At 63.6% G+C, this 53,165-nt stretch carries 61 protein-coding genes and 1 tRNA gene (2 of these 62 cut by a window edge); 41 read left to right on the top strand and 21 right to left on the bottom strand.

What is annotated here, in order from left to right:
• The 3 genes from ACN0X9_RS04470 to ACN0X9_RS04460 all read left to right on the top strand — a co-directional run.
• Window positions 1-900, top strand: the 3' portion of a protein-coding gene (locus ACN0X9_RS04470) for a DNA-directed RNA polymerase subunit alpha (protein WP_011643709.1). 120 nt of this gene lie to the left of the window's left edge; 900 of the gene's 1,020 nt are visible here — the last part of the coding sequence; the start codon falls outside the window, past its left edge; it ends in the stop codon at window positions 898-900.
• Window positions 901-945: 45 nt separating this feature from the next.
• Entirely contained in the window at window positions 946-1,368 is a 423-nt protein-coding gene (gene rplQ / locus ACN0X9_RS04465) for a 50S ribosomal protein L17 (RefSeq protein WP_417486434.1), read from the top strand.
• A gap of 89 nt (window positions 1,369-1,457) precedes the next feature.
• Window positions 1,458-2,861: a Do family serine endopeptidase gene (locus tag ACN0X9_RS04460; protein ID WP_417486433.1), complete on the top strand. Its 1,404-nt coding sequence runs from the start codon at window positions 1,458-1,460 to the stop codon at window positions 2,859-2,861.
• Between the two features lie 13 nt (window positions 2,862-2,874).
• On the opposite strand, the gene ACN0X9_RS04455 is transcribed toward ACN0X9_RS04460, so the two are convergent.
• Complete coding sequence (locus ACN0X9_RS04455; protein WP_417486432.1) at window positions 2,875-3,321, bottom strand: VOC family protein; 447 nt, start codon at window positions 3,319-3,321, stop codon at window positions 2,875-2,877.
• A gap of 82 nt (window positions 3,322-3,403) precedes the next feature.
• On the opposite strand from ACN0X9_RS04455, the gene ACN0X9_RS04450 reads away from it, so the two are divergent.
• Both ACN0X9_RS04450 and ACN0X9_RS04445 read left to right on the top strand, forming a co-directional pair.
• Complete coding sequence (locus ACN0X9_RS04450) at window positions 3,404-4,711, top strand: replication-associated recombination protein A (RefSeq protein WP_417486431.1); 1,308 nt, start codon at window positions 3,404-3,406, stop codon at window positions 4,709-4,711.
• Between the two features lie 67 nt (window positions 4,712-4,778).
• Window positions 4,779-5,153 carry a hypothetical protein gene (locus ACN0X9_RS04445; RefSeq protein ID WP_417486430.1) on the top strand — a complete coding sequence of 125 codons (375 nt, stop codon included), beginning with the start codon at window positions 4,779-4,781 and terminating at the stop codon, window positions 5,151-5,153.
• Window positions 5,154-5,156: 3 nt separating this feature from the next.
• Here the strand turns inward: ACN0X9_RS04445 and ACN0X9_RS04440 are convergent, their stop codons facing one another.
• The gene (locus ACN0X9_RS04440) at window positions 5,157-5,879 is read right to left on the bottom strand and encodes a DUF6624 domain-containing protein (protein WP_417486429.1); all 723 of its coding nucleotides are present in this window, start codon (window positions 5,877-5,879) and stop codon (window positions 5,157-5,159) included.
• A 532-nt stretch (window positions 5,880-6,411) separates the two neighbouring features.
• On the opposite strand from ACN0X9_RS04440, the gene crcB reads away from it, so the two are divergent.
• The 3 genes from crcB to ACN0X9_RS04425 all read left to right on the top strand — a co-directional run bounded on the left by crcB (window position 6,412) and on the right by ACN0X9_RS04425 (window position 8,631).
• Window positions 6,412-6,795 (top strand): fluoride efflux transporter CrcB, encoded by a 384-nt coding sequence (crcB, locus tag ACN0X9_RS04435; protein ID WP_417486428.1) that lies wholly within the window; start codon window positions 6,412-6,414, stop codon window positions 6,793-6,795.
• Window positions 6,792-7,784 carry an RluA family pseudouridine synthase gene (locus ACN0X9_RS04430; protein WP_417486427.1) on the top strand — a complete coding sequence of 331 codons (993 nt, stop codon included), beginning with the start codon at window positions 6,792-6,794 and terminating at the stop codon, window positions 7,782-7,784. Before crcB ends, ACN0X9_RS04430 begins: the two co-directional genes overlap by 4 nt.
• 109 nt (window positions 7,785-7,893) lie before the next feature.
• Window positions 7,894-8,631, top strand: coding sequence for a hypothetical protein (locus ACN0X9_RS04425; RefSeq protein ID WP_417486426.1), 738 nt, complete (start codon window positions 7,894-7,896; stop codon window positions 8,629-8,631).
• 2 nt (window positions 8,632-8,633) lie between these two features.
• Here ACN0X9_RS04425 and ACN0X9_RS04420 read toward each other — a convergent pair whose 3' ends face one another.
• Window positions 8,634-8,957 (bottom strand): DUF1244 domain-containing protein, encoded by a 324-nt coding sequence (locus tag ACN0X9_RS04420; protein ID WP_417486425.1) that lies wholly within the window; start codon window positions 8,955-8,957, stop codon window positions 8,634-8,636.
• Window positions 8,958-9,008: 51 nt separating this feature from the next.
• Between ACN0X9_RS04420 and ACN0X9_RS04415 the strand changes: the two genes are divergently transcribed.
• The 4 genes from ACN0X9_RS04415 to ACN0X9_RS04400 are packed head-to-tail and all read left to right on the top strand — an operon-like array spanning window position 9,009 to window position 11,839.
• Window positions 9,009-9,779 carry an HAD-IA family hydrolase gene (locus ACN0X9_RS04415; RefSeq protein ID WP_417486424.1) on the top strand — a complete coding sequence of 257 codons (771 nt, stop codon included), beginning with the start codon at window positions 9,009-9,011 and terminating at the stop codon, window positions 9,777-9,779.
• Entirely contained in the window at window positions 9,776-10,543 is a 768-nt protein-coding gene (locus ACN0X9_RS04410; protein ID WP_417486423.1) for an ATP12 family chaperone protein, read from the top strand. Before ACN0X9_RS04415 ends, ACN0X9_RS04410 begins: the two co-directional genes overlap by 4 nt.
• 53 nt (window positions 10,544-10,596) lie before the next feature.
• The gene (locus tag ACN0X9_RS04405; RefSeq protein ID WP_417486422.1) at window positions 10,597-11,265 is read left to right on the top strand and encodes a 2OG-Fe(II) oxygenase; all 669 of its coding nucleotides are present in this window, start codon (window positions 10,597-10,599) and stop codon (window positions 11,263-11,265) included.
• Window positions 11,266-11,305: 40 nt separating this feature from the next.
• Window positions 11,306-11,839, top strand: coding sequence for a GrpB family protein (locus ACN0X9_RS04400; RefSeq protein WP_417486421.1), 534 nt, complete (start codon window positions 11,306-11,308; stop codon window positions 11,837-11,839).
• Here the strand turns inward: ACN0X9_RS04400 and ACN0X9_RS04395 are convergent.
• Window positions 11,836-12,930 carry a GNAT family N-acetyltransferase gene (locus ACN0X9_RS04395; protein WP_417486420.1) on the bottom strand — a complete coding sequence of 365 codons (1,095 nt, stop codon included), beginning with the start codon at window positions 12,928-12,930 and terminating at the stop codon, window positions 11,836-11,838. The two genes, ACN0X9_RS04400 and ACN0X9_RS04395, sit on opposite strands and share 4 nt — an antisense overlap.
• Before the next feature lie 156 nt (window positions 12,931-13,086).
• Between ACN0X9_RS04395 and ACN0X9_RS04390 the strand changes: the two genes are divergently transcribed.
• Window positions 13,087-14,619, top strand: a complete 1,533-nt coding sequence (locus ACN0X9_RS04390; RefSeq protein WP_417486419.1) for an acyl-CoA carboxylase subunit beta — start codon at window positions 13,087-13,089, stop codon at window positions 14,617-14,619.
• A 7-nt stretch (window positions 14,620-14,626) separates the two neighbouring features.
• Here the strand turns inward: ACN0X9_RS04390 and ACN0X9_RS04385 are convergent, their stop codons facing one another.
• The 5 genes from ACN0X9_RS04385 to ACN0X9_RS04365 form a co-directional block, all read right to left on the bottom strand.
• Window positions 14,627-14,980: a hypothetical protein gene (locus ACN0X9_RS04385; protein ID WP_417486418.1), complete on the bottom strand. Its 354-nt coding sequence runs from the start codon at window positions 14,978-14,980 to the stop codon at window positions 14,627-14,629.
• Window positions 14,981-15,359: 379 nt separating this feature from the next.
• Window positions 15,360-15,620: a Txe/YoeB family addiction module toxin gene (locus ACN0X9_RS04380; protein ID WP_417486417.1), complete on the bottom strand. Its 261-nt coding sequence runs from the start codon at window positions 15,618-15,620 to the stop codon at window positions 15,360-15,362.
• A complete protein-coding gene (locus ACN0X9_RS04375; protein WP_417486416.1) occupies window positions 15,617-15,955 on the bottom strand; it encodes a type II toxin-antitoxin system Phd/YefM family antitoxin in 339 nt (112 codons plus the stop codon). The genes ACN0X9_RS04380 and ACN0X9_RS04375 overlap by 4 nt, the downstream gene beginning before the upstream one ends.
• A 350-nt stretch (window positions 15,956-16,305) precedes the next feature.
• Window positions 16,306-17,241 carry a fatty acid desaturase family protein gene (locus tag ACN0X9_RS04370; protein WP_417486415.1) on the bottom strand — a complete coding sequence of 312 codons (936 nt, stop codon included), beginning with the start codon at window positions 17,239-17,241 and terminating at the stop codon, window positions 16,306-16,308.
• A 62-nt stretch (window positions 17,242-17,303) separates the two neighbouring features.
• On the bottom strand, window positions 17,304-18,167 hold the full coding sequence (locus ACN0X9_RS04365) for a hypothetical protein (protein ID WP_417486414.1): 864 nt from the start codon (window positions 18,165-18,167) through the stop codon (window positions 17,304-17,306).
• A gap of 67 nt (window positions 18,168-18,234) precedes the next feature.
• Between ACN0X9_RS04365 and ACN0X9_RS04360 the strand changes: the two genes are divergently transcribed.
• From ACN0X9_RS04360 to ACN0X9_RS04345, 4 genes are all read left to right on the top strand, one after another.
• Window positions 18,235-18,687, top strand: a complete 453-nt coding sequence (locus ACN0X9_RS04360; RefSeq protein ID WP_417486413.1) for a potassium channel family protein — start codon at window positions 18,235-18,237, stop codon at window positions 18,685-18,687.
• Between the two features lie 96 nt (window positions 18,688-18,783).
• Window positions 18,784-20,793 (top strand): biotin carboxylase N-terminal domain-containing protein, encoded by a 2,010-nt coding sequence (locus ACN0X9_RS04355; RefSeq protein WP_417486412.1) that lies wholly within the window; start codon window positions 18,784-18,786, stop codon window positions 20,791-20,793.
• A gap of 137 nt (window positions 20,794-20,930) precedes the next feature.
• The gene (locus tag ACN0X9_RS04350) at window positions 20,931-21,386 is read left to right on the top strand and encodes a DUF805 domain-containing protein (RefSeq protein WP_417486411.1); all 456 of its coding nucleotides are present in this window, start codon (window positions 20,931-20,933) and stop codon (window positions 21,384-21,386) included.
• A 112-nt stretch (window positions 21,387-21,498) separates the two neighbouring features.
• The gene (locus ACN0X9_RS04345) at window positions 21,499-22,035 is read left to right on the top strand and encodes a hypothetical protein (protein WP_417486410.1); all 537 of its coding nucleotides are present in this window, start codon (window positions 21,499-21,501) and stop codon (window positions 22,033-22,035) included.
• Between the two features lie 13 nt (window positions 22,036-22,048).
• On the opposite strand, the gene lipB is transcribed toward ACN0X9_RS04345, so the two are convergent.
• On the bottom strand, window positions 22,049-22,729 hold the full coding sequence (gene lipB, locus ACN0X9_RS04340; RefSeq protein WP_417486409.1) for a lipoyl(octanoyl) transferase LipB: 681 nt from the start codon (window positions 22,727-22,729) through the stop codon (window positions 22,049-22,051).
• 82 nt (window positions 22,730-22,811) lie between these two features.
• Here lipB and ACN0X9_RS04335 point away from each other — a divergent pair, with 82 nt between their 5' ends.
• Window positions 22,812-23,060 carry a FliM/FliN family flagellar motor switch protein gene (locus ACN0X9_RS04335; protein WP_041637474.1) on the top strand — a complete coding sequence of 83 codons (249 nt, stop codon included), beginning with the start codon at window positions 22,812-22,814 and terminating at the stop codon, window positions 23,058-23,060.
• Window positions 23,061-23,123: 63 nt separating this feature from the next.
• A tRNA-Leu gene (locus tag ACN0X9_RS04330) sits at window positions 23,124-23,210 on the top strand.
• Between the two features lie 43 nt (window positions 23,211-23,253).
• Here ACN0X9_RS04330 and ACN0X9_RS04325 read toward each other — a convergent pair.
• Window positions 23,254-24,180: a hypothetical protein gene (locus ACN0X9_RS04325; protein WP_417486408.1), complete on the bottom strand. Its 927-nt coding sequence runs from the start codon at window positions 24,178-24,180 to the stop codon at window positions 23,254-23,256.
• Window positions 24,181-24,339: 159 nt separating this feature from the next.
• On the opposite strand from ACN0X9_RS04325, the gene mgtE reads away from it, so the two are divergent.
• The 6 genes from mgtE (at window position 24,340) to ACN0X9_RS04295 (ending at window position 31,349) form a co-directional block, all read left to right on the top strand.
• Entirely contained in the window at window positions 24,340-25,731 is a 1,392-nt protein-coding gene (gene mgtE, locus ACN0X9_RS04320; protein ID WP_417486407.1) for a magnesium transporter, read from the top strand.
• Between the two features lie 64 nt (window positions 25,732-25,795).
• The gene (locus ACN0X9_RS04315; RefSeq protein ID WP_417486406.1) at window positions 25,796-26,740 is read left to right on the top strand and encodes a Kelch repeat-containing protein; all 945 of its coding nucleotides are present in this window, start codon (window positions 25,796-25,798) and stop codon (window positions 26,738-26,740) included.
• Between the two features lie 66 nt (window positions 26,741-26,806).
• Window positions 26,807-28,777 carry a glycoside hydrolase family protein gene (locus tag ACN0X9_RS04310; protein WP_417486405.1) on the top strand — a complete coding sequence of 657 codons (1,971 nt, stop codon included), beginning with the start codon at window positions 26,807-26,809 and terminating at the stop codon, window positions 28,775-28,777.
• Window positions 28,778-28,855: 78 nt separating this feature from the next.
• Window positions 28,856-30,028 (top strand): isovaleryl-CoA dehydrogenase, encoded by a 1,173-nt coding sequence (locus tag ACN0X9_RS04305; protein ID WP_417486404.1) that lies wholly within the window; start codon window positions 28,856-28,858, stop codon window positions 30,026-30,028.
• Between the two features lie 60 nt (window positions 30,029-30,088).
• Entirely contained in the window at window positions 30,089-30,793 is a 705-nt protein-coding gene (locus tag ACN0X9_RS04300; RefSeq protein WP_417486403.1) for a flavodoxin family protein, read from the top strand.
• A gap of 55 nt (window positions 30,794-30,848) precedes the next feature.
• A complete protein-coding gene (locus ACN0X9_RS04295) occupies window positions 30,849-31,349 on the top strand; it encodes a lysozyme inhibitor LprI family protein (RefSeq protein WP_417486402.1) in 501 nt (166 codons plus the stop codon).
• On the opposite strand, the gene ACN0X9_RS04290 is transcribed toward ACN0X9_RS04295, so the two are convergent.
• The 3 genes from ACN0X9_RS04290 to ACN0X9_RS04280 form a co-directional block, all read right to left on the bottom strand.
• Entirely contained in the window at window positions 31,334-33,088 is a 1,755-nt protein-coding gene (locus ACN0X9_RS04290; RefSeq protein ID WP_417486401.1) for a patatin-like phospholipase family protein, read from the bottom strand. The genes ACN0X9_RS04295 and ACN0X9_RS04290 overlap by 16 nt on opposite strands.
• Window positions 33,089-33,186: 98 nt before the next feature.
• A complete protein-coding gene (locus ACN0X9_RS04285; RefSeq protein ID WP_417486400.1) occupies window positions 33,187-33,831 on the bottom strand; it encodes a hypothetical protein in 645 nt (214 codons plus the stop codon).
• A gap of 188 nt (window positions 33,832-34,019) precedes the next feature.
• The gene (locus tag ACN0X9_RS04280) at window positions 34,020-34,859 is read right to left on the bottom strand and encodes a DUF5694 domain-containing protein (protein WP_417486399.1); all 840 of its coding nucleotides are present in this window, start codon (window positions 34,857-34,859) and stop codon (window positions 34,020-34,022) included.
• A 130-nt stretch (window positions 34,860-34,989) separates the two neighbouring features.
• Between ACN0X9_RS04280 and ACN0X9_RS04275 the strand changes: the two genes are divergently transcribed.
• The 11 genes from ACN0X9_RS04275 to ACN0X9_RS04225 all read left to right on the top strand — a co-directional run bounded on the left by ACN0X9_RS04275 (window position 34,990) and on the right by ACN0X9_RS04225 (window position 45,442).
• Window positions 34,990-36,597: a carboxyl transferase domain-containing protein gene (locus tag ACN0X9_RS04275; protein ID WP_417486398.1), complete on the top strand. Its 1,608-nt coding sequence runs from the start codon at window positions 34,990-34,992 to the stop codon at window positions 36,595-36,597.
• Between the two features lie 4 nt (window positions 36,598-36,601).
• Window positions 36,602-36,922, top strand: coding sequence for a hypothetical protein (locus tag ACN0X9_RS04270; protein ID WP_417486397.1), 321 nt, complete (start codon window positions 36,602-36,604; stop codon window positions 36,920-36,922).
• A 114-nt stretch (window positions 36,923-37,036) separates the two neighbouring features.
• Window positions 37,037-37,624 (top strand): NAD(P)H-dependent oxidoreductase, encoded by a 588-nt coding sequence (locus ACN0X9_RS04265; protein WP_417486396.1) that lies wholly within the window; start codon window positions 37,037-37,039, stop codon window positions 37,622-37,624.
• A 141-nt stretch (window positions 37,625-37,765) separates the two neighbouring features.
• On the top strand, window positions 37,766-38,449 hold the full coding sequence (locus ACN0X9_RS04260; RefSeq protein WP_417486395.1) for an SOUL family heme-binding protein: 684 nt from the start codon (window positions 37,766-37,768) through the stop codon (window positions 38,447-38,449).
• A 123-nt stretch (window positions 38,450-38,572) separates the two neighbouring features.
• Window positions 38,573-38,893: a hypothetical protein gene (locus ACN0X9_RS04255; RefSeq protein WP_417486394.1), complete on the top strand. Its 321-nt coding sequence runs from the start codon at window positions 38,573-38,575 to the stop codon at window positions 38,891-38,893.
• Window positions 38,894-39,013: 120 nt separating this feature from the next.
• On the top strand, window positions 39,014-39,409 hold the full coding sequence (locus ACN0X9_RS04250; protein WP_417486393.1) for a hypothetical protein: 396 nt from the start codon (window positions 39,014-39,016) through the stop codon (window positions 39,407-39,409).
• Between the two features lie 207 nt (window positions 39,410-39,616).
• Window positions 39,617-40,411: an enoyl-CoA hydratase-related protein gene (locus tag ACN0X9_RS04245; RefSeq protein ID WP_417486392.1), complete on the top strand. Its 795-nt coding sequence runs from the start codon at window positions 39,617-39,619 to the stop codon at window positions 40,409-40,411.
• 248 nt (window positions 40,412-40,659) lie between these two features.
• Window positions 40,660-41,520, top strand: a complete 861-nt coding sequence (locus ACN0X9_RS04240) for a DUF817 domain-containing protein (RefSeq protein WP_417486391.1) — start codon at window positions 40,660-40,662, stop codon at window positions 41,518-41,520.
• Between the two features lie 29 nt (window positions 41,521-41,549).
• A complete protein-coding gene (locus ACN0X9_RS04235) occupies window positions 41,550-43,553 on the top strand; it encodes a biotin carboxylase N-terminal domain-containing protein (RefSeq protein WP_417486390.1) in 2,004 nt (667 codons plus the stop codon).
• 70 nt (window positions 43,554-43,623) lie between these two features.
• On the top strand, window positions 43,624-44,577 hold the full coding sequence (locus tag ACN0X9_RS04230; RefSeq protein WP_417486389.1) for a hypothetical protein: 954 nt from the start codon (window positions 43,624-43,626) through the stop codon (window positions 44,575-44,577).
• Between the two features lie 139 nt (window positions 44,578-44,716).
• On the top strand, window positions 44,717-45,442 hold the full coding sequence (locus ACN0X9_RS04225; protein WP_417486388.1) for a hypothetical protein: 726 nt from the start codon (window positions 44,717-44,719) through the stop codon (window positions 45,440-45,442).
• A gap of 4 nt (window positions 45,443-45,446) precedes the next feature.
• Here the strand turns inward: ACN0X9_RS04225 and ACN0X9_RS04220 are convergent, their stop codons facing one another.
• Window positions 45,447-45,851 carry a hypothetical protein gene (locus ACN0X9_RS04220; RefSeq protein WP_417486387.1) on the bottom strand — a complete coding sequence of 135 codons (405 nt, stop codon included), beginning with the start codon at window positions 45,849-45,851 and terminating at the stop codon, window positions 45,447-45,449.
• 161 nt (window positions 45,852-46,012) lie between these two features.
• Here ACN0X9_RS04220 and ACN0X9_RS04215 point away from each other — a divergent pair, with 161 nt between their 5' ends.
• Window positions 46,013-46,450 (top strand): DUF1489 family protein, encoded by a 438-nt coding sequence (locus ACN0X9_RS04215; RefSeq protein WP_417486386.1) that lies wholly within the window; start codon window positions 46,013-46,015, stop codon window positions 46,448-46,450.
• Window positions 46,451-46,576: 126 nt separating this feature from the next.
• Here ACN0X9_RS04215 and ACN0X9_RS04210 read toward each other — a convergent pair whose 3' ends face one another.
• Genes ACN0X9_RS04210 through panC form a run of 3 tightly spaced genes read right to left on the bottom strand, consistent with a single transcriptional unit; the run spans window position 46,577 to window position 48,710 of the window.
• Window positions 46,577-47,002 (bottom strand): hypothetical protein, encoded by a 426-nt coding sequence (locus ACN0X9_RS04210; RefSeq protein WP_417486385.1) that lies wholly within the window; start codon window positions 47,000-47,002, stop codon window positions 46,577-46,579.
• 17 nt (window positions 47,003-47,019) lie between these two features.
• Window positions 47,020-47,790 carry a glutaminyl-peptide cyclotransferase gene (locus ACN0X9_RS04205; protein WP_417486384.1) on the bottom strand — a complete coding sequence of 257 codons (771 nt, stop codon included), beginning with the start codon at window positions 47,788-47,790 and terminating at the stop codon, window positions 47,020-47,022.
• A 53-nt stretch (window positions 47,791-47,843) separates the two neighbouring features.
• On the bottom strand, window positions 47,844-48,710 hold the full coding sequence (gene panC / locus ACN0X9_RS04200) for a pantoate--beta-alanine ligase (RefSeq protein WP_417486383.1): 867 nt from the start codon (window positions 48,708-48,710) through the stop codon (window positions 47,844-47,846).
• A gap of 85 nt (window positions 48,711-48,795) precedes the next feature.
• Between panC and ACN0X9_RS04195 the strand changes: the two genes are divergently transcribed.
• From ACN0X9_RS04195 to ACN0X9_RS04180, 4 genes are all read left to right on the top strand, one after another.
• Entirely contained in the window at window positions 48,796-49,416 is a 621-nt protein-coding gene (locus ACN0X9_RS04195) for an SPOR domain-containing protein (protein ID WP_417486382.1), read from the top strand.
• 56 nt (window positions 49,417-49,472) lie between these two features.
• Entirely contained in the window at window positions 49,473-50,360 is an 888-nt protein-coding gene (locus tag ACN0X9_RS04190) for a division plane positioning ATPase MipZ (protein ID WP_417486381.1), read from the top strand.
• Between the two features lies 1 nt (window position 50,361).
• Window positions 50,362-50,823 (top strand): DnaJ domain-containing protein, encoded by a 462-nt coding sequence (locus ACN0X9_RS04185; protein ID WP_417486380.1) that lies wholly within the window; start codon window positions 50,362-50,364, stop codon window positions 50,821-50,823.
• A 61-nt stretch (window positions 50,824-50,884) separates the two neighbouring features.
• Window positions 50,885-51,106, top strand: coding sequence for a hypothetical protein (locus ACN0X9_RS04180; RefSeq protein ID WP_417486379.1), 222 nt, complete (start codon window positions 50,885-50,887; stop codon window positions 51,104-51,106).
• Here the strand turns inward: ACN0X9_RS04180 and dprA are convergent.
• The 3 genes in view from dprA to ACN0X9_RS04165 are tightly spaced (at most 12 nt apart) and all read right to left on the bottom strand, a layout consistent with a single transcriptional unit that may run on beyond the window.
• On the bottom strand, window positions 51,085-52,251 hold the full coding sequence (gene dprA / locus ACN0X9_RS04175; protein WP_417486378.1) for a DNA-processing protein DprA: 1,167 nt from the start codon (window positions 52,249-52,251) through the stop codon (window positions 51,085-51,087). The genes ACN0X9_RS04180 and dprA overlap by 22 nt on opposite strands.
• Window positions 52,248-52,898 carry a glycerol-3-phosphate 1-O-acyltransferase PlsY gene (gene plsY / locus ACN0X9_RS04170; protein ID WP_417486377.1) on the bottom strand — a complete coding sequence of 217 codons (651 nt, stop codon included), beginning with the start codon at window positions 52,896-52,898 and terminating at the stop codon, window positions 52,248-52,250. The genes dprA and plsY overlap by 4 nt, the downstream gene beginning before the upstream one ends.
• Window positions 52,899-52,910: 12 nt before the next feature.
• On the bottom strand, window positions 52,911-53,165 hold the 3' portion of the coding sequence (locus tag ACN0X9_RS04165) for a dihydroorotase (RefSeq protein ID WP_417486376.1). It continues 1,023 nt past the right edge of the window; the window shows 255 of its 1,278 coding nt (coding positions 1,024-1,278); the start codon falls outside the window, past its right edge; it ends in the stop codon at window positions 52,911-52,913.

Raw genomic sequence — 53,165 nt, 5'->3', positions numbered from 1 at the left:
ACGCTGGGCAATGCGCTGCGTCGTGTCCTGCTGTCCTCGCTTCAGGGTGCAGCAGTGACGAATGTCCACATTGACGGCGTCGTCCACGAGTTTTCGTCGATCGACGGCGTTCGTGAAGACGTCACCGACATCGTGCTGAACATCAAGCAGATCGCCCTGCGCATGCATGGCGAAGGTCCCAAGCGTGTCGTTCTCAAGAAGTCCGGCCCCGGTATCGTCACCGCTGGTGATATCGAGGAAACGGCCGACGTCGAGATCGTCAACAAGGACCTGGCGCTGTGCACGCTGGACGAAGGTGCGGAAATCCGCATGGAGTTCACCATCAACACCGGCAAGGGCTATGTCCCGTCCGAGCGTAACCGCCCGGAAGATGCCCCGATCGGTCTGATCGGCGTTGATGCGCTCTACAGCCCGGTCAAGCGCGTGTCCTACAAGGTCGAGAACACCCGTGAGGGCCAGGTTCTCGACTATGACAAGCTGACGCTTGAAGTCGAGACGGACGGAACCGTCACCCCGGAAGATTCCGTGGCTTTCGCCGCGCGCATCCTCCAGGACCAGTTCCAGATCTTCATCAACTTCGAAGAAGCTGTCGAAGCGCGTCCGGCCGAGGACGACAAGCCAGAGCTCGACTTCAACCCGGCGCTGCTGCGCAAGGTTGATGAGCTGGAGCTGTCGGTGCGTTCGGCGAACTGCCTGAAGAACGACAACATCGTCTACATCGGTGACCTGATCCAGAAGTCGGAGGCGGAAATGCTCCGCACGCCGAATTTCGGACGCAAGTCGCTTAATGAGATCAAGGAAGTTCTCGCCCAGATGGGTCTGCATCTTGGCATGGAAGCGCCGAACTGGCCGCCGGAGAACATCGAAGATCTCGCCAAACGTTTTGAGGATCACGTCTAGGCAGCCGCCGAGAGGCGCCTGAACCGGACCTGAGGAGATAAAGCCATGCGTCACGGCATCGCACACCGCAAGCTTAACCGCACCCACTCGCACCGCAAGGCGATGCTGGCCAATATGGCCGCCTCGCTGATCGAGCACGAGCAGATCGTCACCACCTTGCCGAAAGCCAAGGAACTGGCCCCGTTCGTGGACAAGCTGATCACGCTGGCCAAGCGCGGCGACGTGCATGGTCGTCGCCAGGCGATGTCCAAGGTCCGCAATGAGGACCAGGTCAAGAAACTGTTCGACACGCTCGGCGGTCGCTACACCGAGCGCGATGGTGGTTACACCCGCGTTCTCAAAGCTGGCTTCCGTCACGGCGACAATGCGCCGATGGCTGTCATCGAGCTCGTCGATCGCGACCCGTCTGCCAAGGGTGCCGCCGACCGTGCGCGCCTCGAGGAAGAAGGCGGCATGACTGAGGAGTAAGCTTCCAGTCAGCACAAGTTCAGGAGAAGGCGGCTTTGCTTCAGCAGGGCCGCCTTTTTCGTGCCCGCAATCCAGCCTATATGGGTGCCATGATCAGATACGCTTTTTTCGCTGTCCTCCTCGCGAGCGCGCCCGCGTCCGCCCAGGAGATCGACCTCGCCGGTGCCGCCGATGACCGGGTTGTCCCGGAAAGCCGGATGGAGATGCAGATGTCCTTCGCGCCAATCGTGCGCGAAGCGACGCCCGCCGTGGTGAATGTCTATACCCGCCGCGTTGTCCAGAACCGCAGCCCCTTTGCCAATGACCCGCTGTTCTCGCGCATGTTCCGCAGTCGGCCGCAGGAGCAGAACTCGCTTGGGTCCGGGGTGATCGTCGATCCGTCCGGCGTGATCGTCACCAATAACCACGTCGTTGCTGGCGCCACCGAACTGCGCGTGGTGCTGGCCGACCGCCGCGAATTTTCCGCCGAGATCCTGCTGACCGATGAAGCAACCGATCTGGCCGTGCTGCGGGTCGAGACGGATGAACCTTTGCCGGTTCTACCATTCGACATGAGCGGTGATGTCGAAGTCGGGGATCTTGTCCTGGCAATCGGCAATCCCTTTGGTGTTGGACAGACGGTGACCTCCGGTATCGTGTCAGCGCTGGCACGCACAGATGTCGGCCAGACCGATTTCGCCTCCTTCATCCAGACCGATGCCGCCATCAACCCCGGCAATTCCGGTGGCGCGCTGGTCGACATGGATGGCGAGCTGGTCGGCGTGAACACCATGATCTTTTCACGCTCGGGCGGGTCGAACGGGATCGGCTTTGCCATCCCGGTCGAGATGGTTGCTCGGGTCGTCGATACGGCGATGAGCGAGGGCGAGCTGATCCGGCCCTGGCTGGGCGCTCGCCTGCAACCGGTCGACAGCGACATTGCGGATGCATTCGGTCTCGACCGCCCGCGCGGTGCGCTGGTCAACGAGGTCTATCCGCTCGCAGCGGCTGACGATGCCGGTCTGATGCAAGGTGACATCGTGCTGACGATCGACGGCCAGTCCATCAACAATGAAGCAGGCGCCCGGTTCCGTCTGGCGACCCGCGCCGCGGGAGATGATGCCCGCTTCACGGTCCTGCGGGACGGCGAGGAGCTGTCTCTGGATGTGGCCGTGCAGCCAGCCCCCGGTATCTCCGAACCGGATCCGTTTGCGGTCGATGGACGGAATCCGCTGGTCGGAGCTGCCCTGGTTACGCTCTCTCCGGCTTTCAATGAACGTGTCGGCCTCGACCCGTTCCGTGGTGGCGTGATCATCAGCGCGGTCGGGCGGCGGTCTGTCGCGGCGCGTTATGGCTTCCGGCCCGGCGACCAGCTGGTCGAGTTGATGGGCGAGCCGATCTATTCGCTCGATGACCTCGCCGAGGTGCTCGCCGCCCATGACGGCGCCCAGACCTGGCCGCTGATCGTGGAGCGCCGTGGCCAGCGCTTCGATACCTCGGTCCGCCTCTACTAGGGCGGGCCAGGCATCAAACGGTGTGGGGTTTCAGCGCGACGAAGCTCCACACATGCCCGAACGGGTCGCGCACCTTGCCGTGACGTCCGAAGAATTCGTCAGTGCAGGGACGGACCACGTCGGCTCCGGCCTTTATAGCCTTGTCGAACCAGGTGTCGGCATCGGTGACATAGAGGTTGAGCGTGAAGGTGGTGCGGTTGCCGAGGCTGGCCGGAGCGACATTGCCAATCATCGCCTCATGCTGGGGGAACTCGTCGGCCAACATCACGATGCCCTCATTGATGCGCAGTGTGGCGTGGCCCAGCTTGCCCTCGAAATCATAGCGCTCGAGCAGCTCGGCATCGAAGGCACGGACATAGAAATCAATGGCGGCGGCGCCGTCGCGGACACTGAGATAGGGCGCCACGCCGGAGGTCGGCGGCGCGTGAACGTCGTCGGTCGTGCCGGATGCATCGCTCATTTCGGATTCCCCTCGTTACCCGCTGCAAGTCTAGCATGACCTGCCTTCTACGAAACCGCGAACACGCCTAGGCTCATCCGTGATGACAAGCTTGTTTGAAGCCGCCGGCCTTGATGCCGAAGCCCCGCGACCGCTGGCCGACCGATTGCGTCCGCAAACGCTCGACGAGGTCGTCGGCCAGGATCACCTGTTGGCCGGCAAGGGCCCGATTGCGCGGATGCGCTCGCAAGGCCGGCTCGCCTCTCTGATCCTGTGGGGACCGCCGGGCGTCGGAAAGACCACCATTGCCCGTCTTCTGGCCGAGGACAGTGACCTGGAGTTTGAACCGCTCTCGGCGGTCTTCTCCGGTGTGGCTGACCTGAAGAAGGCGTTCGAACGAGCCCGCGCCCGCCGTCAGCAGGGCCGGGGCACGCTGCTCTTCGTCGACGAGATCCATCGCTTCAACCGGGCCCAGCAGGATGGTTTCCTGCCGGTGGTGGAGGAGGGGACGGTGACGCTGGTCGGGGCCACGACCGAAAACCCGTCCTTCGAGCTCAATGCGGCTTTGCTGTCGCGCTGTCAGGTCCTGGTTCTCAAACGCCTCGATGATGATGGGCTGGACCTCCTGATGCAACGCGCCGAGGCTGAAATGGGGCGGCCCCTGTCGCTAGATGCTGCCGCCCGCATTGCCCTGCGCTCGATGGCCGATGGCGACGGGCGCTACATGCTCAACCTGGTCGAGGAGGTGTTCACCTTCGATCCGGACACTGAGGTCAACGCCGACGATCTCGCCACGCTGCTCAACAAGCGCGCCACCGCCTACGACAAGGACCGTGACGAGCACTACAATCTCATCTCGGCCCTGCACAAATCGATCCGCGGCTCCGACCCGGATGCGGCGCTGTACTGGTTTGCCCGCATGCTGGAAGGTGGAGAGGATCCGCTCTTCCTGGCACGGCGGCTGGTGCGCATGGCGTCGGAAGATATCGGACTCGCCGACCCCACTGGCCTGATGATCGCCAATGAAGCCGCTCGCACCTATGAGCGCCTTGGTCCACCCGAAGGTGAGCTGGCGCTGGCCCACGCCGTTGTCCATCTGGCGACCGCCGCCAAGTCGAATGCCGTTTACGTCGCCTTCAAGCGGGCCCAGAGAGCCGCGAAGGCGACAGGCTCCCTGATGCCGCCCGCGCACATCCTCAACGCCCCGACGGCCCTGATGAAGGATCAGGGCTATGGCAAGGGCTATGAATACGATCATGACGCCGTCGGCGGCGTCTCCGGCCAGGACTATTTCCCCGACGACATGCCCGACCGCCCGGTCTTCTACGAGCCGACGGGCAATGGCCGCGAGGCGGCAATCGGCGAACGCCTGGCACGCTGGCGCAAGGTGAGGTCGGATCGGCGGTCATAACGCGTCCCTTGCCAAGTTCGCGCCTGTGACGAATCCTGCTCCCTCAACCACTCTGGGGGGAGTTCACATGAAACCGGAACGTATTCACCTGACGCTCGGCCTGCTCTGGCTGATCGCCGGCATGCTGCTGGGCGAGCATATGGGGCGATCAGGCGATCACGGCCAATTGCCGACCCATGCCCACATGATGTTGTTGGGCGGAGTCCTGTCAGTGCTCTGGGCCGTTCTCTATCGCGTGTTCGCGCTGGGCGGCGGATTTCTGGCCTGGATCCAGGTCGGGTTGCATCACATCGCCGTCCTGATGATGATCCCGTCGCTCTATATGATGTTCGGAGCCCTGGCCGACGAGGCGACGGTGGGCCCTTTGCTGGGCATCAGTGCGATCATGGCGATCGTATCGGCCGCCCTGGTGCTGGTGTTGAGCCTGCGCGCCAAGGACTGACACTCACTCGCTGCAGCTGGATCCGTAAAACTGGTTGGACCGTGCCTGGTAGGCCGCGAGCGGCTCGAGACCCAGCGAGGCCCGTCGCTCATCGACCGTGTCCGGGTCCTCGATCGGCGGGTAGACCTGTTCGCCATTCTCGCAGCGAAACTGCGAGCCGTAGCGCTGTGGCCGGTCCTCGGCGACAGCCACGCGGTCGTAAAGCAGGGCATAGCGCATGCCGTTGAAGCCACCGGCAAGCGCGAAGGGTTCAACCAGGTCGAGCAAGCGGCGCTGGGCCGAGATGTCGCCGTGCTGGATCAAGGCGGCAATGTCAGCGGCGAGTGCGGGCTGCTCGCGGACCAGCGCGGTAAAGTCGTACTCATCGAGCAGGCTGATCGCCCACGCGGTATTGTCCGCGTCAACCGCGTTGAAGGTATCGCTAGTGGCCTCGATGATCTCTGCACGGGCGCCGGGGTCAAGATCGGCCCGCGAAATGCGCGACAGCAGCAAGTCGCGGATATAGCGGTCGCGCGCCTTTCGGGCGGCCATTTCGGCAATGAGGTCGCCCCATTGTGCGTAGGCGGTGTCGAACTCGGCGATCAGGGTAGCGGCGTCGGTTGCCAATGGCGCCGGTGCGACCTCGGCCACAGCCTCTTCGGCTATTGGCAGGTCAGTGTCCGAAGTGGCGGACGGGGCCTCTGCATCTTGCAGGACAAGCATGGCGGCCAGAATGAATACGGACATGACGCGACTCCCGAGGTTGCAGGCAGTCTAACTCGCTGTGCGGCGTATCCAAGGCATGCCGGCAAAACAAAAGCGGCAGCCCTTTTGGGGGAGGCTGCCGCTTTCGCTTGGGGTCGGGATCGATCGGGACGGGGGACTGTGAGGCGTGTCGCCGGTCCGGATCGTTGGTCGTCTGGTTGAGCCCTTGGGGGCAGCTCAACCTAGGCGAATGCGCCGCCGAGGGCGATCGTCATGGCACCAAACACACCGGCCACGAAAAGTACGTTCACGAGCGTCGAGAGGGAGGTCGAAACACGGTTCATCATTGGTCTTGTCCTTGCGGTCTTGGCGAGCCGGGCCTTCCCGGTTCGCACGTTGGTAAATAAGGACTTAGCGGCGTCACACAATCGTCATTTCACCAAACCACCATTGCAAATATGCATGGCTAACTCAATGTGAAATGAAATTAAGGATTGGTTAGTGAGCCGTTAATGTAGCCGCCGCCGATGCCGGAGTGCTTGCCAAGCCGGGCGTGGGACCCTATCGAGCCGGAATGATCAATTATCTTCTCGTTGGCGCTGGCGGAGCCTTGGGCGCTGTTGCCCGATACCAGGTCGGCCGGCTGACGTTCCGCTGGTTCGGGCCGGAGCAGGTCTGGGGCACGTTGGCGGTGAATATTGCCGGCGGCCTGTTGATGGGATTGTTGATCGGCTGGCTGGCAGCCACCGGTCGCGCTGACCAGCAATCTATCCGCCTGTTTGGCGCCGTCGGTTTCCTGGGTGGTTTCACCACCTTCTCGGCCTTCTCGCTGGAGATGGCCAACATGTTCGAGCGCAAGGCCGTCCTGCCGGCCTTTGGCTACGCGGCGGGTTCTGTGGTGGTCGCACTGGCGGCCGTGTTTGTCGGGCTCTGGCTCGTCCGGAAGGTGTTCTCATGAGCGGTGTCCAGACCATCAAGGTAGAGGCGACCGAAGACGGCTCGCGCGTTGACCGCTGGTTCAAGCGCCGCTTCCCGCATGTCTCGGCGATCATGGTCCAGAAGCTGTGCCGCAAGGGCCAGATCCGGGTTGATGGCGGGCGCGTGAAGGGCGAGAGCCGCGTCCATGAGGGCCAGGAAATCCGTATACCGCCGCTCCCCGAACCGGGCGAGCGGCCGCCGGTCAACCGGATGTCGGATGAGGACATCGCCTATGTGAAGTCGCTGGTCATCTATCAGGATGACGAGTTGATCGCCTTCAACAAGCCCGCCGGGCTGGCCGTCCAGGGCGGGTCGAAGACGACCCGGCACCTCGACGGCATGCTGGACGCCTTTGGTGAGGGCCTGGATCGTCCCCGCCTCGTCCACCGCCTCGACAAGGATACGTCGGGCATCCTGATTGTCGGCAAGGGCCCCAAGGCGACAGCGCGTTTGGCCAAGGCCTTCCAGTCGCACAAGACCCGCAAGACTTATTGGGCGATCGCCATTGGTGTGCCCAAGCCCAAGATGGGCGAAATCAAGGGCTTCATGCGCAAGGCGGCCTCGGTCGGTGTCGACAGTGAGCGCGAGACCATGGTCGCCGCCGGTCATGGCGATGACGGCGCCCAGCATGCGCTCACGCGCTATGTGGTGATCGGCGAGGCCGGACAGAAGGCCTCGTGGGTGGCACTGCGTCCGGTCACCGGCCGCACCCACCAGCTGCGGGTCCATCTGGCGGCGATGGGGACGGCCATCCTGGGCGACAAGAAATACACCTGCCATCGTCCGGCACCGGAGGATCTCGGTCGCCGCCTGTGCCTGCACGCACGCCGGCTCGAAATTCCGCGCCCTGGCGGCAAGCCGCTGGTGTTGACCGCCGACCTGCCACCGGCGCTGAAGAAGATTTATGACACGCTGGGTTTCTCCACCAAGGAGATCAGCGAGAGCGAGATCGAAGAGGACCTGGCCTAGGCCAGGTCCGGCGCGTTCACGCCCTCTCACATCTGCGTCAATCCAGGCGAAGGTCTGTCGACAGACCCGACATCCAGTGATGTCCTCCGAGAAAAGGGGACATTAGGTCTTGGCACATATTGCGAGAATTCTGGTCGCCGGTCTGGCTTTTGGATTGGCTGGCCTGCCGGGTACGCAGGCGCAATCCGTCGGCGAGCGCGCCAACCGGGAAGAGCTGGTCGAGGGCGGGTTCAACCTCGGGCTCTTTGTCGACGGCGAGCGCGACGGTTTCATGCGCTATGGCTGGTATACTGACGAGGAAGGCGTGCACCTGTGGGATCGCTCGATGATCGTCTCGCGCAGCGATTATGAGAGCTTTTCCGCCCTGCTGGACCCCGCTGATCTGACGCCTCGCCGGGTCGATCTGCGCTATCACAGCGGCACTCGCTACTATTTGGTCGGTGCCGACATCGCGGACGGGCAGGTGACCGGGTCACGCAATCTGCATGGTCCGGCCGAGCCGACCCGGACCCAAGCTATCGATCATCCGGTCCGCGAGGGCGCGATGGTACGCGGCGCCGTATTCATGCTGGTTCCCGTGCTCGACCTGGAACCCGGTGACAGCATCAGCTTTGACTGGTGGATTCCGATGCGCGACAGCTTCGAAACGGTGACGCTGACGGCCTTTGAGCCGGAGAGTGTCGAGACCCCGGCAGGCCTGTTCGACGCCGTCCGTGTCGAGCTGCGCGGCACCACGCCGGGCAATGATCTTTTTGTCGATGTCGACAGTGGTCGCTTGGTGCGTCTCGATGTGGTTGGTCAGCCGGTCCAGTATCTGGCCCTGCCGGACCAGGACGGAGCGGGCTAGCGTCAGTCCTTGCCCTTCGCCGCCTGCTTGGCCTTGAAGGCAGCGATTTTGTCCGGGCTGGCTTCGCCCTGGTATTTCTCTTTCCATTCGCCGGGCGGCATGCCGTAGACGCGTTCGCGCGCCTGGTCCCGGGTGACCTCGATGCCGCGCTCGGCCGCCGCTTCGCGCCACCAATCCCCCAGGCAGTTGCGGCAAAAATCGGCCAGCAGCATGAGGTCGATATTCTGGACCTCCTTGTGGGCGTCCAGATGGGCGACCAAGCGGCGGAAGGCGGCAGCGTCCAGCGCCGTGCGCTCGGTCTCGGTGATGTTTTCGGGCAGGGTCATCGGCGGCGCACTCCGGTTTGCGTGTGACGCATGGGTAGCATGAGGCGGGGCGTGCTTGCCAAGCGCAACGCAGCCGCCTATGTCGCGGCCAAGCAGACGGAGCCTTGCGGCGTGAGCACTCCCCTCAAACTTGCCATCTGGGATATTGACGGCACCATCGTTGACAGTCGCCAGGTGATCCAGAAGGCCATGGACCGTGCCTTTCGCCGCGCCGGGCTGGGCGGGATCGACTATGATCGTACGCGAACGATCGTGGGGCTGGAGCTGACCGAGGCGGTGACCCGTCTCGCGCCGCCGGATTACGGGCCGGAGCGCGCCGTGCAACTGGCGGGTTTCTACAAGGAAGCCTTTGTCGAGCAACGGGCCGAAGCCGGCTTCGAAGAGCCGCTCTATGACGGTGTTCGCGACACGCTCGAGCGGCTGGTCGAGCAAGGCTGGTTGATGGGCGTGGCGACAGGCAAGGCCCGGCGAGGGCTGGACATCGTCTTCGCGCACCACGACCTGCACCGCTATTTCGACACCTTGCAGACTGTCGATGGCGGAGCCGGCAAACCCAATCCCCGCATGGTGCTGGACGCATTGCGCGAGACCGGAACCGAGGCCGCCCATGCCGTGATGATCGGCGATACCGGTTTCGACATGGCGATGGGCCGCAATGCCGGCGTCCACACGCTGGGTGTCAGCTGGGGCTTCCACACCGCCGACGAGATCGCCGAAGCCGGCGCGCACAGCATCCATGATGATTTTGACGCCCTTGATCGGGCGCTGGACAGATTCGCCGAGACCGTCAGCACACCTGCGACGCCGGGAGAAAATGCATGAGCGAGCCTTATAAGACCAAGCCCGGGGTCAAGATCCCCAGTCGTGAAAATTCGCTTCCCAAGCGCTTCTACAAGGCGGTCGATGTGGTGGCTCTTGATGACGGGTTTGCCGTGCATCTCGACGGCCGTCCGGTCAAGTCACCGGCCAAGCGGACCCTGGCCCTGCCGACGCGGGCGCTGGCCGAGCTGGTGGCGTCGGAATGGGACGTCCAGGGCGAGCGCATTGACGCGCCGGCCATGCCGGCGACGCGTCTGTGCTTCGTGGCGCTGGATCTGATACCCGATGCCCGGGCGGCAACGGTGGCCGAGGTCACCAAGTACGCCTCGACTGACCTGGTCTGTTTCCGGGCGCCGGAACCGCCGGACCTGATTGCTGCGCAAAGCGCGTCCTGGGACCCGGTCATTGCCTGGGCCGAGCGTGCGCTGGAAGCGCACTTCGTGCCGGCGACAGGGCTCATGCCGATCGACCAGGACCCGGTCGCCCTGCAACGTGTCATGCAGCGGGCCGGCGAGCTCGATGACTGGCGGCTGACGACGCTTGCCCATGTCACCGCGGTTTGCGGCTCTGCGCTGTTGGCCCTACAGCTGCTCGCCGGTGAGATCGATGGTGAGAAGGCATTTGTGCTGTCGACGGTGGACGAGCATTACCAGATCAGCCAGTGGGGCGAGGATCACGAAGCGGCGGACCGCCTGGCGCGCCTGCGCACTGAACTTGTGGTGATGGGCCAGGTCCTGCGCGCATTGGACGCGGCGCCTGCGGCTTGATGCCGGGCGCCATCCCGCTAGGCTTGTTCTCTTGATTTCGCGGAGACCGCACCATGGCTGAAACTGCCCCCGAACAAAGCGGCAAGACCGGGCCCGGCGGCCTGCTGGATTTCGACGCGCTGCGTGGCGCCAAGGTCCGGAGAGAGCCTTACAACTATTTTGTTTCCGAAGGTGCGTTGACGGATGGCGAGGCGGCGGCTGTCCGTCGTGATTACCCGGCCATCGACAAGCCCGGCTATCTGCCGCTGTCGAAGCTGGAGGCTTCCGGTGAATTCAAGCGTCTGATGGATGATCTCAATTCGGCCGAGCTGGCCCGGGTGCTGACCGACAAGTTCGGCGTCGACTTCACCGAAAAGCCGCGCATGATCACCGTGCGCAAGGTGTCGCAGCTGTCGGACGGTCCGATCCATAACGACTCGAAGTCGAAAATCCTGACCATGCTGACCTATCTCAATGCCGAGTGGGACGGCACCGGCGCCGGCTGTATCCGGGTGCTCAACGGGCCCAAGGATTTCGAGGACTTCACCGAGGAAGTGCCGCCGCTGGCCGGCTATGTCTTTGCCTTCCTGCGGGCCGACAATTCCTGGCACGGCCATCTGCCGTTCGAGGGTGAGCGTTTCGTCGTGCAGACGACCTTCCTGACCTCCCAGGAAGAGCTCGACCGAAAGGAAAACCGCGGCGGGCTCCAGTATTTCCTCAAGAAGCTGAACCCGTTCCAGTAGCGGCACAGACCGGTTGTCGGTCGCGATCGGGACGGGCGTCATGACGGTCGATGTCGTCGATTATGATCCAGGCTGGCCGGCACGCTTTACCGACGAGCGGAAACGCTTGCAGCGCGCGCTGGGCGATGCGGCGACCCGTATCGAGCATGTCGGCAGCACCTCGGTGCCCGGCCTGGCCGCCAAACCGATCATCGACATTCTGGTTGGCACGCATGGCCTCGCCAAGCTCGACGGCCGGGATGCCGAGATGATCTGTGCCGGGTTTCAAATTCGAGGTGAAAACGGCATTGCCGGGCGGCGTTACTACCGCCGTCACGCGCCCGACGGGACGCGCCTTGTCCATGTTCATGCCTATCTGGAGAGCAGCGAGGATTTCCGCCGGCACTTGGCGTTTCGCGACTATCTGCGGGCGCATCCGGTCGAAGCTTTGGCACTTGGTCGCCACAAGCTCGCGGTTGCCAGCAGCGCCGCAAGTCGCGAGGCGTATCAGGCTGGCAAGTCTGACCAGGTTGCAGATATCGAACGCAACGCACTCGCCTGGTCACCCGGTAAACCGGACATGACCTCAAGCTAGAAGGCGTGCACGGCCGCCCATTTGTCGAGGCGGCGGAAGGCCTTGGCGGGCCAGTTGGAAACCCGGCCAAGCGGCAGGGCCTGGGCAAGCCCGTCAATCATCTGGCCGGTTTGTACCAGAGCGTGGGCAATGGAGGGGCGCTCCAACCGGCCGGTCACCACGCCGAAGCCGGCATTCGACAGGCGGCGCTTGAAATCATAATCGCCCGGTCCGAGATGGATCTGGTCAACGCCGCGCGCTTCAAGATGACGGGCGATTTCCAGATACAGGGTCAGGCCCGGCCCCAATTTGGAAAATTCCGGCCAATAGACCGGGAACCAGTAGTGCAACACCCGCTCCGAGCGCATGCCGAAATGGGCGGCGGCAAGGCGGCCATTGATCTCGACTGTGGACAGCATGCCCGACAGTTCGGGCGTGTCGCTGTCGAACAGGTCCTCGATGGCCAGTCGGGCCCAACCGGCCGCGAACACATCGAGGGCATTGGTCCGGCGGTATTGCTCGCGCTTGGTCTCGATCACCGCGCGGAATGCCTCCGGCCGACGGTCATCGATGCGGAAGACGACATCATCACCCATCTCGGCGAGCTTGCGTTGACGGGCGCGTATATTGCGCATGGCCTTGGGGTCTTCGCGGGCGCAATCGCCGAGGAAGCTTTCATAGCCGCCGGACAGGTCGGAGACCCAGGAAATCTCCGCCGGACCGGAACTGGCCCGGGCGAAGCTGGCCTGGTCGGCAAGCGCGCCATGATAGGCAAACAGGCCGAAACCGGTGCCGGCAAGGGCGGCTTCGACGTCGAGGTCCGGAGTGGTGGTGATCAGGCCGTGATGGTCGCCCAGCGGGCCACCGATCGGCCGGGCAACGCCTGAACGGGACAGGTGCAGCGGCAAAAAGCCGGCAATTGTGCCGTTACGGTGCAGGATGGCGATCCGGGTGTCGTTGCGTCGGCGGGCCATCGCCTCGGTGAAGGCCAGGCTGAAATAGGGAGAGGCGAGAGAGGGGTTTTGCGAACGAAAACCGTTCCAGGCCTGGCGTTCCGGGGCGCCAATGCCATCAATCGTCACGATGTCGGTCTGCATGTTTTGGCCGCCCATGCGCCAATCCCCGTCCAGGTTCTCTGCAAAACTTTGCAATCCTCGCGCCGTGCGGGCGTCGGCTCACGGATCAGCTGGCGCACCCGCTTGATTGCACAAGCGTTCGCGGGTCTGCTATCTGGCGACTGACAAGAATCCCGTGGGGAAGGACCTGCCATGAAAGACGTGCTCGAGCAGCTGGAAGCCAAACGCGCCGCGGCCCGGATGGGCGGCGGAGAAGCGCGTATCGCCGCGCAGCATGGCAAGGGCAAGCTGTCGGCCCGCGAACGCATCGAACTCCTGCTGGATGACGGCTCGTTTGAAGAGTGGGACATGTTCGTCGAGCATCGCTGCGTCGATTTCGGCATGGCCGACAAGAAAATCCCCGGCGATGGCGTGGTCACTGGCCACGGCACCATCAATGGCCGTCTCGTCTATCTCTTTTCCAAGGATTTCACCGTCTTCGGTGGCTCGCTGTCCGAGACCCACGCCCAGAAGATCGTCAAGATCCAGAAAGCCGCCATCCAGAACGGCGCCCCGATCATCGGTATCTTCGATGCCGGCGGTGCCCGCATCCAGGAAGGCGTCGCCTCGCTGGGGGGCTATGCCGATATCTTCCTGCAGAACACGCTGGCATCGGGCGTGGTGCCGCAAATCTCGATGATCATGGGGCCGTGTGCCGGCGGCGATGTCTATTCGCCGGCCATTACCGACTTCATCTTCATGGTGAAGGACACCTCCTACATGTATGTGACCGGTCCGGATGTGGTGAAGACCGTCACCAATGAGACCGTCACCCATGAAGAACTCGGCGGTGCCTCCATCCACGCCAAGAAGTCCGGTGTCGCTGATGGTGCTTTCGAGAATGACATCGAGGCCTTGGTGCAGCTGCGCCGCCTGATCGACTTCCTGCCGCTCTCCAATCGCGAAACCCCGCCCAAGCGCCCGACCCATGACTGCGTCGACCGACAGGAGCCCAGCCTCGACACGCTGGTCCCGTCCAATCCGAACAAGCCCTATGACATCAAGGAGCTGATCGAGAAGGTGGCGGATGAGGGCGATTTCTTCGAGATCGCGCCGGACTATGCCGCCAATATCGTCACCGGTTTCGGCCGTCTCGATGGTCAGCCGGTCGGCTTTGTCGCCAACCAGCCGATGTCACTGGCCGGCGTGCTCGACAGCGATGCCAGCCGCAAGGCGGGCCGCTTCGTGCGCTTTTGCGACGCCTTCAACATCCCCATCGTCACCTTCGTCGACGTGCCCGGCTTCCTGCCCGGCACCCGCCAGGAATATGGCGGCCTGATCAAGCACGGCGCCAAACTCCTCTTCGCCTATGCCGAAGCCACTGTGCCCAAGCTCACCGTCATCACCCGCAAGGCCTATGGCGGCGCCTATGACGTGATGAGCTCGAAACATCTGCGCGGCGACGTCAACTATGCCTGGCCAACCGCCGAGATCGCCGTGATGGGCGCCAAGGGTGCCGCCGAGATCATCCACCGCAAGGATGCCGCCGACCCCGACAAGATGGCCGCCCACGCGAAAGAATACGAAGACCGCTTCGCCAACCCCTTCGTCGCCGCCGGCCGCGGCTATATCGACGACGTCATCATGCCGCACGGCACCCGTAAAAGATTGATCTCGGCGCTACGAACGCTGAAGAACAAGAAGGCGGAGAACCCGTGGAAAAAGCACGATAATATTCCGCTTTAGGGGGGAGTTATTTTCCTCGAACGACTCCGAGGTCAGCGCGTAGAACATTCTTTAGGGCTTCATGTGCCACTTGCCGTTCGGCTCGACGCTCATTTGTTTCAATGATCGCTTGGATAGCATTGCGGACAGGCTGAGGGGATACGAGCTCACAGCGCATTTGCCAGTAGGCAAATTCTTTGCCGGCTTCTTTGGAGTTTTCGACCGCAGCGCGATGGTAGGCTTCCAAAAGGCCGACGTATGCCTGTTTGCGTTCTTCGTAGTTGGGGTCATCAAGGGCTGATTTTCTGGTTAGATAGGTTTGGACGAGAGTTGTTACGATTGATCCCAGTCCAAAAGCTGTCAGTAGTGCGATGACGTCCATAATTTGTCCTTGCTTCGGTTGGTCACCGACTTGTCACCATAATTCGCTTGCCGAGAGTTCGCCGTATCCACTTCTTCAGGTCAAGGGCGGCCAAGCCGCCGCTTCGCGGTTGCACCCTTGACCTGAAGAAGTGGATACGGCCCCTTGGCTGACAAGCGATATATGGATTGTTCCGCGCTGGTGCGCGTATTCTTACCCTCCATTTTTCCCGGGCGAAGACCCGGGACCGACTGACCTGCCCTTGGAGTGGTGAGTCTCCCGTTGGTCCCGGATAGCGCTGCCGCGCTTCCGGGAAAAATGAACAGAGTGCTCGGATGAGACGCCTGTGGTAAATGCGGCATAGCTGCGGGTCGATGGGGTGGCCGAAGGCCATATTGCCTCAATAATGCCGCCGACACTGCACCACCTCCACCCGCTGCCCGGGCCCCACAACCCGATAGACCAGCCTGTGCTTGCTATCGATGCGGCGCGACCACCAGCCTGACAATTCGCCCTTGAGGGGCTCCGGTTTGCCCAGGCCGTCGAACGGGTTGCGGCGAATGTCCTCGATGAGTTGGAGGGTGCGTTTGGCGAGGCGGGTTTCGTGGCGGACCAGCCAGGCGAGATCGTCGAGGGCCTGGGGCGTCAGCTCGACATTCATGATGCCTCATCGGTACCGGAGGCATCCTCGGCCCAGCCGAAGAAGGCGGCCGGGTCTTCGGCGAGGCGGCGCAGCCTGTCCGGCGTCAGGGACCGGGTCTCACCGGCCTCGGCGGCGGCGATACTGTCGCGCAGGCGGCGGGCATTGGCCGGGCTTTCCAGCAGGTAGTTGGTCTCCTGCAAGGCTTCCCATTCCGACAACGCCACCATCACCACCGGCTCGCCGCCTTGGCGAGTGATGATGGCCGGCGCCTTGTCAGCGGTGACGTGCTCGACCAGGCCTTTCAGCGCTGCGCGCGCTTCGGAAATGGAGAGGATACGGGGCGGTTTGGACATGGCTTGATTGTACAAGGTTTCGTACGTTTATCAAGGTGGCGCCGCGCGCTCACCCATCCATAAACCGCTTGCCGAGAGGTCGCCGTATCCGTTTCTTTCGGTCAAGGGGCATGCCCGCTGCGCGGCCCTTCGGGCCCTTGACCGAAAGAAACGGATACGGCCTGCTGGCTGACAAGCGATGTATGGATCGGTCTGCGCGCTGCGCTCACGCTCACACACCATTTTTCCCGGGCGAAGACCCGGGACCAACGAGACCAGCCTTGAAGTGGTGAGTCTCTCGTTGGTCCCGGATAGCGCTGGCGCGCTTCCGGGGAAAGTGCGGCGGAACTGGAGTGAAACGAGCGGCGCCGCTACGCCGCCCGCACCGCCTTGCCCAGCATCGCCGGATAACCGCGCGTGATGCAGGTATGGCCGTCATAATAGCCACGCTGCGCCAGCAGGGTGTGCAGGCGGGGCAGGTTGTAGGGCGGGACGGCGGCGAAGATGTGGTGTTCGAGGTGGAAATTGACGTTGTTGGGCGCCACCAGCAGGCGCTCGAACCAGCGCGCCAATGTGGTGTGGGTGTTGAGGCGCGGCTCGGTGTCGTAGCGATCGGCGGCGACGCCGTGCTCGCCGATATTCCGCAGCCGCATGATTGCCGGATAAATGAAGATACGCGCCGCCCACCACAGGGCGATGGCCCAGGGCGCGCCGGCGGCGGTGAGGGTTGTAAGCAGGACCAGCTGGAACACCAGAAAGGGCGTCTTCTGGCGCCAGTCGGGCTTTCTCCAGGCCATGATCAGATCGCGGATGGCGGTCTGGCCGGTCAGGTCGCGGATGAATTTGCGGCGCAGGCTGGCACGGGTGACCGGATAGGCCTTCACCAGACCCTGGTCGGGGTCCTTGTCGGTACCGGCATGGCGGTGATGGTCGAGGTGATAGTCGCGATAGAGCTGCAGCGGTACATCAACTGCCGCGCCGCCGACCCACTGTCCGGTGAATTCATTGAGCCCCGGCGTGCGGAAAAGGGAATTGTGCGCGCAGTCGTGCAGTACGATGGACAGGGCCAGCTGGCGCCCCGCAATCAGCAGGATGGCGGCCAGGAATGTCAGCGGGTTGGGCCAGGCAATGGCCAGCGCGAAGGCGGCGGCCAGCAGGCCGAGATTGCCGGCCAGCATCACCGCGCCCTGCCAGTTCGTGGTGCGCGACAGCGCGCGCAACTCGTCGCGCGTGACGCAGTCTGAAAGCTTGCGCGCCGCTTTGGACTGCGCGGGACCGTCATGGTCGGGGTGATGTGGGGCGCTCATCTCGGTTCCGTAGTGCGGCGGATCTCCAGTGTCCCGCATTTGGTGCCGGTGGGAAAGGGCGGTCAGCCCGCAGGCTTGCCCCGTCCCGTCGGGATGAAGCCGACGATGAAGGTGACCAGAAGCACGCCGCCGAGCGGGTAGAGCGCATGGGCCAGGGCGTTGCCTTCTGCCATGCCGACCAGCAGGGCCAGGGAGATGACCAGCCGGCCCCCTCGGACGCGGGCATGGCTCAGCGGCTCTCCGCGCGCATCGCAGACACTGTCGGGACGCGGGCAGAGCAGGGTGCTCAAAAGGCCGATCACGACCAGCCCGCCGATCAGGGCCATCAGGCTTGGTGAGGCCGACACCGGCCACAGCAGGGCGGCAAAATCACCCTCAAGCTCGATCAATTGCCAGACCGTCAGTCCCAGCGCGGCGAGGGCGGCGATCAGCGCCAGAGTGCGCGAACGGTCCAGATTGACGTCGATGGCGATGGCGATCGCGGCGACCAGGCCCATCAGGGCGTAACCGTCGGCAAAGACCGAGAAACCGGCCAGGATCAGCACCATGACCAGATCGCCGGGCTTGGCCGGTTGGCCGACAGTGCGGTTCACCGTTCGCGCCGCCATCAACACAAAGGCCAGCGTCCAGACCGCGACCGGCAGGCCCATGACCAGAGCGTAGATGACCAGGGCCGCCGCCACGAAGGCGGTCAGGTTGCGGTCCGGATCGGCCTCGCGTCCCAGCGCCCAGACCAGGAAAGTGACGACCATCGCTTCCAGGCCGGTGATCACGGCGTTCACCGCGCCGCCGCCGGTCGAGAGATAGGCGTAGAGGCCGAGGCCCAGTCCGATCAGGGGCAAGGCGATCAGCACGGCACGGTTGGTCGGATATTTGGCTTCCAGCGGGCGGGCGATGGAGGACAGGCGGTATACGGCTTTGCTCATTGATCGATTCCCCTTTGCCATCGACACTAAGCCGAATCGCGCCCGGTGCCAGCTCTGGAGAAGACCGATGACCGCTGCCCTGCTTGTTTCGACCGCCATGGCCGTCTGGACCGTACTGGTCCACATGGTTGGTCTGGGCTCGCTCCTGGTGCTGGCACGCGTGCGCTCGACACGCATCAGCCCGCATGGGTCAACCTTGCGGCAGGCCCTGTTCATCCTGTTGATCGTGCTGGGCCTGTTCGTGGTTCATGCCGTGGAAATCTGGAGCTTTGCCGCCCTTTACATGGTGCTCGACGCCTTTCCGGATTTCGAGACCGCGCTCTATTTTTCCACCTCGACCTTCACCACGCTGGGCTATGGCGAGGTGGTGATGAGCGGTCCGTGGCGGATGGTCTCGGCGATGGAAGGCTTTACCGGCTTTCTGATGATCGGTTGGTCGACCGCCTTCCTGGTGTCGATCGTCGGCAAATTGCGGGCGCTGGAAGCCGATTGGCTGGAGCCGCCGCAGTCGCGCGACTGAGACGGGCCGTCGCCACCGCTTGCCGCCCGGCTACAAGCCACGCTAAACCCGTGACAATCGAGCGGTAATCGTCCGCTGCCGGATCAAGGGGCCCGCATGTTCAAGAAGATCCTGATCGCCAATCGCGGCGAAATCGCCGTCCGCGTCATCAAGACCTGCAAACGGCTGGGCATCGCCACTGTCGCAGTTTACTCGGAAGCCGACGCGGACAGCCTCGCGGTCGAATTGGCGGACGAGACCGTCTTCATCGGCGCGTCCGCTCCGGGCGAGAGCTATCTCGTGCTCGACAAGATCCTTGATGCGGTCAAGCAGACCGGCGCCGATGCGGTTCATCCCGGATTTGGCTTCCTGTCGGAAAACCCCGCCTTGCCCAAGGCATTGGAAAAGGCCGGTGTCGGCTGGATCGGTCCGAATATCCACGCCATCGACGCGATGGGCGACAAGATCCGCTCGAAACAACTGGCCGCCAAGGCCGGCGTGTCGACCATTCCCGGCGCCGATGGCGAGATCGCCGATGCCGACACTGCGCTCGCGGCGGCCAAGGCGATCGGCTATCCGGTCATGCTCAAGGCCTCGGCCGGCGGCGGCGGCAAGGGCATGCGGATTGCGCGCTCGGACGCCGAGGTCAAGGAAGGCTTCAAGGCCGCTCGCAATGAGGCCAAGTCGTCTTTCGGTGATGACCGGATCCTGATCGAGAAATTCATCGAGGAGCCGCGCCATATCGAGATCCAGGTGATGGGCGACAAGCATGGCCATGTCATCCATCTCAATGAACGCGAATGCTCGATCCAGCGACGCAACCAGAAAGTCCTGGAAGAAGCGCCGTCGCCCTTCCTCGACAAGAAGACCCGTGAGGCCATGGGCGCGCAGGCCGTCTCGCTGGCCGCTGCGGTTGATTATGACAGCGCCGGCACGGTCGAATTCATCGTCGACAAGGACAAGAAGTTCTACTTCCTCGAGATGAATACCCGCTTGCAGGTCGAGCACCCCGTCACCGAGCTGACCACTGATGTCGATCTGGTCGAACTGATGATCCGCTCGGCCTTTGGCGAGAAACTCGGCCTGGCCCAGCGCGATGTGCCGATCAAGGGCTGGGCCGTCGAGGCCCGTCTTTACGCCGAGGACCCTTATCGCGGTTTCCTGCCATCGATCGGCCGCCTTAAGCGCTTCCAGGAGCCGGCCGAGGGCAAGCTGGGCGAGGGGACGCTGCGCATCGATGCCGGTGTGCGCGAGGGCGACGAAATCTCGCTTTTCTATGATCCGATGATCGCCAAGGTGATCGGCTATGGAAAAACCCGCGAGATCGCGATCGACACGCTGTCAGCGGCGCTGGATCGCCTCGACGTCGAAGGCCTGCAATCCAATGCGCCCTTCTTGTCAGCCGTGCTCGACGAGGCCGACTTCCGCGCCGGTCGCATCCATACCGGCTATATCGGCGAGCATTATCCGGACGGTTTTCACGGCACCGCGCCGCGCGAGGAGCAATTGGTCGCCATGACCTGCGCCGCGGCCTTCGTGCATGAAACCTTCGTGCGCCGGGCCAGCCAGATCGAGGGGCGGTTACGCCCGGCAGACGAGCCTACTGTGCGCGAATGGGTGGTCCTGCTGGACAAGCGCCGCATCCCGGTCGAAATCGAAATGACCGGCAATGGTCAGGCGACGGTCTGGGCCCCGTCGCTGGCGTCGGAGCGTCTCCAGGTCGAAACCACCTGGCGGGCCGGTCAGCACCTGTTCGAGGCCAGCATCAATGGTGAGGCCATCGCCCTGGAGTTTGCGGACAGGACCGAGGGCTATCAGATGCGCCACCGCGGCTTCTCGGCCGTGGCGCTGGTCTGCACGGCCCGAGCTGCCGAGCTGCATGCCCTGCTGCCGGAAAAGGAAAAGCCGGACATGGCCAAGCTGGTCGTGTCGCCGATGCCGGGCCTGGTGGTCTCGCTCGAGGTGGAAGAGGGGCAGACCGTCAAGACCGGGGAACCCCTAGTCATCGTCGAAGCGATGAAAATGGAAAACGTCCTGCGGGCCGAGACCGATGGCACGATCAAGGCGGTCAAGGTCGAAGCCGGGGCGTCTGTGGCGGCGGATGAGTTGCTGGTCGAGTTCGAGTGACGACGGACTGAAAGACGCCGGGGCCCCCGAAACAGTGGTCGGACAGGCTGCGTTTCCCGCCAGAGGCGAAAGAGTCGTGGCCAATTCCCTGAATCCGCGTAGGCTCTCCGGATCACAAACCGGGGAGGGTCCAACTCATGTCAGTTGACGCATTCATTCTCAAACCTGCCGACGCACAACGTGTTTTGTTTGGTGCAGCCGGCAAACTGTCGCCGATGGAATTCGCGCAGGGCATCATCGCCATCATCGTCATCAATCTGGTCATGCAGATCCTGTCGCTCACGCCTGGCTTGGGTGGATTGTTCAGCCTGCTCGGCATCCTTGTTGCCCTGGCCTCGATTTTCGCCTGGGTGTGCGTCTATTCGAAGCGCTTTCATGATGCCGGCAAGTCCGGCTGGCTGACCCTGGCCGCGATCCTCGCGGTGATCGTGGTCTCTGTGGTCGTCAACCTGGTACTGGGACCGGTTCTAGGGGGCAGCATGGCCTCGTCGGCCGGGGGCATGCCGGTGGCAACGCCAGGCACAGTGCTGGCGTCCAGCCTGACGACGATCATCGCCAACGGGGTGGTCGGTTATTTCGTCTACAAGATGTAGGCCGACAGCCTGCTGAACCGGTGCGTCCAAGCCGGTTCGAATCCTGCTTGAATATGGCCGGTACCCGGGTAGATACGGGGACCGGCCGTTTTATTGTCCAGAGGATGCCCTCATGAACCCGCTTGCCCTACTGCTGCCCAATCACCGCGCCTCGGTCTCGGCCTTTGTGCTCGGGATCGTCATCCTGATGGCAGTGGACGCGCTGCGCCTGAATTTCGGGTCTGCACCGGTCCCCGGGATCGTGCCCCTGTTTGCGATCTGGTTCGTTTGCTACTCGTTGTTCGCCAATCGGCGTCGCCATGCCGGACGCGCGACCGGACTGGCCATCCTGCCTCTGGTTCTGGCCATTCTTGCCAAGGGCGTTGGCGCTCTGGTCGGATTCGGCATGCAGGTATTTGACGCGATGATCGAGTTTGCAGAGGAACAGGGGCTCGATACATCGGATCAGGTCGCGTTCAGCGAAGCCCTGTCTGATCCGGGTTTTCAGCCGGCTTTCCAGGCCTGGCTTGAATCGGATCAGGAACGTCTGATGGCGATGGTGCAGGCCGGCGCCTGGCCATCCTTTATCGGTTTCTGGGCGGTCTTGGGCGTATTCGCGATCTGGTTCGCGACCTTGCAGCGCAACGGGTCCAGTGCGGCTCAGCCCTGAACCGTGCAGAGACTTAATCCGACATCAAATCCGGCGCCTCGGCCCGGCGGACCGGGCCGAAGGCCTCGGTCCAGGCCAGATGAAGGGCCGTGTCGAAATCAGCCATGTCCACGGTGTGACCGAGATCAGCAAGCGAGGTCACCCCGAATCGCGGATCAGAAATACCGCACGGGGTGATGCCGCCAAAATGGCTCAGATCCGGATCGACATTGAAGGCGATGCCGTGAAAGGACACCCAGCGGCGCAGGCGCACGCCGATCGCCGCGATCTTGTCCTCGCGTCCGCCTGACCGGTCGACCCAGACCCCGACCCGGCCGTCGCGAATGCCGGCCTCGATGCCGAACTGCGCCGCGGCCCCGATCAGCCAGTCTTCCAGCGACTGGATGAACTTGCGCACATCGCGGCCGCGTCGCGTCAGGTCGAGCATGACATAGGCCACACGCTGTCCCGGCCCGTGATAGGTGTACTCGCCGCCACGCCCGGTCTCGTAAACCGGGAAACGGTCCGGCGACAGCAGGTCACCGGCCTTGGCGCTGGTCCCGGCAGTATAGAGTGGCGGGTGTTCCAGCAGCCAGACCAGCTCATCGGCCTCGCCCGCCGCGATCGCTGCCGCGCGCGCTTCCATGAAGGCGAGGGCGGGTTCATAGGGCGTCAGGCCGGGCGAGACTGCCCATTCGACGTTTTGTAATGCCATATCTTGATGTCTTAACGCTGCGGAAACCGTATTGGCCAAACATCAGGCCCGCGATGATGATCCGCAAGTCCTGGAGTGCGACGTGAGTCAGATCAGTTCGGTGGAAGTGGAAATTTCAGTCCTGTTGGGCCGGTCCAAGATGCCGATCCAGCAATTCCTCCGCATGGGACGCGGTGCGGTGATCCCGCTTGATTCGGGTGAGGACGACCAGGTGTGGATCCTGGCCAACAATCATCCCATCGCCCGTGGCGACGTCGTCATCCAGGGCGACCGCATCGCCGTGTCCATCACCGGGCCGGCCGATGCCAATGAATTCTTCGCAGCTGCATAAAGCGCGGTAAAACCCTCTTCACAAGGTGCGGGGATGTTGCTATCTCCCGCGCCTCCATGACGTGCGGTCGTGGCGGAATTGGTAGACGCGCAGCGTTGAGGTCGCTGTGGGGTAAAACCCGTGGAAGTTCGAGTCTTCTCGACCGCACCATGTCTCTCCTGGCGAGAGGCCCTGTTTCCCGAATAATCGTGACCTAACCCTTCTGGTCCGGCGTGGCCGGATCCAGGACCGTGATCCTGTACGCGGCGGACACGCAGGCAATACTGGCCAGGGAATAGGCGACCAGCAGCAGGTTCAGCGGTAATTCCTCCATCACCAGGCGCAGCCAGAACAGCGGTGTGCCGACATCGTCGGGAAGGTCCCCCGGTGTGGCGGGCACAGACGCCACGATCGACATCACCAGCGTATCCGACAAGATCACCATCGGAATGATGATGGCGATGGAGGCCAGGGCGACCAGCCACAGGCTGGCGCTGAGGCCGATAGCGACGGGCGCGGCGCGGCCCAGCGCTGTCCCGAACCAGTCGCGACCGCCCAGCACGCTGGAGGGGTAGATGAAGGCCAGTCGGGCAAACAGTGTGCTCAGCCAGATCGCGGCGATGCCGGCGCCGATACCCGCGACCAGCCGCGGGGTGTCTCCGCCCAACCCGGCCATTCCGGCAAGGGCAACGAGCAGGGCGGCGAGAACAAAGACCAGGCCGGCGGTCACCAGGACAATGATGCCAAGCGCCAGCGACCTGAGCAGGATGCTCCAATAGCCGGTCTGCGGAACGTCAAGGCCGACCGCCGCTGCCGGTCGCTCGAGCATTGTCTTGTGACCGAGGAAGATCAGCGCCGCTGCCATCGCCGTTTCAAACAGCGTGCTCGTCCGTCCCGCCAGGAGAGCGAACAGCGTGATGGCGGTGTAGGCGAAACTTATACCGATCCACAGCAGGGTCAGGCTGCCCGCGCGTTCTGCCAGCGTCGCCAGTGCCTGCCCGAGAAGGTGGCTCGAAGTGACGCGTCCCGCACCGCCGAGGCGGGTGAACCCGAGGACAAGAAGGACGATCAGTGCCAGTCCGCCGCCGATCGCCAGGCCGATCAGAACCGGCAGGTTTTCCTCGCCCGTGATACTGAACACGCCAAAGCCCCGCTTCCACCCGATAAAAGTCATAAAGCGCCGCTAGTTCAGGTCAATACGATTGAGGTTGGCAGGCTGGACGGTTAAGACTGCTGCATCAGTCGCGTCCTCGTTCCATTTCCGCGCTGAACTCAATTACATCCCTGCCAGGAGGCCAGCATGGGCGAAGCTGCTTTTGATGACGATGTCCTGATCGATTCGCCTGCGCGGGCGGATACGGATCCGGAATTCGTCGCCAATCTGCGGCAGGCGCTCGCCGACGGGGATGGCGATCTTGTGCGGCGGATGCTGGTGCCGTTGCATGAAGCCGATATCGCCGACGTGGTCGAGCAGCTCTCGGCCAATCAGCAAGGCGCGCTCGCCGAACTGGCCCCTGATATCATCACCGGTGAAGTGCTCGCCGAGCTTGAGCCCGACACGCGCGAAGTCGTGATGGAGTACCTGGACACCGCCCATCTGGCTGCGGCGATCCAGGAACTCGACTCCGATGATGCGACCGAGGTCGTCGAGGAGATGGATGACGCGACCCGCGCCGCCGTCCTCGCCGAATTTTCCGATGTCGATCGTGAAGCGGTCGAGCAGAGCCTGTCCTTCGAGGACGAGACGGCCGGCCGACTCATGCAGCGTGAATTCGTTGCGGCGCCGGAATTCTGGTCGGTCGGCCATGCACTGGATCACATGCGCGATGCGGCTGACGACCTGCCTGACAAGTTTCATGACCTGTTCGTGATCGACACGGGCTTCCGGCCGGTTGGAGAAATTCCCGTCTGTCGGCTCCTGAGCGCCCGGCGCGATGTGGCGCTGAGCGATCTGATGGAAGCGCCGCGTATCCTGGTGGCGCCGGAGACCGACCAGGAAGAGGTCGCCTACCTGTTCCAGAAATACCACCTGGTCTCGGCCCCGGTGGTTGACGATGCCGGGCGCCTGACCGGCATGCTGACCCTGGACGATATCGTCCACGTCATCCAGGACGAGAACAAGGAAGACCTTCTGGCCCTTGCCGGCGTCAACGAGGCTGGACTCGCGGATACCGTCTATCGCTCCGTACGCTCACGTGCGCCCTGGCTGCTGGTCAATCTGGCGACAGCTATTCTGGCGTCCGGAGTGATTGCCCTGTTCGAGGGGGCGATCTCCCAGGTGGTCGCGCTGGCGGTGCTGATGCCGATTGTCGCTTCGATGGGCGGCAATGCCGGGACGCAGTCGCTCGCGGTTGCGGTTCGCTCGATTGCCGAACGCGATCTTACCGCGGCAAATGCTGTGCGGGTGATCTGGCGCGAACTGGCCACCGGGCTGGTGAACGGGATCATATTTGCCATCGTGATGGGGCTTGTGACGGTGTTGTGGTTCCAGGATTGGAGCCTGGCGGCGGTCATCGCGATCGCAATGGTGCTCAATCTGGCCTGTGCCGGCCTGTCGGGCATCCTCATTCCGCTGGCCATGGTCCGTTCGGGGGCTGACCCGGCGGTGGCGTCGTCGGTCTTTGTGACGACGGTCACCGATGTTATCGGCTTCCTCGCATTCCTGGGGCTGGCGACAATCGTTCTGTTGTGATGATATCCGCGCGGGGGTGGCAAGGCCGGGTGGTCTGGCGTCCGGGCAATCAAATGGTGAAAACGTGCGTTTATCTGTTCTTATCGTGAGCCTGCTGGCCGTGCTGGGAAGCCCGGCCTTCGGACAGGGTGAATGGGAAAGTGCCGCCCGTCTGGACGCCTCTCGCGCCGGTCTGTCGGTGGTGGTCTATGACGGCCGGATCTATGCGGCTGGCGGTTCCGGCCTGACCGATCCACGTGACGAGTTCGAAAGCTATGACCGGGAGCTCGATCGCTGGTTCCCGGAAACGCCCCTGCCTCGCGGCCTCGAGCGCTTCGGCATGGCGATGATCAATGATCGCATCTATGTCGCCGGCGGATATGCCCGCGGTGAAGACGGTGTCGCGCCCAGCGCTGGCGTCTGGTCCTGGTCGTTTGCCGGCAATATCTGGCAGAGCGAAGCGGCGATGCCCGCCGCCAAGGCCGACATGGCGCTCCTGACCATCGGCAGCTCGCTGTATGCCTTTGGCGGACTGACGGATGATGGCAGCGTCTTCGTTTTTGACCCTGAGGAGCGGAGCTGGGAGACACTGGACGCGCCGGAGGGTGTCACCCGCCGTGGCATGGCTGCCGCAGCCCTGGATGGGCGTGTCTACCTCGCCGGCGGCCGCATTGATGGCGAAACAACGACGCGGCTCGATATCTTCGATCCGGTCAGCGGTGACTGGTCGCGCGGTCCGGACATGCCGGCGCCCCGCTCTGGCGCGGCGGTCGCGGTTCTGGACAGACGTATTCATTTGCTTGGCGGTCGCGGGCCCGACGGGCGCGAGACGCTCCAGACGCATGTGTCCTGGCAGCCCGGCGAAGACGCCTGGCGTGACGAGACACCGCTCCCGGCGCCGCGTACCGGCGGCGGGGCTGCGGTCCTGGAGGGCGAGATCTACCTGATTGGCGGTGGAGCCGGTGGCGGATTTCTTGCGCCCTTCACCGCGCTCGACACCACGGATGTCTACGATCCAGGGCAGGATTAGGATCGCGGCGTCAGGCTTGCAGGGACTGGCCATATCTCTGGCGCGCCGTCCTGAAACGGAACACGCATGAAACCGCGATTGAAAACATCTCCGGCTGCCCGCGAACTCATCAAGCGGTTCGAGCCATTCAGACCTCAGGCCGAACAGGGCGATGATGGGCGTTGGGTTGTCGGCTATGGCCACCGTGCCGCCGCCCGGTCCGGCGTGCGGGTCAATGAGGACGAAGCCGCGCTGCTTTTGATCTATGACGTGATGCGCGCCGAGGAAGTCGTCGATGACAGCATTACCGGTCCGCTGTCACGCGGACAGCGCGATGCCCTGACATCCTTTGTCCATGATGTCGGCGTTGACAGTTTCCGTCGGTCAGACGTTGCCCGTTTTCTGTTCGAAGGACGCGCCCGGGCCGCTGGCGAAGCGCTGGCCGCGTACGGTGACGGTACTTCGTCGCGTCGGGAAGCCGAAAGCCGCCTGTTCCTCGATGCGCTGCTGCCGGCCCAGTCGGGCAAGGCGCGCAAGTCCGAACCGGTCGAGCTGGTGATCAAGATCGAACACCCGACCGAGGAACGTGTGCTGGAAGGCGCGATTTCGGGCGCCGAGGCCCCGCCGCCCGAACCGGGCGCGGACCTTCCACCGCCGCCGCCCCCCTTTGATGCCGGCCTCGCCCGTCGCCGTGAGGCTGAAGACGAGATCGCGCGCATCCTGGCAACGGTCGAAGCGCTGCCGCCGGAGGTTCGACGCGAACTTGGCGAGACCGAGATGGCCCCGGTTGCCGAGGCTGTCTCCGAGATGCGGGACGACCCGATCGAGACACGTTACGAAGCTGTGGACGACGAGCCCGATGCGGGCGTCGCCGAGCCTGAAGCTGAATCCGAACCTGTGGCGGAAGAAGTCGAGGCTGAGGCGGAACCCGCTGCCGAGGCGGACCCGGAGGCTGCGGCCGACCGAGTGATCGCCCGGATGGCCGAGGAAATCGCGGAAGTCGGAAGCGATCCGGCCGCCGTGCCGGAAACCGACGGGGCACCGGTCGAGACGCCGGTTGCCGACCAGGCCACCGCCGAAACAGGGATGACGGGCGAAGAGCCCTCCGATGACAGACCTGCACCGGTCGCCGCGCCGCTGGCCGCGTTCGACCTGCCGGACGGGATGGGCTTGGGATTCGTCCTCACCGACCGTCAGGCTGGTACGACGGCAGTGGAGGCCGAGACCGCCCCTGCTGTGCCCGCGAGTACCGAAACCGAGCAATCGGTGCCGGAGCACTACGCCCTCGATCTGCCCGCAGGCATGGGGTTGGGTTACGCGTTCACCAGTATCATGCAGGGCCGTTTCCACGTTGTTGCCGACGAGGTGGCCGCCGAGCCGGTTGAGGCCGCTGACACCGCGGCAGCGGTCGCGGCTGACCCGGGTGAAAGCCTGGTCGATGCCAGCCCGGAGGCAAACGCCGGTCCGGATATGGTCGAGGAGGTCGAGCCCGATCTCGAGGCGCAGGGTGACGCGGATGTCGAACCTGGCGCCGAGCTGCAACCGGTCAGTATTCCGGATGACGAGATTGTCGAGCGCGCTGTCGCGCTGACCGGGGATGACACACCGCCGCCGCATCCGGCGGAAACACCGGCGGAAGCGCAGGGCGCTGTGGGCGACGTCGAAGGCGAGCCGGCGGCTGATGGCGCGTCGGATCATGCCCCGGTTGATGATGATGGACACGACGACCCGATGATGGCCGGTCACGATCCGATGTCCGAAGACGCTGATGAATTCACGCCTCGCGATCTCGCTGCTGATGTGCATGCCACGACGCCCCGCCCGGGCCCGCGGTCGGATGACGGCATGTGGACCTTCATCGCCGTGCTGGTGGCCGGTGGTCTGCTGGCGGGCTTCGGCAGTGTCCTCGCGGCGGCCGAGTGGGACTACATCATGGCGCAACGCGAGATGACGCTGAATTTCGGCATGGCGCTCGCTGGATTTTTCCTCGTCATCGTTGCCGGATGGCAACTCGCTTCGATTTGGCTGTCCAAGTTGAAACAAAAGGCTTCGGACTAGCCCTTTTTGCGCCAATCTGTTTCACCGCCTGCGCCGCTCTGACTTGACCCGGTCGCGGGCCGTGTTACATCGCGCGGCATGATACCGAACCAATACCCCTCGCTTGATTTCAATCTCGGTGACACGGCCGAAATGATCCGTGACACCGTCCGTTCCTTTGCCTCTGACGAGATCGCGCCACGAGCCGCCGAGATCGACCAGTCCGACGTCTTCCCGGCCGACCTGTGGCAGAAGATGGGGGAGCTCGGCCTGCTGGGTATCACCGTCAGCGAAGAGGATGGCGGCACCGGCCTCGGCTATCTCGAGCATGTGATCGCGATGGAGGAAATCTCCCGCGCCTCGGCCTCGGTCGGCCTGTCCTATGGCGCCCATTCCAATCTCTGCGTCAATCAGATGCGGCGCTGGGGCAATGCCGAACAAAAGACCAGATACCTGCCCAAGCTGATCTCCGGCGAGCATGTCGGATCGCTGGCCATGTCCGAGCCGGGCGCCGGATCCGATGTCGTCTCGATGAAGCTCAAGGCCGAGCGCAAGGGTGATCATTTCGTGCTCAATGGCTCGAAGATGTGGATCACCAATGCGCCGGCGGCCAATACGCTGATCGTCTACGCCAAGACCGATACCAGCGCCGGCTCGCGCGGCATTTCGGCCTTTATCATCGAGCGTGGCATGAAGGGTTTCTCGGTCGCCCAGAAGCTCGACAAGCTGGGCATGCGCGGATCCGAAACCGGTGAGCTGGTGTTCGAGGATTGTGAAGTCCCGGCGGAAAACATGATGGGCGATGAGGGCAAGGGCGTCGAAATCCTGATGTCCGGCCTCGATTATGAACGCGCCGTGCTGGCCTCCGGCCCGGTCGGCATCATGCAGTCCTGCATGGATGTGGTGATGCCCTATATCCGCGAGCGCAAGCAGTTCGGCAAATCGATCGGCGAATTCCAGCTGGTCCAGGGCAAGCTGGCCGACATGTATGTCCGCATGAATGCCACGCGCGCCTATGTCTATGCCGTTGCCCAGGCGTGTGATCGCGGCCAGACCACGCGCAAGGACGCCGCCGGCGCCATCCTCTATGCCGCCGAGGGCGCAACCCTCATGGCGCTGGACGCGATCCAGCTCTTGGGCGGCAACGGCTATATCAATGAGTATCCGACGGGCCGCTTGCTGCGCGATGCCAAGCTCTACGAGATCGGGGCGGGCACGTCGGAGATCCGTCGCTGGTTGATCGGCCGCGAATTGTTCGACGAGACGAACTAGCCGTCGATCACATGGTCAGACATGTTAGGCTCCGGGCAATCGCTGCCTGGAGCCTTTTTCATGGCCGACTATTCCGACCTCAAAGCCGTTTTCGTCAATTGCACGCTCAAGCGCTCGCCGGAGACCTCCAACACTGAAGGCCTCATGGCGGTGTCGCGGGCCATCATGGAGAAACAGGGCGTTGCAACCGACCTGATCCGGCTGGTGGACCATGACGTCGCCTACGGTGTCTATCCCGACATGACCGAGCATGGCTGGCCGCGTGATGACTGGCCGTCCGTTTGGCAGAGGATCGAGGCGGCGGACATCCTGGTCATCGGCACGCCGATCTGGCTGGGCGAGGAAAGCTCTGTCGCGCGGGTCCTGATCGAACGGCTTTACGCGCAGTCCGGCGATCTGAATGAACGAGGCCAGTATGCCACCTATGGCAAGGTGGGCGGTTGCCTCGTGACCGGCAATGAGGATGGCATCAAACATGTTGCGATGAGCGTGCTCTACGCACTCCAGCATGTCGGCTACACCATCCCGCCCCAGGCTGATGCCGGCTGGATCGGCGAGGCGGGGCCGGGGCCGTCCTATCTGGACGACGGCTCAGGCGGTCCGGAAAATGACTTCACCCAGCGCAATACGACCTTCATGAGCTGGAATCTGATGCATTTGGCAGCGATGCTGAAACGGGCCGGCGGCCTGCCCGCGCAAGGCAATTCCCGCACGGACTGGGATGACGGCGCACGCTTCGACCATCCCAATCCGGAATACCGGTAAGCAAGGCTGACGATGGTCCGACGGACTGCTAGCGTCATCTCACAGGGAGTCACGCATGAAACGACTGGTATCCGCACTGATCATGGGTCTGCTGGCCGTCGGCTGCAACTCGGCGCCGGCTGAGCCGCAGCAGGGCCGGATGGACCGTTTGTCCGCCTATGACACCATCGACGCCTGCCTTTACCGCAACCCGGCGGCGACCGACCGGGCCGCCTGTATCGGCGAGTATACGCAGGCCTGTGAGCAATTGGTGGCTGACGGGGAGACGACAGCCGGCATGATGGCCTGTCGTGGCGACGAATATGAGGCCTGGGACCGGTGGTTGAATGAAAGTTATCGCGATCTGCGCGAGAGCCTGCCAGACAATTCCGTGGTCGCTCTGCGCGAAGCCCAGCGCAGCTGGATTGGTCATCGCGACCAGGATTGCCTGTTCCTGGCCAGTCTTTATGCCGGTGGGACGCTGGAGCGGGTCGAACAGGCCGCCTGTCTCAACCGCAAAACGGCAGAGCGCGCCATCGAGCTCATGCATTGGGAGGCGGATTACCCGCCTTTTTGAGGCGCACCCGCAAGGCCCAGCGTCACCCGCATCTCGTCATCAATGCCGGCCAGCATCCCCTGGGCGGCGTCATAGCCGGCATCGCGGACTTCCTCGAACCGGTCCCAGGAGCGGATGTCGACCGAGGTTTCCGGCAGGATGAGCAGGTCAGCCGCTTCCCGGCCCAGATCGCGATGATCGGCCACGCCAATGGTCGCCGCCCGCATCAACAGCGAGGCGATGGGCGGCGGGGATTTCAGGCCATTCTTGCGAACCCATTCGATAAAGCCCGGCGGGTCCTCGAAATCGGCGGGGTTGAGGCCCTGGGCGCGGGTCACGTCAACACCGACAACGGCACCGCGGTGGAAGGCGCGCATTTCGCGGGCCGGGAAATTCGAGAAGACGGCGCCATCGACCAGGATCTGGCCGTGCACCACGACCGGCGGCAACAGGCCCGGAATGGCGATCGAGGCGCGCAGGGCATGGCGCAGCAGGCCGGTGCGGTGAACCTGGGGGCGTCCGCTGGCCAGGTTTGACGACAGGCAGAAGAAGGGGCGGACCATTTCTGCAATCTCGACCTCACCGAAATGTTCCTTGAGCCGTGCATCGACTTTCTCGCCCTTGGCCAGCGAGACCACCGGCAGGGTCCAGTCATCGAGCGGGTTGGAGTCGACGAAAGCCTTGCGGATCCGCCTCTCCAGCTCGTCATCGGACCAGTCCAGCGCAATCCCGGCCGCGATGATCGCGCCCATCGAGGCTCCGCCGACAAAATCGAACGGCATGCCGGCTTCGCGCAGGGCCCGGATGGCGCCCATGTGGGCATAGGCCCGAGCGCCGCCGCCGGACACGACCAGTCCGACCGAGCGGCCGGCGAGGGTCCTGGCGAGTCGCGCGGTATCGGCGACGTGATGGTCCTGGCGCCAGTGAAACACACGTGACGCGTCGGCAGCATTGGCCCAGTCCTGCGGCCTCGACGCGGCCGTCACGCCGCCGGGGTGCAGGAGCACGACATCAAGCAGTTTGAGCTTCATCGCGGGCGAGGGGTCGTCCGGCAGGAGCGGTGTCGAGGGACGGGCATCGGCGCGGGCAAACAGCCACATCCGGTCGGCCCGTCCCATGGCCCGACGGGCCCAGGCCGGGTTCGAGAAGCGCGCCGTCAGCAGGACAATGTCGTGCCCGGCTTCCATGGCGTCGAGCTTCTGGCCGCTCCAGTCGGCGCATTGTTCGTCGGCAATCCCGCAATTGACCCCCATTCCGGCCAGGGTCGAGGCGAGTTCCCTGGCCCGATAGTCCAGGTCGATGGCCGGCGAGGTGCCGATCAGGGCGAAGACCTTGGGCTCCGATCCGGACGCCCGGCGCGGTCCGCGCAGCCGGGTCAGCATCATGCGCGACAATTCCCGCATCAGGCTGGCATGCTTGTTGGTCAGGCGTTCGAAACTGGCCTTGGGCAGGCGTACCAACTCGCTGTCGCGCAGGGCATAGACACTGGCCGAATGCGGCGTCTCATCGAGCATCGACATTTCACCGACCGGTTCCCCGGTGCGGATATAGCCGATCAGGTCGGGTCGTCCGAGCGCACCATTGCGAAAAGCGGCGAGGGCGCCCGAGCGCACCAGATAGATGGCATCGGCATCGTCGCCCTCGCGAAACAGCATCTGCCCCGCTGGCAGGCAGAACCATTCAACTTCATGCTCGACCGCGTCGAGCACGGATTTCTCGACCCGGTTGAGGAAGGGCAGGAAGGAGAGGTTGAGGGCCATGGGTCCGCCAGCGATTTGAATCGACAGGCAGTCTAGGGCCGTGAAGGGTGCTTATGAAGGGGGATGGGCGGTTGACCCTGTCCCGTCGTGATCGAGGATCAGAACCGGCGACGCAGGACCAGATGGGCGACCGGGCGGACCGAACGGGACTGGCTCTCGCCAATGGCGTCGGCATCAACGCGGTCGAGGTCTTCCAGGAGCGGCATGTGCTCGCCGGTCTCCGGGTCGAACAGGACCATTTGATCTTCGCTGCTGTCCTGGAAATAGGCGCCGCCTTCCATGGTGACGCTCCAGGCGTCGATGGTGCGGACCGTGATGCCGGCGCCGAAATACCGTGTCAGCGCGTCGATATTCGAACGGGTCAGCTCTTCTGAGAGTTCCGCATGGGGAAAAGCGTCCGAGGCTGCGCTGCCGGCCTGGCGCATCCAGGCGGGAATGGCCCGGTCGCCGCGCGGCGAGATGGTTCCGGCCGACAGGAAGAATTCGTCGCCGAATGGGTGAATGTCCACCTGGCCGGACACCGCGGAAATATCGGACAGGTCTTCGTGCTCGCCGGCGAAAAGAATCGGAACCGACGAGGCGCTGGAAGTGTTAATCCGCCAGCGCAGCAAAGCCGCGTCGTCGGAATGTTCAAGTTCGGTCACACCTTCCAGCCAAGCCGTCGAATCGGACACGGGCTGGGCGTCTGACTGCGCCGCGCTGCTCGCAAAAAGTGCGGCGGTAACAAGTGCTTGTACGCGCATATACACCTCCGAAAAGAGACCGGAACGAGTCTAACGCAATCCGGCTTCATTCCCCATCAGCCTGCGAGGGAGGACTGAATCATGTCTTAACGGAAAGCCGGACTCATTAAGAATCCGTCGCCCGGTTCGACATAGCAACCTTACGCGGTCGCATCCTCCCTGCCAAGCACGGTGGAACCTGTTTTGGGCTATTGCATGGCCGTATCGGCGTCCGTCTCGAGATAATCGAGAGAGTCCACCCAGGTGATATTCGGGGCCCCCTGGAAATACTCATCCAGCAGGGCCTTGTGCCCGGCGCCGTACAGGACAAGGACGCGTTCGCCCGGTTCCGCGATGCGGGCCACATTCGCGAAAATATGAATGTTGCGACCCCACCAATTGGTCATTTCCCGCGCGCCGGCCGGATCATTCGCACCGCCCATTTGGGCCAGGAGCAGGTAGAGATTGTGCATCTCCTGCATCTCTTCGGAATTGCCCGAAACAAGTCGTTCGAGAACGCTCTTGTCCAATGAGTCCGTTTCCGCGATATGGGCCTGGACTTCAGCGATATAGCTCTGCCACTCGGCCATGAGCGCCGATTGCCCGGCGGCCTCGGCCGCAGACATCATGGCGTCGAAATCCATGCCGCCCCCGGCGTCCACGGCGTAGAGCCGGTCATGGCCGAGGCGGGCGGCGAGCCGCATGCCGATCTGCTGGCGCTCATTCACGCCAAGCTCGCGTTCGCCAGCGAGGAATTCCGCGTAGCGCACATTGAAGCCGGCCTCGTGCTCGGGCATCAGCTCGACGGCAATTCGGGTCGGCGCGAAGGCTTCGAGCCGGTCCAGGACCGTGGCGATCTCGGCCTGTCGTGCCGGAGCGAGAAAGTCGTCGACTTCCGGATTGATCATGTCCTGGCCACCACCCGTGAAGTGGAAGGTGCCGAGCACCATGACTTCGGCGTGCGATGGCGCGTCCGAGCCCTGGGCGTGGCTGAGCGGGGCCAGGCTGAGCCCGGCGGCGATACTGATGGCTGTCATGATTGCGCGCATGGTTTTCTCCCCTGCATGTGCGTTCCGGGCATCAGGATGCGACGAGGGCCCGGTTTGGATGCATGATTGTTTGCTTTCACCGCCATGCGCGGGTTAATCACCCAGAACGATTGCTGCTTTCGGGGCCTCCATGACCAAGATCGTTTCCGCGCTCGACACCGCCTCTGCCACCTTCCGGGAAAACGCCACGGCGATGGATGCGCTGGTGGACGATCTCCAGCTGCGTACCGCCGCGGCTGCGGTTGGCGGGTCGGAACGCTCCCGCGAAAAACACCTGTCCCGCGGCAAGCTGTTGCCCCGCGGCCGGGTCGAGCGCCTGCTCGATCCGGGTTCGCCCTTCCTCGAGATCGGCGCCCTTGCCGCCAATGGCATGTATGAAGGCAATGTCCACGGCGCCGGCATGATTGCCGGCATCGGCCGGGTCTCCGGGCGCGAAGTGATGGTGGTCTGCAACGATCCGACCATCAAGGGCGGTGCCTATTATCCGATGACGGTGAAAAAGCATCTGCGGGCGCAGGAAATTGCCATGCAGAACCGGCTGCCTTGCGTCTATCTGGTCGATAGCGGGGGTGCCAACCTGCCGCACCAGGCCGAGGTCTTCCCGGATCGCGACCATTTCGGCCGCATCTTCTACAATCAGGCCAACATGTCGGCCGAAGGCATTCCCCAGGTCGCGGTCGTCATGGGCTCGTGTACGGCCGGCGGAGCCTATGTGCCGGCGATGTCGGACGAGACCGTGATCGTGCGCAAGCAGGGTACGATTTTTCTCGCCGGACCGCCGCTGGTGAAGGCCGCGACCGGCGAGGTCATTTCGGCCGAGGATCTGGGCGGGGCCGATGTCCATGCCCGCACCTCCGGCGTCGCCGACCATTATGCCGCCAATGACGAGCACGCCCTGCACACGGCACGCCGCATTGTCGGCACGCTCAACACGGTCAAGCAGACCGATCTCGACATCACCGAGCCGCGCGAGCCGGCCCATGACCCGGCCGAGCTGGGCGGGGTGATCCCGGCCGACATTCGCGCGCCCTATGATGTCCGCGAAGTCATTGCCCGCTTGGTCGACGGCTCCGAATTCGACGAGTTCAAGAAACTCTATGGTGAGACGCTGGTGACGGGTTTTGCCCGCCTCTACGGCATGCCGGTCGGCATCATTGCCAATAACGGTATCCTGTTTTCCGAGAGTGCCCAGAAGGGCGCTCATTTCATCCAGCTCTGTGCCCAGCGCGGCATTCCGCTCGTTTTCCTGCAGAACATCACCGGCTTCATGGTCGGCTCGAAATACGAGGCAGGCGGCATCGCCAAGGATGGCGCCAAGCTGGTCACGGCCGTGTCGACCTATCGTGGGCCGAAATTCACCGTCATCATTGGCGGCTCCTATGGCGCCGGCAATTACGGCATGTGCGGCCGGGCCTACTCTCCGCGTTTCCTGTTCATGTGGCCCAATGCCCGCATCTCGGTGATGGGCGGCGAACAGGCGGCGGCCGTGCTGGCCACGGTCAAGCGCGACGGCATGGAAGCGCGCGGCGAGGACTGGTCGCTGGAAGACGAGGCGGCTTTCAAGGCGCCGGTGCGCGAGGCCTATGAGGCCGAGGGCAATCCTTACTTTTCGACCGCCCGCATGTGGGATGACGGCATCATCGCGCCGGAAGACACGCGGCGGGTTTTGGGTCTGTCACTTTCGGCGGCGCTCAATGCCCCGATCGAGAAGACCAAGTTCGGCATTTTCAGGATGTAGGCCAATGCCCCAATCCCGGCCTCGTATCACGCTGGATATTGATCAAGATCCCGACGGGAAGCCGGGCGAACTTTGCATCTACGTCAATGAGTCCGGCCGTGTGGCACTCATCGAGTTGTTGCAGGGCTTGTCAACGGCGTGGGACCACGAACATCTGCTCGGACGTTCATGGTCGACCGACGATATCGGACTCGATGAAGTGGCCTATCGTGATGAGGCGCGGGTCATAGATACCGCAAAAATCCTGTTCCGCCCGGATGCGTGGGATGAAGAGCATTTTCCGAAAGTCATGAATAATCAGCCTCCGAGATTGTTCGAGGAATAGCAGCTCCGGCCGCGACCCTTGCATGCATGTTTCTTTGGACCACAAACGCCCTGTGACTGCCTGTCACGGTGTGCCGGGGCCGACGGCACGGTAAACCACACTGGGAGTGTGGTCATGGCGAAATCGATCTGCATCATCAACGGGCATCCTGACGGGGCGCCGGCACGCTTCGTGGCGGCGCTGTGCGAGGCCTATGCGCAGGGCGCGGTCGCGGGCGGGCATGCGGTGTCCCGCATCGATATAGCAGGCCTGCCGATCGACTTCCTGTCGAGCGAGGCTGAATTTGCCGTAGCGCCCGGCGCCGAGATCGTTGCGGCGCAGGAGGCAATCCTCGCGGCGGACCATCTCGTCCTCGCCTATCCCTTGTGGCTGGGTACAATCCCGGCCCGGCTCAAGGCGTTTCTGGAGCAGATCGGCCGGGCGGGTTTCCTGCTCGATACCGGCGGGGACAGCCATAAATGGCCGGCACGGCGCATGCGGGGCAAATCGGTCCGCATCATTGTCACCATGGGCATGCCGGGTTTCGCCTACCGCCTCCTGTTCGGCGCCCACAGCCTGAAAGGGCTCGAGGCGGGCATCTTCCGCATGTCGGGTTTCAGCCCGGTCCGCCACACCATTTTGGGCGGTGTCGGCGCCTGTGGGCCGGACGGGCGGCAGGCCATGCTCGACCGGGTCGAGCGGTTGGGCCGCCAGGCGCGTTGATCTGGATGCGTGGCCGGGCCCGCCATTCGGTGGCGCTGAACGCGCCGATCGAGAAGCCCAGGTTCGGGATTTTCCGGATGTAGCGTCGCCACCGATCCGATACCGGCTTGGCAGCGTAGGACATCCATAAAGGAGAGTCCCATGATCAACCGGAATTTGGTGACGTTGTTGCTGTCTGGCCTCGCACTGGGGCTTGCTGCCCCCGCGATTGCGGCAGATGAGCCGCCGCACGTCCTGGAAATGCGCGATGGGTCCATCGAAATTCGCGTTTATGAGCCCCAGATACGGGCCACCGTCCAGGTCAACGGATCGATGCGGCAGGCGGGCAATGCCGGCTTTCGCCCCTTGGCCGGCTATATTTTCGGAGACAACCAGGCGCGCGGCGCAAGCGGATCTGCTGAAATCGCGATGACCAGCCCCGTTACCCAGCAACGCTCGCAAGAGATCGCGATGACCAGCCCCGTTACCCAGCAACGCTCGCAAGAGATCGCGATGACCAGCCCGGTCACGCAGTCCCGATCCGGCGGCGGTGACTGGCAAGTCTCGTTCATCATGCCGCCCGAGTGGACTATGGAAACGCTGCCGGAGCCGAACGATCCGCGGGTCTCGCTGCAAGCTGTGCCAGCCCGTCGGATGGCCGTGATCCGGTTTTCGGGCGGCGCCTCTGATACGCGATTTGGACGAAAGGCCAACGAGCTGGCCGCCTGGCTGGCCGGGAACGGCATTGAGGCCATTGGTGAGCCGGTTTACGCCCGATACGACCCGCCATGGGTCCCGACACCGTTTCGGCGCAATGAAATCATGGTCGAGATCGCGCCTGGCTGACAGCGCACAAAGGCTGGAGGAAAGTTGTCTCGTGACACTGGTGGCTTGGTGTGGGTGACAAGTCGTTAATTCCGGTTAATGCTTCAATTGTTAGACCCGCGTTTTCGTGCGGGAGGGGAGTGCATGCCGGAGTTTGTGGAACAGTTTCTCAGCCTGGCCCGAGAGGGTTTTGCCGAGGTCAACGCGGTGTTGGGATTGCTTCTGGCGGTCGTGTCGGCACTGGTCCTGTCCCGATGGTCGCGACTGTTTGTCGTGGCTGCGGGCGCCGCCATCGCACATATCGTCCTGGAACGTCTTGCGCCTGTGATTGCAGAGGTCGGAGGCTTTCACCTGCCACCGCTTCTGGAAGCGCATTTCTGGCGCGAGGTTGGCGTTCTTTTTGTCGGTTATCTCGTTGTGATCGGAATTCTCTTCGCGATCAAACGGGTTGTTACAAAAAGTTGATAAAACTCGCCTCTCAGGAGAACCCGCTTTCCAAGACGAAAAATTCATCAGAACGTTAACACTGCGCACTTGTCTTGGGGTAAGGTGAGCGCGGCGTTTGTGGCGGAAGGGGACCGCGTAATGGAATTTCTCGATCAGATCATGGGCTATATCCAGCCCGCTATTGATTTCTTCATGCCGGGTCTTGTGGCCCATGCCGGCGACGGTGTCGCGGCAGTGAACTGGATGCCGTTGGGAATTCAGCTGGGCGTGATTGCGCTTGTGCTGGCGCTGCTGATGCGTGAATTCGGGGCGATCCTGATTTTCACCGTTGTCGGTGTGATCATTCACGTCATCGTTGACGTGGTGATGCCGATGGTTCGTGGCGGTGGCGCCGGGGATTTCGACATTGCAGCCTTCGGGCAGCAATTCACCCAGACGCCATATCTGCTTTATCTCGGCGCGCTGGCGATCGGCTACTTCGTGGCCATCATCATCCTGTCGATGGTCAAGGGCCTGGTTTTCCGCGGCGATTGATCGGCGCGGTTGCACTGGCGCCGTAGGGGCGGCGCCGGGCTGGGGGCAAGAGCGGGCTGTCGGGAAACCGGCAGCCCGCTTTTCTTTGCGGGGTCGGGACAGAGTGTCGCGTTGCCGCTCATTTGTGGCGGCATGACTTGTTGCGGGGCATTGGGAGGATTAAGCCTAGGGGATTGATTTCATGTGCCCGATGGTTTGGAGACCGCCATGTCCGACGCCCCCGTACTGCTCGATGTCAGCCCGGCCGGTGTGGCCGTTGTCACGCTGAACCGCCCCGACAAGCATAACGCCTTCAACGCCGACATGATCGAGCGCCTGTCCGATGTCTTCGAGACATTGCGCGCCAATGGCGACGAGATCCGGATCGTCTTCCTGCGCGGCAATGGCGGCAGTTTTTCTGCTGGCGCCGATCTCGACTGGATGAAGGCCGCGGCGCACTACACCGAGGCCGACAATGAGGAAGACGCGATGGCGCTGGCCACCATGCTCAAGCGCCTCTACGACCTGCCGCAGATGACGGTCGCTCTGGTCCAGGGCGCGGCGATGGGCGGCGGGGCGGGGCTGCTGTCTGCCTGCGATGTCGGGATCGTCATGAAGAACGCCAAGATCCGCTTTTCCGAAGTGCGGCTCGGCCTGACACCCGCCACGATCTCGCCCTTCGTCATTCGCGCCATCGGCCCGCGCTGGGCTCGCGCCCTGTTCGCATCGGGTGAGGGGTTTGACGGCAATTTCGCCCACCAGATCGGTCTCGCCCAATACGTGGTCGAGAATGAGGACGAGATGGCGTTGATGGAAGAACATCTCGCCAAGCTGGCCTTCTCCGCCGCACCCGGCGCTGTCGCCGATGCCAAGAAGCTGGTCGATGATGTCACCGGGCGCGAGATTGATCACGGTCTTGCCGTGCACACCGCCAAGGCTATCGCCCGGCGTCGGTCCTCCGAAGAGGGCAAGGAAGGCCTGAGCGCCTTTCTGGAGCGTCGCAAGCCGGTCTGGGCGGAGTAGATGCGACAAGTCTTCCAGGTCAGTGCCGATTTCGATGTCTCAGGTTCGCGTTCGCAATGCGTGATAATGGTCGCATCGGCGCGCCCGGATAACGTTTATCGCCATCTCGACTCCTTCGCGGCCGATCGAGGTTGGAGCGTTCTGCGTCATGTTTCCGTTCGGGCGATGCGGAAAGCGAAACGGCAGGAGCGCGAGGGGTGGGTGGAGCTTGTGTCCAGCGATCTCCCATGATCGCGCGGTAGAACGTGATGCACCGCCACGGCCCACGCGCTTTCCTGCACGCCAGACACGCGGCCCTTCGCGCCTGGTTCGTGCGCGGGCCGTGGTCGCGAGGCGTGTTCGAATTTGTCATCTTCGGGTTCAAACAAGCCTGGGCCTGCCTGTTCGGCGGGCTGATGCTGGCCATGCTGGTGGCGAGCTTTCTCTGGTATCCGACAGATGCCGCGCTGGCCCGCTATGACGCGATCACGATCTTCGCGATCCTTATACAACTGACTTTGCTGGTGACCCGTCTGGAAACGCTGGAGGAAGCGAAGGTCATCGCCATCTTCCATGTCGTCGGAACCGTCATGGAAATTTTCAAGACGGCGGCCGGCAGCTGGGTCTATCCGGAAGAGAGCGTGCTGTGCATTGCCGGCGTGCCGCTGTTTTCCGGTTTCATGTATGCCGCAGTCGGATCGTATCTCGCGCGGGTCTGGCGGATCTTCGAGTTCCGATTCGACCGATTCCCGAATTTGTGGCTGCAATTCGCTTTGGCGACAGCGGTTTACATCAATTTTTTCACGCATCACTACGGGCCGGATATGCGGCTTTTGCTCTTCGTCGCGGCGGTCGCGATATATGGCCGCTGCGTGGTCTGGTTCCGGCCTGACGAGGCGCACCGTCCGATGCCGCTGGTGATCGGCTTCCTGCTGGTCGCCCTGTTCATCTGGTTTGCCGAAAACCTGGGGACATTTGCGCGGGCCTGGTCCTATCCGGGGCAGGAGGAGGACTGGCACATGGTATCGTGGGCCAAGCTCGGCTCATGGTATCTTCTGATGATCATCAGTTTCGTGCTGGTCGCCGCTGTGCAATACCGTCGCAACGACCCGCCACGCGATGATCGCTGAGCATGGGACAACACGGGGATGACCGGATCATGATCAAGACACTCCTGATCGCCAATCGCGGCGAAATCGCCCGCCGCGTCATGCGCACCGCCAAGCGCATGGGTATTCGCACCGTCGCTGTCTACTCAGAGGCCGATGCCGACGCGCCCCATGTCCGCGAGGCCGACGAGTCGATTCTTCTGGGGCCGGCTCCCGCCGCCGAGAGCTATTTGCTGGGTGAGAAAATCATCGAGGCGGCCATCGTCCCCGGCGCCGATGCGATCCATCCCGGTTACGGGTTCCTGTCAGAGAATGCCGGCTTCGCGGATGCCTGTGCGGCCAACAACATCATCTTTGTCGGTCCGTCTGCCGACGCTATCCGCGCCATGGGCCTGAAAGACCGTGCCAAGGCCCTGATGGAAGAGGCCGGCGTTCCGGTCACACCGGGCTATCACGGTGAGAATCAGGCCCCGGATCACTTGGCGGCAGAGGCTGGCCGGATCGGCTACCCCGTGCTGATCAAGGCGGTGGCCGGTGGTGGCGGCAAGGGCATGCGCAAGGTCGAGGCGGCCGCCGATTTCGCGGCAGCGCTGGACAGCTGCAAGCGCGAGAGCTCGAAGAGCTTTGGCGATGACCGTGTCCTGATCGAGAAATTCATCACCAATCCGCGTCATATCGAGGTCCAGGTCTTTGGCGACAGCCGCGGCCGGGTGATCCATCTTTACGAGCGCGACTGCTCGCTGCAGCGCCGTCACCAGAAGGTGATCGAGGAAGCGCCGGCGCCGGGCATGACCCCGAATGTGCGCCAGGCCATGTGTTCCGCCGCGATCAATGCCGCCAAGGCGGTGGACTATGTCGGCGCCGGTACGGTCGAGTTCATCGTCGACGGTTCGGGGGAGCTGTCCGAGGACGGCTTCTTCTTCATGGAAATGAATACCCGGCTCCAGGTCGAGCACCCGGTCACAGAAATGGTCACCGGCCTCGATCTGGTCGAGCTGCAGCTGAAGGTCGCTTCGGGTGGATCGGTCCCCGAGCAGGACACGATCCGACTGACAGGCCATGCCATGGAAGCGCGCCTCTACGCCGAAGATCCGGTGGCCGGCTTCCTGCCGTCTACCGGCCCGCTGGAGAGGCTTGAATTCCCCCGGACGGGTGACGGGCGCCGGGTCGATACCGGCGTTGAGGAGGGCGGTGAGGTCTCGCTTCACTACGACCCGATGATCGCCAAGCTGATCGCGCATGCGGACACACGCGGCAATGCGGCGCAAAGCCTGGCGGCGATGATTGACGAGCTTGTCGTCTATCCGGTCCGCACCAATGCGGCTTTCCTGCGCCGCGCCACCCTGCATGAGGATTTCCTGGCGGCGCGGCTGTCGACGGGCTTTATCGAGGCCAATCTGGACGCCCTCATTCCGGCCGCCGTGCGTCCCGTAGACGGGGCATTTGCCCTTCTGGGGGCGCTCGATTTGCGACCGATCCTTGGCGGCGCACTCGACCCGTTCGAGGCAGCCGATGGCTGGCGCCTGAATGCACAGCCCCGGGTCGAGCACCGGTTCGAGGTCGCTGATGAAGTCGTCTCGGTCACACTGTCGAAAGCCGGTCGAAGCCTTGTCGTCCGCGTCGGTGACGAGATCACCGATATCAAGGATATCTCGATCGAGGACAATGAGCAGGGCTACGCCTTCACCGCGCGCGCTGACGGCGAGGACCTGCGCGCTGTGTGCGAGCCTGTCGAGACCGGTGTTTTGGTCGCGTGCCAGGGCCGAGCCACGGTCTTTGCCTTTGAGAATCCCGAAGCCGCAGCTGACGCCCTGGAAGCCGGCGATGTGATCAAGGCGCCGATGCCGGGCAAGGTTCTGGCCGTCAACGTCAAGGCGGGTGATCGCGTGTCCAAGGGCCAGGCGCTGGTCGTGCTGGAAGCCATGAAGATGGAGCATGCACTCGCTGCACCGCGCGATGGCGTGATCGGCGAGCTGAGTGTCGAAGCGGGCGGCCAGGTCGGCGAAGGCGACGTGCTTGTGGCGCTTGAGGCGCTGGAAGACGTGGCGGCCTGACCACTCCCGCCACAGGCGAAACCGGCACGCGTTTTGCTCCTCCCCGGGTGACATCACGGGAGATGGATCAATGCGTGACACCTATATGGATCAGTTCGGGTCGACATGGTCGGATGACGGCAAGCGGAAATTCCGCCGCGAGCCCATTACCGTGCGCCATAACTATCATGAACACCACGCCTTCTCCGACGTCGCCCTGGCGGCACTGATCGAACGCCATCCGCGTGACCTGATCGATTTTTGCACAATGGGCGACGACGCCACGGATCATGACAGCTGGCGGGCAGGGGACCCCGGCGCACTGACCGGGCTGGAGCTGATCGAGGCGGTGCGCAAGGGGCGTCTCTGGATCAATCTGCGTCACGCCATGGACCGGGACCCCGAGTATCGTCCGATCTACGACGCCATGCTGGCCGACATGAAAAAGGCCGACCCGACCTTCCGGCCGTTGCTGGCCGAAGCCGGCATTCTGATTTCTTCGCCGTCAGCCCAGGTCTTTTTGCACTCGGATGTTTCCGAGACCATGTTGTGGCACATGCGTGGGGTGAAACGGTTCCGGACCTATCCGCCGCAGCGACCCTGGCTCAACCTCGATGATGTCGAGGGCGTGCTGCACAAGGACCAGACCGAGGACATCCATTTTGACCCGGCCTGGGACAAGGACGCCTTCACCGTCGACCTGCATCCGGGCATGGCCGCCAACTGGCCGCTTCACGGCCCGCACCGGATCGAGAACCAGTCCGGCGTGAACGTGTCGGTCCCGTTCGAGATTTCAACTCCGCAGTCGCGCCTGAAGAATTCGATCCTCTTTGCCAATGGCATCCTGCGCCGCCAGTTCGGCTATGTCCCGAAAGAAACGCGAACCGATGGCCTCGGCGCGATGATGAAGCAGGTGCTGAGCTTTGCCTTCAAGCTGAAGGTTCGCATTTTCGGCGAGCCCGAGCGGCCAATGCCGAAATCAGAGCGGACCTTCGATATCGATCCGGACGCGCCCGATGGGCTGGTTGATCGTCAGGCCGCCTGACAACCCGCCATCTGGCTCCATTCCTTGACGTGACAATGCTGTAAAGCGAGGGGATGAGGCTCCCCTCGCTTTCGTGTTTGTGGCAGTAGAAAACCGGGGGTTGATTGTTGAACCATCCAACCTGTCTGGAAGCTTTGTCATGTTACGAATTACTGCCCTTGTTTCGGCGGCCTGCCTGTTGGCCGCTCCGTTGGCCTCAGCCCAGGATGCGGCATCCCGTCACCCGGTGCTGGAGCAGGCACTGTCGCAGGCGCCGATCATCGTCGATGAACGCGAGTGGCGCTTCCTGGTCACCATGACCAGCGATGACGGCACCATGATCGGTCGCTTTGACGGCACCCGCCCGGATGGCGAACGCTGGTCGCTGGTGTCGCCGGAACAGGACGCGCTGTCGGACCTGCAGGCCGGCATGTGGACGGGCCTGCAGGAGCCTGACGAGGATGGCGAGGACAGTGGCCTGTTCTTCTCGGCAGACGACAGCGACATCACGCCTGGCAGCCTGGAGCTGACTGAAGAGACCGCTGACCATCTGGTCTTCAACTTCCGCCCTCAATTCGATGGCGAGGAGGCCGCCATGGCCGAGCACGTACGCGGTGCGCTGACCGTGTCACGGCAGGGGGCGTCGGTCACGCGGTTGCGGATGTGGGCGCCAGAGAGCTTCAAGCCACACTTTGCGGTGCGTTTGAACGAGTTTGACATGGTCCAGGAATACACGGCGATTGATGGCCTGCCGGCGCCGGTTCTGACCCATTTGCGTCAGTCGATCAGCGGTCGGGCAGCCTTCCAGTCCTTCGACCAGAGCTTTGAGCTTGCCTTCAGCGAGATCGAATTCCTCGGCGGGAATGTCGATGGCGCTGTGGACTGATGCGTCAGGTCCCGGCCGCTTCGCTGTCGCGGCGCGGCGAGCGTAGCTCGGGGTAGCGGGCAAGCAGATAGATGCCGACCGCCTCGAACGCCAGGGTCAGATAGCCGGTCGGAAGGGTGAAATAGGCATTCGAAAGTATGCTCATCCAGCTGACCAGATGGATCAGCGTCGCCACGGCGAAACTGAAAGCCGCCCAGCGTGAATGGCGCAGCAGCAACAGCGAGGTGAGAATCAGCAGGGGAGCTCTCAGGAACGGGGCCACAAGCGAGACCGCCGGGGTGTTCTGCAGCACATTCGCGCCGTCAGCCCCGAACGCGTTGAGATGGCCCAGGCCGAGTGCATGGATTGCCAGCTGACTGATGAAGAAGAGCGGCGTGATTGTCAGCAGGCCGCACACCACGATCATCACGGTTCGAGCGTGTGTCCACGCGCGCGGAGAGGGTGGTTGCGACATACACCTGATTAGGGGTGGCTTCGGCGCTGCTGTCCAGCCCGCAGGCAGGCAGGCCGGCCGGCCTCGTCAGCGCCGATCCTTTGACCTCGTGCCGGAGTCGGCCTAACTGCAAGGCAATGGCCATTCATATCGTCAAACTCTGCGTCGGCGTGTCCTCGGTGGACGAGCTGGAAGCGCATCGGGATCGCGAGATGGCCGCGCGCCGGGCCGCTGGAGAGCCGGAAGTTGCCATGCATGTGACCCGCATGTCGCCGGCCCGCAAGGACGAGGTCGAGGCTGGCGGTTCGCTGTACTGGGTGATGTCGGGCGCGATCCAGTGTCGCTCCGAGATCATTGCCTTGGAACCGGTCACCGGAACTGACGGCATCAAGCGATGCGCCATCATCATGTCACCGCAGATCATTCGCACAGCGGCTGCCCCGCGGCGCCCGTTCCAGGGGTGGCGCTATCTCAAGCCGGAAGATGCGCCGCGGGACCTGTCCGGCGGTGGCGAGGGCGGTGATGACATGCCTGGCGAGCTGCGCGCGAAGCTGCTGGAACTGGGTGCCTGGTAGCGTCGGCTTGTTTGCAAGTCCGGGACGATTGGACCGGTAGCCGGAAGACGCCAAATTGTCGTGGTGCGCCTCAACCGACAAATCAGCGTCCGACGGTTTTCCCAGCGCCAGCTCTATCCGGCGTCTTCAGCGCAGCATTTCGACTTGCTGTAAACGCAACAGCAGGAGCAGGATCAGTGTTTCAACTGCAATCACGGCCAGCCCGATCGGGCTGGCCCAGATTGGATTGAGACTCATCTGGACCCAGAATGCGAGATGCACCGCGACGCAACCCGCCATCGCGTAGACGGCAGCCTTGCGGCGCAGGATCAGCAGGGTCTGGGTGGCGAAGGCCAACCCGCATAGCAAATAGAAAAGGCCATGATCGAGCAGCGTCATGTGTGTAAGCGCGCCCGCGATGTCGATCCCGAAAAGCTGTCCTTGCCAGTGTCCGCTCAGGGTCAGGGTGACGCTTGTCAGCCAGGTTGTCGCGTACAGGGTGAACAGCGCCAGCAGGGCATGGGTGGCGAGAAAAATCGGTCGATCGAAGCGGGTTTTCTTGCTGATGCGCATTGGCCGCCTCGACGGAATTAGTGATCTGGGCCCGGCAGGCGTATCTCATACAGGGTCGGCCAGAGTTTGCCGGTCACGTAAATCTGGCCCGTCTGCGCATTCCAGGCAATGCCGTTCGCTACTGCGTCGCGGCGGCCCTGGACCTCTTCCGGAATGATCGCGGTCAAATCGATCATCGCGTCGACCACGCCGGTGTCCGGGTCGATCCGGACAATGGAGCGGGTCTCCCAGATGTTAGCCCAGACCATGCCGTCGATCCATTCCAGCTCGTTGAGCCGGCGTACCGGGCGCCCGTTCAGTGTCACATTGATGCTGTGATCAAGTGTCATGGTCTCGGGATCAAGAAAGCGGAGCTCTGGCGTGCCGTCGGACAGGATCAGGTGCGATCCGTCGAAAGTCAGCCCCCAGCCTTCACCCGGATAGCTGAAACTGTCGACCTGCTCGAAGGTCTCGGCATCGAACACGAAACCGCGTTCGGACACCCAGCTGAGCATGAAGATTTCGTCGCCGATCCGGGCTGAACCTTCGCCGAAGACGGGCGGCGCGATGGCGACCCTTTGCTCGACATGACCGGTTTCCAGAGCGACCCGCCGCAGGCTCGACTGGCCGACCCGGCCGGTGCTTTCGAAAAGCTCACCGTCATGGATAAACAGGCCTTGTGTGAAAGCCTGCGGATCATGGGGGTATTCCGCGACGACCTCCGGACGGATGATCTCGGGCGCCTGGGCGCAGGCGGCCAGTGGCAGGCCGGTCCACAAGGCGAGCAGGGTCAGGGTGCGGACAATCATGAAAGGGGCTCTCCCGGTGGGCCGTGATGGCGAGCTTAACCGGAAATCCGGCGTCAGGCAGGTGGTTTTGCGGCCATGTTATCGATCAGGCGAGTTGAACCCAGCCTGACTGCGGCCAGCACCCGGGCGGGACGGTCGATGGGGCCGTTGCCCAGTTCCGCCAGCGTCGACGCGCAGCGGGCCTCGACATAGTCGACGGCATCGAACGCGTCACGAGCGGCGGCAGCAGCCGTGTCTGTCGCCTCTGCCTTGTCCGCGCCGCGGCTCAACGCCTCGGCGAATGCTTTGAGGATGAGATTGAGTTGTCCGGCGCGCTGGCGCTGATCGCTGTCCAGATAGGCGTTGCGCGAGGACAGGGCGAGACCATCCCTGTCCCGCCCGGTTTCACCGGCCAGAACTTCGATCGGGAAGTCGAGATCCTTCACCAATTGCCGGATCACCAGCAATTGCTGATAGTCCTTCTCGCCGAAGAAGGCCATGTCGGGCCGGACCTGGTTGAACAGCTTGGTGACCACTGTCGCCACGCCATCAAAGAAGTGTGGACGGATCGCCGATTCCAGACCGAGGGCCGGGCCCTTCAGGGTCACGCCGGCGCTGTAGCCGTCCGGATACATCGCCTCGGGCGTCGGCAGGTAGATCAGGTCGCACTTGGCGTCGGTCAGTTTTTCGGCATCATCGATCAGGGTGCGCGGATAAGCGTCCAGATCCTCACCCGGCGCGAACTGCTTCGGATTGACGAACACGCTGGCGACCACCCGGTCACATTGGGCCTTGGCCAGGCGGACCAGCGAGATGTGCCCGTCATGCAGCGCCCCCATGGTCGGCACGAAGCCGACTGTCAGCCGGTCGTCACGCCAGCTCCGCACCCGCGTGCGCAGGGCGGAGATCGTGGTGGCATGCGGTATTTGCTGTGTGATCATGAGGGGGGCCACAAAACGGGTCGCTTGGGGATAATCATAAGCGATGATACAGGCAAATGATGCGATGCCGTCTACAGACAATGACATGAAACGACTGACAGTTTTTCTGACCGCCCTGGCCGTGGCCGGTTGCGCCACCACGACCACACCCACACCGGCCGTGGACGCGGCTTCCGCGGCCGCCGTGGCGCCGACCCGCAATGCCCAGCTGGCCGACGCCATGTCGCGTGAACTGGCCCATCTGGCGCGGTTCGACCCGGATGCGGTCGATGCGGTCTCTCCGGAACTTCATGCCCTGGCCAATGCCGTGATGGCGCTCAATGCGCCGGGTGATGCGGTCGAGCTTCCGACGGCGCCGGGACCCGTACCGACAGACCTGCCGCCGCCGCCCGAAGCCATGGCGGACGCTCCCAGCCTCTATCATGGTGTTCACTTGGCCTCCTATCGGCGCACCCGGACCGCACAGCGCGGCTGGGACGAGCTGGTCCTTGAGCATGGCGATGTGCTCGCTGGCCTTGAGGCACGCCTCAGCGAAGCAGAGATAGCCGGGCAGGGCACTTATCTGCGTTTGAAGGCCGGCCCGTTCGACAGCGCCGCCGATGCTCGCGCAGTCTGTCAGCAGCTGATGGCAGCAGGCGACTACTGTGCCGTGGTTGACTTCTCCGGGCAGCGCATGGCGGATATGGCCTCGACTGCGGGCGACTAGAATCGCCATGGGCGCCGTGTTTCGGCAGCCCCGACCGCGGTCCGGATTGGGATGAGATGACTAGTCAGACCGGTTTTCGTTTGCCTGCCAGACCTTTGGGTCGTGTTCGTGACGGTGTGCAGGCCGCGCATGTGATTGTCGTCGGCAATGAAAAGGGCGGGGCCGGCAAGTCCACGGTTGCCATGCACCTGGCCGTCGCCCTGCTGCGGATGGGCAAGACGGTCGGCGCCATTGACCTCGACCTGCGACAGCGTAGTTTCGGTCGTTACCTGTCGAACCGGCAGCGCTGGTGTGACCGACACGGCGTGTCCCTGCCTAGACCGGAAGAAATCGTCCTGGCGCCCAGCGCCCAGCGCGATCTGGACCTGGTCGAGGAGGAAGAGACCGAGCGCTTTTCCGAAGCCCTGACCCGGCTGAAGACCAGCTGCGAGTTCATCATTATCGACGCACCAGGCGCCGACACCCTCTATTCACGTCTCGCCCACTCCAGTGCCGATACGGTGATCACGCCGGTCAATGACAGCTTCGTCGACTTTGACCTGCTCGCCGAAATTGATCCCGAGAGCTATGAGGTCGGCAAGCCGAGCGTCTATTCCGAAATGCTTTGGGAATGCCGCAAACGCAAGGCCCAGCTGGAGAAACGGTCGATCGACTGGGTCGTGATGCGTAACCGGATCTCGATGCTGGACGCGCGCAACAAGCGACGCGTCGGTGACGGCCTCAAAATGCTGTCGCAACGGATCGGTTTCCGATTGGCTCCCGGCTTTGCCGAACGGGTCATTTACCGCGAGCTCTTCCCGCTGGGGCTGACCCTGCTTGACCTGACCGAAAGCGGCTCGACGGTCACCTTCACCATGAGCCATGTCGCTGCCCGCCAGGAATTGCGCGACCTGTTGATCATCCTCAAATTGCCCGGTCTGCAGGGCGAAACCATTCCCTTCTGACATGACCCCATTTGCCCTCGGAACCCTTGCCCTGATCGCCCTGCTGGGTGCCGCCTGGTGGTTTTCCCGGCAACAGACCGCCCAGGCGGCGCGGATGGTCCGCATAATTCTGGGGGGTGGCGCCCTGTTGGCTGGCGCGATCATCAGCCTGCGTGGCGGAGTCATCCTGGGTGGCCCGATCGGCCTGTTCGGGCTGGGCATGTTGGGCGATGTCCTGCGACCCGGCCGTTCACGTGCCGGTGGTGGCGGCGGCGGCACTGCGCCCCCGGCGGCCAACTCGATGAGCTTGGCCGAGGCCCGGGAGATCCTGGGGGTGGATGCCGATGCCGATGCGGCGGCGATCCGTGCCGCCCACCGCCGTTTGATGAAGAAGCTTCATCCTGATACCGGGGAAGGGTCAGCCGCGCTGGCGCGTCAGGTCCAGGAGGCTCGCGACCTGTTGCTCGCCAATCTGCCGGATTGATTACTCAAGGTTGTAAAATCATCATTTGTAATTTATAGTCCCTTCGACCATGGAGGGCGATATGCGTCGCAAGCTCAGGCCCGGGCGTGATCTGTTCGGGCATCCCTTGCCCGGCGCCCGACCCCTGACCGATGAGTCCGACCGGCTGTCCCGCGAGCTGCGGCGCCTGAGCGAGGATGCCTATCAAAACGGCTATGGCCAAAGTGCGTGTCTGATCGAACTGGCAGCCAATTACATTGAAATGGAATCGCACCGGCTCGGTCAGCTTTGGCGCCGACGCTGAACCAGCCCGTCGGGCAGGGTCGCGATTTCGCCGCTCATCTCCATCTCCATCAGCATGGCCTGCACTTCGCCGACAGGCAGGTCGGCGGCGCGGGCCAGTTCGTCGCCCGAGACCGGCGACGGCGACAGCAGGGCGCGCAGGCGGTCCAGAGCGGGCAACGAACGGGTGTCGGTGGGCGCGTCACCGTCTGCTGCTCGGGACGGCTCGTCGTCATCAAAAAGATCCCCAAGTGCCTCGGGGGGCAGGTCCTCCAGCCCATGCGCGGGCGGTTCGGGACAGCGGGCCTTGGACAGGATGTCCAGCACATCCTCGACCGACTCGATAAGGTGGGCGCCGTCGCGCAGGAGCTGGTTGGACCCACGGGCGCGCGGATCGAGCGGCGAGCCCGGGACCGCCATCACCTCGCGGCCCTGTTCAGCGGCATAACGTGCGGTAATGAGTGAGCCCGAGCGAAGGGCGGCCTCGACCACCAACGTACCCAGCGCCAGCCCTGAGATGAGCCGGTTGCGCCGCGGAAAATCGCGCGCGGTTGGCGCCTGGCCGAGCGGCACTTCCGACAGAAGCAGGCCGTCCTCGGCCAGACGGGCGTGCAGTTCGGCATGTTCGGGCGGATAGATGTGATCAATCCCGCCGGCGAGCACCGCGATAGTGCCGCTGTCGATGGCGCCGGCATGGGCCGCGCCGTCAATGCCCCGTGCAAGGCCGGACACCACGACGATATCCTCGCGGCCCAGCCCGTTTGCGAGCTCGCGGGCAAAGCGTAGTCCGACCGCGGAGGCGTTGCGGGCGCCGACCATGGCGCAGGCCGGGCGATCCAGCAGGGACAGGTCGCCGCGCACGACCAGGGTCGGCGGTGGACCTGGTATGGCGGCGAGCAGGGCGGGATAGTCCGGATCCAGTCCGGTGATCAGGCGCGCGCCGAGACGCCCGATCTGTTCCAGCTCGGCTTCGGCGGCCTCTGGCGGTGGTATTTCTAGCACCCGCCGCCCGGCAGATCGGGCCCGTGCGGGCAGGTCGTCGATGGCGTCGGCGGCATTTCCGTAATGGGCGATTGCCCGGGCGAAGCCGATCGCGCCCAGCCCCCTTGTCCGCGCGAGGCGCAACCACATCACCCGTTCGGTGTGGCTGGGCCCCGGCTGTGTCATGTCGCCGGCGTGTCGGGGTCGTCCCCGTCGCTGTCATTGTCGGGCGTATCGGCTTTCTTGTCGCCACCGATACGCGGTTCCTCGCCTTTGAGCAGACGACCGATATTGGCCCGGTGCAGCCAATAGATCAGCACGGTCAGCACGCCGGCCATGATCGCCACATCGGTCCGCCCCCAGCCGAGGGCGGCGAACGGCGCGGCGAGGGCGGCGGCCAGCGCGGCGAGGGAGGAAATGCGGAAAATGGCGGCCATGATCAGCCAGGTCGCGATGACTGTCAGGCCGACGGGCCAGAACACCACCAGCATGGTGCCGATAAAGGTCGCCACACCCTTGCCGCCCTTGAAACCGAGCCAGACCGGGAAACAATGGCCGGCAAAGGCGAAAGCGCCGGCAACCAGTCCGGCGGTGGTGCCGAGGAAATAGCCGAACACCGCCGCGGCGATACCGGCCTTGCCGGCATCGAGAATGAGGGTGAGGGCGGCGAGGTCCTTGCGGCCGGTGCGCAACACATTGGTGGCGCCGATATTACCCGATCCGATGGCGCGGATATCGCCCAGCCCGGCCATGCGCGTCAGCACCAGTCCGAAGGGGATGGAGCCGAAGAGGTAGCCACCGGCGGCGGCGAGCGCGATCAGAAGACTGGTCATGTCAATTTGCACCTATGGGTTGTACAATGTGTCTCCGGCGACGATGGTTTGCAAGACCCGTCCCTGGAAACGACGGCCGGCCCAGGCCGAATTGCCGCGTGCCGAGGCGAAAGCGTCGGGCTGGCAGACCCAGGGCTTGTCGCCGTCGATCAGGATGAGGTCGGCCGGGGCACTGACGGCAATCCGTCCCTGCGGCAGACCGAGCAGGTCCGCCGGGCCGGAAGTCATGACGCGCAGGGCGTCGATCAGCTCCAGCTCGCCGTCGTG

The sequence above is a fragment of the Maricaulis sp. genome, from assembly GCF_048268525.1.
In the GTDB taxonomy this organism is placed as follows: Bacteria; Pseudomonadota; Alphaproteobacteria; order Caulobacterales; family Maricaulaceae; genus Maricaulis.
The sequence above is the reverse complement of the archived record's forward strand: the minus strand, read 5'-3'. Positions and strand labels throughout refer to the sequence as shown.

What these genes read in the sequence shown, in the direction of transcription:
- ACN0X9_RS04380 (WP_417486417.1), bottom strand. Translation starts at nt 15,620, where the DNA reads ATGAATGTCGAGCTGACGCCCCAGGCCCTCGACGATCTCGCCTGGCTG.
- ACN0X9_RS04275 (WP_417486398.1), top strand. Translation starts at nt 34,990, where the DNA reads ATGACCAAGATCGTTTCCGCGCTCGACACCGCCTCTGCCACCTTCCGG.
- ACN0X9_RS04270 (WP_417486397.1), top strand. Translation starts at nt 36,602, where the DNA reads ATGCCCCAATCCCGGCCTCGTATCACGCTGGATATTGATCAAGATCCC.
- ACN0X9_RS04235 (WP_417486390.1), top strand. Translation starts at nt 41,550, where the DNA reads ATGATCAAGACACTCCTGATCGCCAATCGCGGCGAAATCGCCCGCCGC.
- ACN0X9_RS04240 (WP_417486391.1), top strand. Translation starts at nt 40,660, where the DNA reads ATGCACCGCCACGGCCCACGCGCTTTCCTGCACGCCAGACACGCGGCC.
- ACN0X9_RS04460 (WP_417486433.1), top strand. Translation starts at nt 1,458, where the DNA reads ATGATCAGATACGCTTTTTTCGCTGTCCTCCTCGCGAGCGCGCCCGCG.
- rplQ (WP_417486434.1), top strand. Translation starts at nt 946, where the DNA reads ATGCGTCACGGCATCGCACACCGCAAGCTTAACCGCACCCACTCGCAC.
- ACN0X9_RS04180 (WP_417486379.1), top strand. Translation starts at nt 50,885, where the DNA reads ATGCGTCGCAAGCTCAGGCCCGGGCGTGATCTGTTCGGGCATCCCTTG.
- ACN0X9_RS04360 (WP_417486413.1), top strand. Translation starts at nt 18,235, where the DNA reads ATGACCGCTGCCCTGCTTGTTTCGACCGCCATGGCCGTCTGGACCGTA.
- plsY (WP_417486377.1), bottom strand. Translation starts at nt 52,898, where the DNA reads ATGACCAGTCTTCTGATCGCGCTCGCCGCCGCCGGTGGCTACCTCTTC.
- ACN0X9_RS04375 (WP_417486416.1), bottom strand. Translation starts at nt 15,955, where the DNA reads ATGTCCAAACCGCCCCGTATCCTCTCCATTTCCGAAGCGCGCGCAGCG.
- ACN0X9_RS04195 (WP_417486382.1), top strand. Translation starts at nt 48,796, where the DNA reads ATGAAACGACTGACAGTTTTTCTGACCGCCCTGGCCGTGGCCGGTTGC.
- ACN0X9_RS04410 (WP_417486423.1), top strand. Translation starts at nt 9,776, where the DNA reads ATGAGCGAGCCTTATAAGACCAAGCCCGGGGTCAAGATCCCCAGTCGT.
- ACN0X9_RS04185 (WP_417486380.1), top strand. Translation starts at nt 50,362, where the DNA reads ATGACCCCATTTGCCCTCGGAACCCTTGCCCTGATCGCCCTGCTGGGT.
- ACN0X9_RS04400 (WP_417486421.1), top strand. Translation starts at nt 11,306, where the DNA reads ATGACGGTCGATGTCGTCGATTATGATCCAGGCTGGCCGGCACGCTTT.
- ACN0X9_RS04385 (WP_417486418.1), bottom strand. Translation starts at nt 14,980, where the DNA reads ATGGACGTCATCGCACTACTGACAGCTTTTGGACTGGGATCAATCGTA.
- ACN0X9_RS04390 (WP_417486419.1), top strand. Translation starts at nt 13,087, where the DNA reads ATGAAAGACGTGCTCGAGCAGCTGGAAGCCAAACGCGCCGCGGCCCGG.
- ACN0X9_RS04245 (WP_417486392.1), top strand. Translation starts at nt 39,617, where the DNA reads ATGTCCGACGCCCCCGTACTGCTCGATGTCAGCCCGGCCGGTGTGGCC.
- ACN0X9_RS04420 (WP_417486425.1), bottom strand. Translation starts at nt 8,957, where the DNA reads ATGACCCTGCCCGAAAACATCACCGAGACCGAGCGCACGGCGCTGGAC.
- ACN0X9_RS04295 (WP_417486402.1), top strand. Translation starts at nt 30,849, where the DNA reads ATGAAACGACTGGTATCCGCACTGATCATGGGTCTGCTGGCCGTCGGC.
- ACN0X9_RS04365 (WP_417486414.1), bottom strand. Translation starts at nt 18,167, where the DNA reads ATGAGCAAAGCCGTATACCGCCTGTCCTCCATCGCCCGCCCGCTGGAA.
- ACN0X9_RS04190 (WP_417486381.1), top strand. Translation starts at nt 49,473, where the DNA reads ATGACTAGTCAGACCGGTTTTCGTTTGCCTGCCAGACCTTTGGGTCGT.
- ACN0X9_RS04210 (WP_417486385.1), bottom strand. Translation starts at nt 47,002, where the DNA reads ATGCGCATCAGCAAGAAAACCCGCTTCGATCGACCGATTTTTCTCGCC.
- ACN0X9_RS04260 (WP_417486395.1), top strand. Translation starts at nt 37,766, where the DNA reads ATGATCAACCGGAATTTGGTGACGTTGTTGCTGTCTGGCCTCGCACTG.
- ACN0X9_RS04430 (WP_417486427.1), top strand. Translation starts at nt 6,792, where the DNA reads ATGAGCGGTGTCCAGACCATCAAGGTAGAGGCGACCGAAGACGGCTCG.
- panC (WP_417486383.1), bottom strand. Translation starts at nt 48,710, where the DNA reads ATGATCACACAGCAAATACCGCATGCCACCACGATCTCCGCCCTGCGC.
- dprA (WP_417486378.1), bottom strand. Translation starts at nt 52,251, where the DNA reads ATGACACAGCCGGGGCCCAGCCACACCGAACGGGTGATGTGGTTGCGC.
- ACN0X9_RS04215 (WP_417486386.1), top strand. Translation starts at nt 46,013, where the DNA reads ATGGCCATTCATATCGTCAAACTCTGCGTCGGCGTGTCCTCGGTGGAC.
- ACN0X9_RS04405 (WP_417486422.1), top strand. Translation starts at nt 10,597, where the DNA reads ATGGCTGAAACTGCCCCCGAACAAAGCGGCAAGACCGGGCCCGGCGGC.
- ACN0X9_RS04345 (WP_417486410.1), top strand. Translation starts at nt 21,499, where the DNA reads ATGAACCCGCTTGCCCTACTGCTGCCCAATCACCGCGCCTCGGTCTCG.
- ACN0X9_RS04300 (WP_417486403.1), top strand. Translation starts at nt 30,089, where the DNA reads ATGGCCGACTATTCCGACCTCAAAGCCGTTTTCGTCAATTGCACGCTC.
- ACN0X9_RS04370 (WP_417486415.1), bottom strand. Translation starts at nt 17,241, where the DNA reads ATGAGCGCCCCACATCACCCCGACCATGACGGTCCCGCGCAGTCCAAA.
- ACN0X9_RS04285 (WP_417486400.1), bottom strand. Translation starts at nt 33,831, where the DNA reads ATGCGCGTACAAGCACTTGTTACCGCCGCACTTTTTGCGAGCAGCGCG.
- ACN0X9_RS04310 (WP_417486405.1), top strand. Translation starts at nt 26,807, where the DNA reads ATGAAACCGCGATTGAAAACATCTCCGGCTGCCCGCGAACTCATCAAG.
- ACN0X9_RS04205 (WP_417486384.1), bottom strand. Translation starts at nt 47,790, where the DNA reads ATGATTGTCCGCACCCTGACCCTGCTCGCCTTGTGGACCGGCCTGCCA.
- ACN0X9_RS04350 (WP_417486411.1), top strand. Translation starts at nt 20,931, where the DNA reads ATGTCAGTTGACGCATTCATTCTCAAACCTGCCGACGCACAACGTGTT.
- ACN0X9_RS04455 (WP_417486432.1), bottom strand. Translation starts at nt 3,321, where the DNA reads ATGAGCGATGCATCCGGCACGACCGACGACGTTCACGCGCCGCCGACC.
- ACN0X9_RS04450 (WP_417486431.1), top strand. Translation starts at nt 3,404, where the DNA reads ATGACAAGCTTGTTTGAAGCCGCCGGCCTTGATGCCGAAGCCCCGCGA.
- ACN0X9_RS04290 (WP_417486401.1), bottom strand. Translation starts at nt 33,088, where the DNA reads ATGGCCCTCAACCTCTCCTTCCTGCCCTTCCTCAACCGGGTCGAGAAA.
- ACN0X9_RS04265 (WP_417486396.1), top strand. Translation starts at nt 37,037, where the DNA reads ATGGCGAAATCGATCTGCATCATCAACGGGCATCCTGACGGGGCGCCG.
- ACN0X9_RS04440 (WP_417486429.1), bottom strand. Translation starts at nt 5,879, where the DNA reads ATGTCCGTATTCATTCTGGCCGCCATGCTTGTCCTGCAAGATGCAGAG.
- ACN0X9_RS04395 (WP_417486420.1), bottom strand. Translation starts at nt 12,930, where the DNA reads ATGGGCGGCCAAAACATGCAGACCGACATCGTGACGATTGATGGCATT.
- ACN0X9_RS04280 (WP_417486399.1), bottom strand. Translation starts at nt 34,859, where the DNA reads ATGCGCGCAATCATGACAGCCATCAGTATCGCCGCCGGGCTCAGCCTG.
- ACN0X9_RS04445 (WP_417486430.1), top strand. Translation starts at nt 4,779, where the DNA reads ATGAAACCGGAACGTATTCACCTGACGCTCGGCCTGCTCTGGCTGATC.
- ACN0X9_RS04225 (WP_417486388.1), top strand. Translation starts at nt 44,717, where the DNA reads ATGTTACGAATTACTGCCCTTGTTTCGGCGGCCTGCCTGTTGGCCGCT.
- ACN0X9_RS04305 (WP_417486404.1), top strand. Translation starts at nt 28,856, where the DNA reads ATGATACCGAACCAATACCCCTCGCTTGATTTCAATCTCGGTGACACG.
- lipB (WP_417486409.1), bottom strand. Translation starts at nt 22,729, where the DNA reads ATGGCATTACAAAACGTCGAATGGGCAGTCTCGCCCGGCCTGACGCCC.
- ACN0X9_RS04255 (WP_417486394.1), top strand. Translation starts at nt 38,573, where the DNA reads ATGCCGGAGTTTGTGGAACAGTTTCTCAGCCTGGCCCGAGAGGGTTTT.
- ACN0X9_RS04355 (WP_417486412.1), top strand. Translation starts at nt 18,784, where the DNA reads ATGTTCAAGAAGATCCTGATCGCCAATCGCGGCGAAATCGCCGTCCGC.
- mgtE (WP_417486407.1), top strand. Translation starts at nt 24,340, where the DNA reads ATGGGCGAAGCTGCTTTTGATGACGATGTCCTGATCGATTCGCCTGCG.
- crcB (WP_417486428.1), top strand. Translation starts at nt 6,412, where the DNA reads ATGATCAATTATCTTCTCGTTGGCGCTGGCGGAGCCTTGGGCGCTGTT.
- ACN0X9_RS04230 (WP_417486389.1), top strand. Translation starts at nt 43,624, where the DNA reads ATGCGTGACACCTATATGGATCAGTTCGGGTCGACATGGTCGGATGAC.
- ACN0X9_RS04250 (WP_417486393.1), top strand. Translation starts at nt 39,014, where the DNA reads ATGGAATTTCTCGATCAGATCATGGGCTATATCCAGCCCGCTATTGAT.